The sequence below is a fragment of the Arthrobacter sp. Leaf141 genome, from assembly GCF_001424565.1.
Lineage (GTDB): Bacteria > Actinomycetota > Actinomycetes > Actinomycetales > Micrococcaceae > Arthrobacter.
Genome location: NZ_LMOL01000013.1, coordinates 57,319 through 114,989 on the forward strand (window position 1 = coordinate 57,319; position 57,671 = coordinate 114,989).

The following is a 57,671-nucleotide window of genomic DNA, read 5'->3' on the forward strand; positions in this document are numbered from 1 at the left end:
CCCGCCACCGCCTCAGGCATCCTGACTCCAGCCGACCAATGGGACGGTCGGCAGGAATACACAGTCCTTTTCGGGCAGGGAGTTTCGCAGTCCACACTGCAGACCGTCCGGGCCTTCCAGACCATCGCCAACAACGGCGTCATGCTTCAGCCACGGCTCATCGATTCCTATGTTTCCCCTGATGGGACCGAGGAAAAGGTTCCGGCCGAACCCTCCCGCCAGGTGGTATCCAACAACACGGCACAGCAGGTCCAGGACATCCTGGAAAGCGCGGTTACCGAAGGCCAGATCAAGGACGCCGGCATTGACGGCTACCGCGTCGGCGCCAAGACCGGCACCTCAGAATCGCCGTGCGACGACGGCAAGTCCGGCTACTGCGGCTACACCGCCTCGATGGTGGGGATGGCGCCGATGGACGATCCCCGGTTTATTGTTGAGGTGGTCCTGCAGCGGCCCAAGGGCAGCATCTACGGCATCACCAACGGCCCGGTTTTCCGGTCCGTCATGAGCCAGGCGCTGCGCACCTACAACGTCCAGCCGTCCACGGGTGAGCCGGCAAGGCTGCCCCAGTTCGCCAAGTAATTCCCCGGCACCAACAGCCGGCCCGGCCGGCCGGCCTGAACGCGGCGGGCACCCCTAGCACCATCGGAGATCCCTTGTCAGAGTTCACCCCGTCCGGCGGCCCGGCCCCGGACCCGCAGGCCGGCCGGTCGCCGTTCCGCCCCTCCACCGTTGTCCCGGTCAGCCTGGCAACCATCGGCGACGCGCTGGGCGTGGCCGTACCCGGCGTCTCCGCTGACGTGGCTGTCACCGGAGTCTCGTTGAACTCCCGCGCCGTGGAAGCCGGCGACCTGTACGTCGCCCTCCCCGGGGCCACCCGGCACGGTGCGGACTTTGTGTCCCAGGCCATCGACGCCGGCGCTGCCGCCGTCCTCACCGACGACGCCGGCGCCAGGCTCCTGGCCCTCGCCGCCGACACTCCGGTCCCCGTCCTGGTGGTCCACCATCCCCGGAACGTGGTGGGACCCCTGTCCGCAATGGTTTACGGCAGCCAGCCCACCGACGGGACCGCGCCCGAGCTGTTCGCCGTCACCGGCACCAACGGCAAAACCACCACCACCTACTTCATCACCTCGCTGCTGCGCGCCCTGGGCCGCACCACGGGGCTGATCGGCACCATCGAGATCGTTGCCGGCGGGGAGCCCATCCCCAGCCTGCTCACCACCCCGGAATCCACCGACGTGCACGCCCTGCTGGCACTCATGCGCGAGCGGGGCCTTGAAGCCGCGGCCATGGAGGTGTCCTCCCACGCCATCTCCTTCCAGCGCGTGGATGGGGTCCGCTTCGACGTGGCCGGATTCACCAACCTCACCCAGGACCACCTGGACCTGCACCACACCATGGACGACTACTTCGCCACCAAAGCCGACCTCTTCACCCCGGCCAGGGCCGGCAGGGCCGTGGTGACGGTGGACGACGAGTGGGGCCGCCGGCTCGCCGCCACGGCAGCCATCCCCACAACCACCCTCGCGACCCGCCCCGGAGCCGCAGCGGACTGGACCATCACTGCCACCACAGCCCGCGGCCTGGGCACCGACTTCACCCTCACCGGCCCCGGCAACGCCACCCTCCAGGTCCACACCGGCCTGCCGGGCGGATTCAACGTGGCCAACGCCGCCCTCGCCGTGGTGATGGTCCTGGCCTCAGGAGTCGACGCCGCCACGGTCCAGGCTGCCCTTGATTCCCGGGACCCGTTCACCGTTGCCGTCCCGGGCCGGATGCAGCTCATCTCCGAACGTCCGGCGGCTGTGGTTGATTTTGCACATAACACCGACGCGTTGGCCCGTGCCTGCGAGGCCGTGCGCCCGGGGGAGGAAGGCGCAAAACTGATTGTGGTCTTCGGCGCCACCGGGCAACGCGACCAAGGGAAACGCCCCGCCATGGGCGCCATCGCAGCCCGGCTCGCCGACACCGTGATCATCACCGACGACGACCCGCACGACGAGGACGCCGCAGCCATCCGGGCTGATGTCCTGGCCGGCGCCGTGGCCGCCCGCGACGGCGGCTCGCTGCCCTGCGAAATCCTCGAGATCCACCCCCGCGACGAAGCCATCCGGCGCGCCGTGGAACTCGCCGGACCGCAGGACACCATCCTTGTCGCGGGCCGCGGCCACGAGGTGTGGCAGGAGGTCCAGGGCGTCAACATCGCCCTCGACGACAGGGTGGAACTGCGCAACGCCTTGACAGCCAGGGGATTCAACGTTCTCCAAGACGACCGGATAGAGTCCTAGACCGACATGATTGCACTTACTGCGGCGGAAATCGCCGACATCACTAACGGGCGCCTGGCCGCCGATCCCGGAACCACGCCGCTGTCGGTGGTGACGGATTCACGCGACGCCACACCGGGTTCGCTCTACGTCGCCAAACCCGGCGAACACGCTGATGGGCACGACTTCATTGGCGCGGCCTTTGCTGCCGGAGCCACCCTCGCCCTTGTCGAACGCCCCGCCGTCGCCCCCGACGGCACGGTGTACCCCTCGGTCCAGGTGGCGGACGCCGTCCTGGCGATGGGTGCGCTGGCCGCCGAGGCTGTCCGCCGGATCCGGGCTGCCCGCGCAGCCGCCGGCGAGGAACTGACGGTGGTTGGCATCACCGGCTCGGCCGGCAAAACCACCACGAAGGACCTGCTGGCAGGAATCTTCTCCGCTGCCGGAAATACTGTGGCGCCGCAGGGTTCCTTCAACGGCGAGGTCGGAGTGCCCCTGACGGTCTTCCGCGCCGACGCCGGCACCCGTTACCTGGTGATCGAAATGGGCGCCACCGGCGTTGGCCACATCCGCTACCTCGCCGAAATGGTCAAGCCTGATATCGGCGTTGTCCTGGGCGTGGGAACAGCCCACGCCGGCGAATTCGGCGGCGTGGAAAACATCGCCCGCGCCAAGGGCGAACTGGTCGAAGGCCTGTCCGCCGCAGGAACAGCCATCATCAACCTCGACGACGGCCGGGTCGCCGCCATGCAGGACCGCACCGGCGCCACGGTGCTGGGGTTCTCCGCCGAAGGCCGGCCGGATGCCGCAGTGCAGGCCCTCGACGCCGACACCAACGCCGCCGGCAACCCGGAATTCGAGCTGCAGCTCCCCGGCGAAGACGCCCCGCTGCACGTCAGCAGCCAGCTCATCGGCGCCCACCACGTAACGAACCTGCTCGCCGCCGCCGCGGCCGCGCATGCCGCCGGAATCCCCGCAGCAGCCATTGCCGCGTCCCTGGGCAGCCAGTCAGCCGCCAGCCGCTGGCGCATGGAGCGGACCGAACGCGCCGACGGCGTCACCATCATCAACGACGCCTACAACGCCAACCCGGAGTCCATGCGGGCCGCACTGCGCACCCTGGCCGACCTGGGCCGGGGCCGCCGGACCTGGGCTGTCCTGGGCGCCATGCTGGAGCTGGGACCGGACTCCATCCGCGAGCACACGGCCGTGGGCACGCAGGTGGTCCGGCTCAACATCTCCCGACTGGTGGTGGTGGGCCGGGAGGCCCGCGCCCTCTACGTTTCCGCCGTCCAGGAAGGATCCTGGGGGGACGAATGCATCTTCACTGAAAACGCCGAAGAAGCCTACGAACTGCTCAACCACGAACTCAAACCCGGCGACCTGGTCCTGTTCAAGTCCTCCAACAGCGTGGGGCTTCGCCATCTGGGCGATCGGATAGCATTACCCCCACAAACCCAGCAAAACGCCGATGAAAGGAGCACTCTGCCGTGATTGCACTTTTGATCGGTGCGGGCCTTGCCCTGCTGTTCGCCCTCGTAGGGACCCCACTTTTCATCCGGCTCCTGGTGCGCCGCGGCTACGGCCAGTTCATCCGTGATGACGGACCCACCTCGCACCACACCAAGCGCGGCACGCCCACCATGGGCGGCACCGTAGTGGTCGCGGCCGTGCTCCTGAGCTACGGGCTCACGCACCTCATCATGCTGATGATGAACCCCGACTCGCCCGGACCGTCAGCGTCCGCCCTGATCCTGCTCTTCCTGATGGTGGGCATGGGACTGGTGGGCTTCCTGGACGACTTCATCAAGATCTCGCGCCAACGCAGCCTGGGCCTGGACGCCAAAGCCAAACTCATCCTCCAGGCCGCGGTGGGCATCATCTTCGCCGTCCTGGCACTGAACTTCCCGGATGAGAACGGGCTGACCCCGGCGTCGACCAAAATCTCCCTGGTGCGCGACCTGCCCTGGCTGGACCTTGCGTTCGGCGGCACCGTCCTGGGCGCCATCCTCTTTGTGGTCTGGTCCAACCTGATTGTCACCGCCGCCACCAACGGCGTGAACCTCACTGACGGCCTCGACGGACTGGCAGCAGGCGCCTCCGTGATGGTCTTCGGGGCGTACACCCTCATGGGCATCTGGCAGAGCAACCAGGCCTGCGGCTCGCCCCGCGAGGCCGGCAGCGGCTGCTACTCCGTCCGTGACCCGCTGGACCTGGCGCTGCTGGCTGCCATCCTCAGCGCCGCCCTGGTGGGCTTCCTGTGGTGGAACACCTCACCGGCCAAAATCTTCATGGGGGACACCGGCTCCCTGGCCATCGGCGGTGCCGTTGCCGGCTTCGCCATCCTGTCCCGCACCGAACTGCTGCTGGGCATCATCGGTGGCCTCTTCGTCATCATCACCCTCTCTGTCATCATCCAGGTGGGCTACTTCAAAGCCACTGGCGGCAAACGTGTCTTCAAGATGGCACCGCTGCAGCACCACTTCGAGCTCAAGGGCTGGGCGGAAGTCACAGTGGTGGTCCGCTTCTGGATCCTCTGCGGCCTGTTCGTCGCCGTAGGCCTGGGCATCTTCTACGCTGAATGGGTCGTGCTGCTGTGATCGTTTCCCCCCGGCTCAACTCCCTGGTCTCCTGGGACTCCGACTGGTCCGGACTGCGTGTTGCCGTCACCGGAATCGGCGTCTCCGGCTTCGCCGCGGCCGACACCCTGATCGAGCTCGGGGCCCGCGTGGTGGTGGTTGATGCCGCCACCAGCGAAACCGCCCTGGCCCAGGCCGACACGCTCCGGATCGTGGGCGCGGTGGATGTCCTGCTGGGTGAGGACGCCGTCACCAGCATTCCAAGGATCGACGGCGAACTGCCGGAACTGATTGTCACCTCGCCGGGCTGGCGTCCCGACCAGGCCCTGCTCGCCGCCGCAGCGCGCGCCCACATTCCGGTATGGGGCGACGTTGAACTTGCCTGGCGGGTGCGGGTCCGCGAGGGCCGGAAGACCGCTGACTGGCTTGCCATCACCGGCACCAACGGCAAAACCACCACGGTGGGCCTGACTGAATCCATGCTGCGCGCCGCCGGCCTCAAGGCCCTCGCTGTAGGAAACGTGGGCACCCCCATCCTGGACGCGCTCCGGGACCCGGTGGAATATGACGTCCTTGCCGTTGAACTGTCCAGCTTCCAGCTGCACTGGGCCGAATCCCTGTCGCCCATCGCCAGCGTCTGCCTCAATGTCGCCGAGGACCACGTGGACTGGCACGGCTCCTACGGCTCCTACCTGGCCGACAAAGCCAAAGTCTACGAACGCACCGTCAAAGCCTGCATCTACAACGCGGAACAGATCGAAACCGAACGGATGGTGGAAAACGCCGACGTGGTTGAAGGCTGCCGCGCCGTGGGATTCACCACCGTCACCCCGGCCGTCAGCATGCTCGGTGTGGTGGAAGGGCTGCTGGTGGACCGTGCATTCATCGAAGGGCGCAGGGACAGCGCCGCGGAACTGGCTTCGATGAGCGACCTCGGCGAACTTGCACCCCGGCACATGGTGGCCAACGTCCTGGCCGCAGCCGGCCTGGTCCGGGCCTACGGCGTGGATCAGCAGGCGGTCCGCCAGGGCATCCGCGACTACGTCCCCGGTGACCACCGCATCCAGCCCGTGGCCCGGCAGAACGGAATCCTCTGGATCAACGATTCCAAGGCCACCAACCCGCACGCCGCTGCCGCCTCCCTTGCAGCCTTCACCAACGTGGTGTGGATCGCCGGTGGCCTCTCCAAAGGCGTCAGCTATGACCACCTGGTCCGTGAGAACGCGAAGCGGCTCAAGGCTGTGGTGCTCATTGGAACCGACACCTCGGCCCTCGTTGAGGCCCTCCGGCGACACGCGCCGGATGTCCCCATGATCCCCGCGCTGCCGGGTCACACTGAAGGGGTGCAGACTGCTGCGGCGGAGCGGACCCCTGGTCCGGCCGGCCCCGTGTCCGGGGAAGAGGTGATGTCCCTGGCCGTCGCGTCAGCAGCGCAGGTGGCCGTCTCCGGCGACACTGTGCTGATGGCCCCGGCAGCTGCTTCCATGGATCAGTTCTCTTCCTATGCTCACCGTGGCGGCGCCTTCATTGAAGCTGTCCGCGGGCTGGTGGAGGGGCAGGCCCGGACCGGCGAGGAGTAACAATGGTCAGCACGCCCACCCGGCCGCAGGTCAAAAAAAGCCAGGCCCGGAACCCCCAGGCCCGGCAGTCTCCGGCCGGAACCCGGCAGGGCGCAGCGCCCAAAGCGGCAAAAACCGGTGCCACGGCCCGTCCGGCGGTATCCCTTCCCGGCCGGCTGCGGTCCGCCTACCGCAGGTTCTGGTCCGCCCTTGAAGGTACCGGTACGTCCCGGAACGGGTCCACGTATTACCTGATCCTCGGATCCACCCTGGCCCTGACAGCCATCGGGATCATGATGGTCCTGTCCGCGTCCAGCGTCGAATCCATTGCCGCCGGGAAATCGCCGTACGGCGACGCCCTGAAGCAGGGGGTGTTCGCGGCCATCGGCATGTTCACCATGTTTGTACTTTCCCGGATCAACGTGGTGTGGCTGAAACGCCTGGCGTGGCCAGGGGTAGGCGCCGCGGTGGTCCTGCTGGCCCTGGTCCAGGTAGTGGGCAGCGAAATCAACGGCAACAAAAACTGGATCGACCTGGGCGGCATCACGTTCCAGCCCTCAGAGGCCTCGAAACTGGCACTGGCGCTGTGGATGGCCACCGTGCTGGCCATGAAGGGCAGGCTGCTCAGCCGCTGGCAGCACGTGGCCATCCCGGCCGTCCCCATGGCCGCGATCGTGATCGGGCTGGTCCTGATCGGCAACGACCTTGGCACCGCCATGATCATCATGATGATTGCGGCAGCGGCGCTGTTCTTTGCCGGCGTACCCCTGTACCTCTTTGGGATCGCCGGTCTGGCCGCAGCTGCCGGAACCGCGCTGATGGCCGTGACGAGCTCCAACCGGATGTGCCGCATCACGTCCTGGTGGACCGGCGAGACCTGCGCCAACGGCACCGACGCCAACTACCAGGCCACGAACGGCCTGTACGGCCTGGCCTCCGGTGGCTGGTTCGGTGTGGGGCTGGGCCAGAGCCGGCAAAAGTACAGCTGGATCCCCGAAGCCCACAACGACTTCATCTTCGCCATCATCGGCGAGGAACTCGGCCTGGTGGGCACCGTCGTCGTCCTCATCCTCTTCGCCATCCTCGGCGCCGCCATCTACCGGGTGGTCGTGGCGCAGGAGGACATGTTCCACCGCGTCCTGGCCGGCACCATCATGGTGTGGCTGCTGGGCCAGGCCACCGTCAACATGTCGGTGGTGACCGGGCTGATGCCCGTCATCGGCGTGCCGCTGCCGTTCATCTCCTACGGCGGCTCGGCGCTGCTGATGTCACTCTGCGCCATCGGCGTGGTGCTCTCCCTGGCGAGGGAACAGATGGCGCCCGCCATCCGGCCCCGCCGGATGCTGAAGCTGAAGGCCAAAACGGCGAAAGACACCGCCGCCAAAAAGAAGACTGCAAGGAAGCGTGCCTAACCACCGATGACTCCGACAAACCCATCCATCGTCCTGGCGGGTGGCGGTACTGCCGGCCACATCAGCCCGCTCCTGGCCATCGCCGCTGCCCTCCGGGCCGCCTCGCCCGGCGCGGCCATCCTCGCCGTCGGTACCCCCGCCGGGATGGAAACCCGGCTGGTACCCGCCGCCGGCGTGGAACTTGCCACCATTGACCGGGTGCCGTTTCCGCGGCGGCCCTCCCTGGACCTGCTGCGCCTTCCAGCCCGGCTGGCCGGCGCAGTGCGGCAGGCAGGGGAGATCCTGGACAAGTCCGGGGCGGATGTCCTGGTGGGGGTGGGCGGTTATGTCTGCACGCCGCTGTACCTGGCAGCCCGACGCCGGGGCGTACCGATTGTGATCCATGAAGCCAACGCCCGGCCCGGCCTGGCCAACCGGCTGGGTGCGCAGCTGACCAAACGGGTCGCGGTGGCGTTCGAGGGCACCCCGCTGCGCCACGCCGTGCACGTGGGGATGCCCATGCGCACCGAAATTTCCGGCCTGGACCGCGCCGCCGCCCGGCACGATGCGCGGACGGCGCTGGGACTGGACCCGCACCTGCCCACGCTCATCGTCACCGGGGGATCCTCCGGCGCGCAAAGCATCAACCGGACCATCGCGGCAGCAGTCGGCACACTGGCTGCGGCCGGCATCCAGACCCTGCACATCACCGGCCGCGGCAAGACCGTGGCAGGCAGCTCCGGGCAGCCCCTCGCTGCAGCCGGGTACCGGCAGGTGGAATACGTGGCCGGCATGGAACTGGTGTACGCCGCCGCTGACCTCCTGCTGGCCCGCTCGGGAGCCGCAACCGTCTGTGAGGCAGCCGCCGTTGGCGTCCCGGCCGTCCTGGTGCCGCTGCCCATCGGCAACGGCGAGCAGGCCCTCAACGCTGCCGGGCTCGTCAAGGCCGGCGGCGCGGTCCTGGTCCCTGACCGGGACTTCACGCCCGGCTGGGTGGAGCGGGAACTGATCCCGCTGGCCACCGATCCCGCACGGCTGGCCGCCATGGCCGCCAGTTCCCACCAGCTTGGCATCCGCAACGCCGACCAGCGCATGGCCGGCCTCGTCCTGGAAGCGGTCTCCGCATGAGCATCGACGTCCCCACCGGCCCTGCCACCCTGGGCCGGACCCACTTCATCGGCATCGGCGGCGTGGGCATGTCCGCCGTGGCACGGATCATGGTGGCCCGCGGGATACCCGTCAGCGGCTCCGATGCCAAGGACCTGCCCGTGATGGCGGACCTTGCCGCCGCCGGCGCCCGGATCGAAGTGGGCTACGCGGCCGGCAACCTGGGTGACGCCCAGACGGTTGTGGCCGGCTCCGCCATCCGGGCCGATAACCCCGAACTCGCCGCCGCCCGGGAGGCCGGCCTGCCCGTCCTGCACCGCTCCCAGGCCCTGGCCGCCATCATGGGCGCGGACACCGTGGTGACAGTGGCCGGGACACACGGGAAGTCCACCACGACCTCCATGGTCGCGGTGCTGCTGAAAGGCGCGGGCCTGGACCCCACGTTCGCAATCGGCGCCAACGTCCCGGCACTCGGCGTCAACGCCGCGCACGGCTCGTCCGGGATCTTTGTGGCCGAGGCTGACGAGTCCGACGGGTCCTTCCTGAACTACCGGCCGCAGATCGCCGTGGTCACCAACGTCGAGCCCGATCACCTGGACCACTACGGCACGCCCGAGGCCGTTTACGCCTCCTTCGACAGCTTCACCGCACTGCTGCCGGCGGACGGCGTCCTGATCGCCTGCGCGGACGACGCCGGTGCGCTGGCGCTGGCGGACCGGACCCGGCAGCGGGGCAACACCCGGGTTTTCCTCTACGGCACCGGCGCGGAGGCGGACCTGCAGCTGCACGACGGCGGTCCCGGCCAGGTGTCCGTGTCTGCCCCGGCCGGCCGGTTCGACCTGGCCCTGCAGGTACCCGGCAGGCACAACGCCCTGAACGCGGCGGCAGCCTTCGCGGTGGCCCTGGAGCTGGGCGTGGACCCCGCAGCCGCGGCCTCGGCCCTGGGCCACTTCGCCGGCGCTTCCCGGCGCTTCGAGCTCAAGGGCGAAGCCGGGGGAGTGCGTGTGTTTGACGACTATGCCCACCATCCCACCGAAGTCCGGGCGGCGCTGACGGCGGCCAGGAGCGTGGCGGGCGCCCACAAGGTGCACGTCCTGTTCCAGCCGCACCTGTTTTCCCGCACCCGCGAGTTCGCTGCCGAGTTCGCCGGGGCGCTCAACCTCGCCGACACGGCGCTTGTCCTGGACATCTACCCGGCCCGCGAGGACCCCATCCCGGGTGTCACCAGCCAGCTGATCGCGGACCACCTGGGCCCGGGCGGCCGGCTGGTTGAAGCAGCCGATGCCGCCGCTGCCCTGGCGGCCGCCGCGGCTCCCGGTGACATTGTGCTCACCGCCGGTGCGGGCGACGTCACGGCGTACGGTGCCCGGATTGTCGAGGCCCTGCGTGCCTAGCTCCCGCCGGCCCACCTACACCTCTGCGAACCGGGCCGGCGGCCCAGGCAACCCGGGGCGCCCTGCCGGACGCCCCGACCCCGGCAGCCAGGAGGATACCGGCCAGCAGGAGGCAGTTCGGCCTGCAGCGGCCAAGCCCGCTGCAGACATCATCTCGGCCTCCCGGAGCCTCCCCGCTCCGGGCGCTTCCGTGCCTGGCCCGCCCGTGCCCGCCGCACCCGGTTCCGGAAAGCCGGCCCGGGCGGCACGCCTGGCGCTGCCTGGCTGGCGGCGTGCGCGGCACCAGTCCAACGGTGCAGGAACCGCTGCCAACGTGGTGGCGTTCCCGGAGCCCAAAAGCAAGCGGCGCCGCCGTAACCTGCTGGTGGCAGTGTCCACCATCGCTGTGCTGGTGGCCGTGGTGCTGGCCGCAGCCATCTACTCCCCGATCCTGGCGCTCCGCGAGGTCAGCGTGTCCGGGACCAAGCTGCTGGCGCCGGACCAGGTGCAGGCCGCCCTGTCACCGCTGCAGGGCAAACCGCTGCCCCAGATCAGCAAGGATGACGTTTCCCGGCTGCTGGAACCACTGGTGCAGGTGGAATCCGTCGCCATCCTGGCCCGGCCGCCGTCGGGCCTTGCCGTAACAGTCCGTGAGCGGGTTCCCGTGGCGCTGGTGAAGCAGGGCGAGCAGTACCAGCTGGTGGACGTCGACGGCGTCCGGCTGGCCACCACAGCCGACCCCGCGTCCGTCGCCCTGCCCGTGATCGACGGGGGAGCGGGCACCATCGGCCAGGACCTCTTCCTGGCCACCGCCAACGTGCTGGCGGCGCTGCCCGCCGACGTCCTGGCCAAGCTCTCCAACGCGTCCGCCCAGTCGGTGGACGCGGTGGAACTGAAGCTGGTGGACGGCCAGACCATTGTGTGGGGCAACGCGTCGGAGAAGGAGCTCAAAGCCAAGGTCCTGGCTGCCCTGCTGAAGGCCCCCGTGGATCCCAAAAACCCGGTCAAGGTCTATGACGTCAGTGTCCCGCGCCACCCCGTGACGCGATGAGGCGCTTTCTTTCGGGTATTAATCCGACACGCGGACCCGGTTATTGAATGTGGGAACCAGAGGAAATACCGTTCCAGACATGAGTTACTTGACATAACTATAACCTTCAACACGAAGGTTAAGGTTTCAGGATTCAAGTCCTCCATCAGCTTTCGCAGCAAACTTCGCAGTACACACGAACAAAAAAGACACGAACAAGGGACACGTAACGTGGCAGCTCCGCAGAACTACTTGGCCGTCATCAAAGTCGTCGGCATCGGCGGCGGTGGCGTAAACGCAGTCAACCGCATGATCGATGTGGGCCTCCGTGGTGTCGAATTCATCGCCATCAACACGGACGCCCAGGCGCTGTTGATGAGTGACGCCGACGTCAAGCTCGACGTCGGCCGCGAACTCACCCGCGGCCTTGGCGCCGGCGCCAACCCCGAGGTGGGCAAGCAGGCCGCCGAGGACCACGCCGACGAGATTGAAGAAGTCCTCCGCGGCGCGGACATGGTCTTTGTGACCGCCGGCGAAGGTGGCGGCACCGGAACCGGCGGCGCGCCCGTAGTGGCCCGCATCGCGCGGTCCCTGGGCGCCCTGACCATCGGCGTTGTGACCCGTCCGTTCACCTTCGAAGGCCGCCGCCGTGCGGGCTCCGCCGAGGCCGGCATCGACGCCCTCCGCGACGAAGTCGACACCCTCATCGTGATCCCCAACGACCGCCTGCTGTCCATCAGCGACCGCAACGTCTCGGTGCTTGACGCCTTCCGCTCCGCTGACCAGGTGCTGCTGTCCGGCGTCCAGGGCATCACCGACCTCATCACCACCCCCGGCCTGATCAACCTCGACTTCGCCGACGTCAAGTCGGTGATGCAGGGTGCAGGCTCGGCGCTGATGGGCATCGGCTCCGCCCGTGGCGAGGACCGCGCCGTGAAGGCCGCGGAACTGGCCATCGCATCGCCGCTGCTGGAAGCATCCATCGACGGCGCCCACGGCGTGCTGCTCTCCATCCAGGGCGGCTCCGACCTCGGCCTGTTCGAAATCAACGAGGCAGCCCGCCTGGTGCAGGAAGTGGCACACCCCGAAGCCAACATCATCTTCGGCGCCGTCATCGACGACGCCCTCGGTGACGAAGCCCGCGTTACGGTCATCGCGGCCGGCTTCGACGACGTCAAGGCCACCTCGCCGTCCATGGACCAGTCGCAGGCCCAGGTCGCCCCGCAGCGCCCGGCAGCCCCCGCTGCCGCACCCGCCCAGGCGCCCACCGCCGGCAACCACCACACCAACGTCCAGCCCGTGCACGCGGGCGTCGGCGCTGCCGGCCTGGGCAACTGGGGCCAGCAGCGTCCCAGCGCCGTCCCGGCCGACTCCGGTTTCGACGTGGACCTGCCGTCCGTGGTGGAGCCGGACATGACCGGCAGCCGCTCGGATGACCTGGATGTCCCCGACTTCCTGAAGTAGGGTCCGGCTTGTTCCTCTGGCGTGCAGACATCCTGCCCGGTGTTTCCGCCGCATTCACGGATGTCCGCGCCGGGAACCTGGCTTTGCATGTGGGGGACCACCCCGACGAAGTCCGCGGCCGCCGCGCCCACCTGGAGCAATCCATGGGCGTGGCGCCGCAGGACCTGTTGTTCATGAACCAGGTCCACGGTTCCACCGTGGCCGTGATGGCCGCCGGCGGCCCGGCCCCCGACGCCGATGCCATGGTCTCGCTCGGGGTGCCGCTGGCCGTGATGGTGGCGGACTGCATTCCCGTGCTCCTGGCCGGAACCTCGCCGGCCGGTCCGGTCCTTGCCGCCGTCCACGCCGGCCGGCCTGGAATCGCCAACGGTGTCCTGCCAAAAGCCGTGGACAGCATGCGGTCCCTGGGCGCCACCGGCATCCGTGCCTGGCTGGGCCCTTCAATCTGCGGACACTGCTACGAGGTGCCGGCCGGGCTCCGCGATGAGGTGGCCGCCGCAGTCCCCGCCACCGCGGGCACCACCTCCTGGGGAACCCCGGCCCTTGACCTTCCGGCCGGAGCGCGCAGCCAGCTTGAAGCTGCCGGCGTTCCGGTGGATTACACCGGCCCCTGCACCCTGGAGACGGAATCCCTCTACTCATACCGGCGCAACCAAAAGACCGGACGGTTCGCCGGGGTGGTGTGGAGCCATGACTGAATCCGCACCCCACGGGGCCGACCCCCGTTCCCTTGAACTGGCGGACCGGCTGGCAGCCGTCCAGGCCCGGATAACGCGTGCTGCCGCCGACGCAGGCCGGCAGGACCGGCCGCCCCGCCTGATTGTGGTGACCAAATTCCACCCGGCCGCGGACGTCCGCCGGCTGGCAGCCCTTGGGGTCCGGGACGTTGGCGAAAACAGGGACCAGGAGGCGGCCGCCAAAGCCGCCGAACTGGCGGACTGTGGCCTCACCTGGCACTTTGTGGGACAGGTCCAGAGCAAAAAAGCCAAATCCGTGGCCCGTTACGCAGCCGCCGTGCACTCCGTGGACCGGGTCCAGCTGGTGGATGCCCTGGCAAAGGCCATGGCCACTGCTCAGAATACGGCCGCGCAGGATGGTGCGCCCCGCCCGGACCTGGACTGTTTCATCCAGGTCAGCCTGGAGGAGGACGCCGGCGCGCACCGCGGCGGAGCGGACCCGGCCGACGTTCCGGAACTGGCCCACCGGATAGCGGCAGCGGAAGGCCTCCGGTTGGCAGGCGTGATGGCGGTTGCCCCGCTGGGTGGCCAGCCGGAATCGGCCTTCGAAAAACTTGCCGGCGTGTCCGCCCGGCTGGTGGCGCAGCACCCCGGCGCCACGGGCATTTCAGCGGGCATGAGCCAGGACCTCGAGGCGGCCATCCGCTTCGGGGCGACACACCTGCGGATCGGCTCCGATATTCTCGGAACACGTCCCGCGGTGGGGTAGCGTCGATCCTGTTGGAAGTGATCGGCGGGGACTCCAGTGCTGTCAAACCATTGGGCGGCCCGCATCCGGGACATACGAAATAGGAGTCGACCATGGCCGGCGCTCTGCGCAAGACAATGATCTATCTTGGGCTCGCCGATGGCGATGAGCATTACGAGTCCGAGCACCAGACCACACGTAAGGATGAGGACGAACCCATGGAAGCAGACCGCGAGGAACGCCGTGCGCCCGCACCGGTCCGCGAAGTCAGCCGGGAAGCGTCCTACAGCCCCGAAGAGGAATACCGCGCCCCTGTGACACCCATCAAGCGTGCGGCGTCCAGCCGCGAGGAAATTACCGGGCTCCGGCAGATCACCACCATCCACCCGCGCTCCTACAACGATGCCAAACTCATCGGTGAGAGCTTCCGGGACGGCATTCCGGTGATCATGAACGTCACCGACATGGGCGAGGCAGACGCCAAGCGCCTGGTCGATTTCTCCGCCGGCTTGGTCTTCGGACTCCGCGGCAGCATCGAACGGGTCACCAACAAGGTCTTCCTGCTCTCGCCGTCGTACGTTGAAGTCATCGGCGATGACAAAAAAGCCAGCGACACCCAGGCCAGTTTCTTCAACCAGAGCTGACCGGCAAGGCCGCACCGGATGCCAGGCAGGGACACCTGCCTGGCATCTGTGCTGAAATAGACCAGAAGAACCGGCACAACGCCGCGGTAATCACAACTGACATGGAGATATGAGTTAAGTCATGGGAATTGTTTTCGGACTTGTCTATCTCGCCCTCCTGCTCTTTTTTGTCGCCCTGATCATCCGCCTGGTCTTTGACTGGGTGCAGATGTTTGCCCGGGAATGGCGGCCCCGCGGGGCCGCCCTGGTGGCGGCGCACACTGTCTACTCGATCACCGACCCGCCCCTGAAGGTGCTCCGCCGGCTGATCCCGCCCCTGCGGCTCGGCGGCATTTCGCTGGACCTGGGGTTCCTGATTCTGTTCATCGCCGTGAGCATTGCGATGGGAATCACCCGCAGCCTCGCCTGAATACCCGCGAAACCCTGTCAAATACGCTGGGCCCGCCCCGGGAACGGCTAGGGTGAAGTGAAGAAAACCCGTATTTGACACTTCAGTGTTGAATTACAGGTAGCAGACCAAATTTAGGTACCGTAGTTTTGACGGCCGGAAGGCCTACTGACTAACCAGACCAGTGAGGTGACCAGATGGCTTTGACGCCAGAAGACGTTGTCAACAAACGCTTTCAGCCCACCAAGTTCCGCGAGGGCTACGACCAGGACGAAGTTGATGACTTCCTGGACGAAATCGTCGTCGAACTCCGACGCCTGAACCAGGAAAACGACGAGCTCCGCAAGAAGCTCGCCGATTCCGGCACCAGCGTCCCGGCCGCCACCGCCGCAGCACCTGTGGTGGAGAAGGTCCCCGCACCGGTCAAGGCCGACAAGGACGACGCCAACGAGAAGGCCGAGGCAGCCAAGGCCGCCGAAGCTGCCAAGAAGAAGGAAGCCGCTCCGGCCGCTCCCGCCCCGGCAGTACAGGCCGCACCGGCACCGGCAGCAGCAGCCCCGGCCAACACCCCGTCAGCGGAATCCGCTGCCGGCCTGTTGGCCATGGCCCAGCAGATGCACGACCGCCACGTCTCCGACGGCCAGGCCCAGAAGGACAAGATCATCGCCGAAGCGCAGATCGAAGCCTCCAGCCTCGTCAACGACGCCCAGGAAAAGTCACGCAAGATCCTCGGCGCCCTGGAACAGCAGCGGTCCGTCCTGGAGCGCAAGGTCGAGCAGCTGCGCGGCTTCGAACGCGACTACCGTTCACGCCTCAAGGCTTACATCGAGGGCCAGCTCCGCGACCTCGACGCACGCGGCTCCGTCGCTGCACCGGAAGTCAGCGAAGCCAACTGATCCACCCAGCACGTATTCTGAAAGCCGGTGGCTGAGGATTCCTCGGCCACCGGCTTTTGGCATTAATACCGGTATCACGAATGAAAGCACCATGACTGACGAACCTGCCGCTGCCGCTGCACGCCCTGTCCCGCCTTCGCAGCGCCCCCGCCGCGCCGTGCTGCTGTCCCTGTTTGCCGGGTTCGCAGTCTTCGCCTACGTCTTTGACCAACTGACGAAGATCTGGGTGGTATCCACCATGGTGGAGGGCGAACGGATCCCCGTCCTGCCGCCGGTCCTGCACTGGTACTTCATCAGGAACTCCGGCGCCGCTTTCTCGATCGGCGAGAACGTAACCTGGATCTTTTCCATCATCATGGCGGCCGTGGTGGTCGCCATCCTGTTCCAGATCCGCAAAATCGGCTCCCGCTGGTGGGCGCTTGCCCTGGGGCTGCTGCTCGGCGGCGCACTGGGAAACCTGACAGACCGGCTGTTCCGGGAACCTTCCTTCGGAATGGGCCATGTGGTGGACTTCATCCAGCTACCCAACTTCGCCATCTTCAACATCGCCGACTCCGCAGTGGTCTCCGCGGTGGCGATCATCTGCATCCTGACGCTCCGCGGCATTGGCATGGACGGTGCCCGACTGCACGCTGCGGCCAAAACCAGCCCCGACACGGCGAAGGAGTCCGGTGATGCCTGAGCGCATCATTGTTGCCGGAGAATTCGGCGGAACACGGGCCGACGCCGGCCTGGCCGCCCTGCTGGGCATCTCCCGTTCGATGGCGGCCACCCTCCTGGCCGAAGGCAACGTTGTTGCCGGCGGCAAGGTGCTGGGCAAGTCGGCAAAACTCGTGGCCGGAGACGAACTCCTGGTCACCATTCCGGACCGGCGCGACCCGCTGGAAGTCGTGGAGGAAGTTGTGGAAGACCTGTTGATCCTGCTCGACGACGAAGATTTCGTCGTCGTCGACAAGCCCGTGGGGGTTGCCGCGCACCCGTCACCGGGCTGGGTGGGCCCCACGGTGGTGGGCGGCCTCGCCGGGGCTGGTTACCGCATTTCCACGTCCGGGGCACCGGAACGCGCCGGCATCGTCCACCGGCTCGACGTCGGCACGTCGGGCGTGATGGTGGTGGCCAAGTCCGAGCGCGCCTACACGGCCCTGAAGCGGGCTTTCAAGGAGCGCACCGTGGAGAAGGTCTACCACGCGGTGGTCCAGGGACTGCCTGACCCGCTCGAAGGCACCATCGACGCGCCCATCGGCCGGCATCCCGGCCACGACTGGCGCTTCGCCGTCATCGAGGACGGCCGCCCCTCCGTCACGCACTATGAAGTCCTGGAGGCCTTCGGAAAAGCATCGCTGGTGGAGGTGCACCTCGAAACGGGACGCACCCACCAGATCCGAGTGCATTTCTCCGCCCTCCGCCACCCCTGCGTCGGCGACCTGACCTACGGAGCGGACCCGCGGCTCGCGGCCACCCTGGGGCTCACGCGGCAGTGGCTGCACGCCCGTCAGCTGGGCTTCGAGCATCCCGTCACCGGTGAACCTGTGCTGGTGTCCAGCGAGTACCCGCAGGACCTTTCCCACGCACTGGAAGTGCTCGGCTCGGGCCAGGCCTAGCCATCCCCACGCGCGCCAGTGCGTAGAATGGTGCGGTGACTTCCAGCAATGATTCGTTCGTCCACCTGCACACCCACACCGAATACTCCATGCTGGATGGGGCGGCCCGGCTGGGTGAACTGTTCGATGAAACCGACCGGCTGGGCATGCCGGCGCTGGCCACCACGGACCACGGGTACCTCTTCGGGGCCTTTGATTTCTGGCGGAAAGCCACGGATAAGGGCATCAAACCCATCATCGGGGTGGAAGCCTACGTCACCCCCGGCACGGCCCGCGGCGACAAGAGCCGCGTCCGCTGGGGCGAGGAAAACCAGCGCAAGGACGACGTCTCCGGCGGTGGCTCCTACACCCACATGACGCTGCTGAGCTACAACAACGTCGGCATGCGCAACCTGTTCCGAGCCTCCTCCATCGCCTCCCTCGACTCGGTATTCGGCAAGTGGCCCCGGCTGGACCGCGAACTGCTGAACACCTACTCCGAAGGCCTCATCGCCACCACAGGCTGCCCCTCCGGAGAAGTCCAGACCCGCCTTCGGCTCGGCCAGTACCGCGAGGCCCTGGAGGCGGCCGCCGAATTCCGGGATATCTTCGGTGCGGAAAACTACTTCTGCGAACTGATGGACCACGGCCTGGATATCGAGCGGCGGGTCACCGGCGACCTGCTGCGCCTGGCCAAGGACCTTAACCTGCCCCTGGTGGCTACCAACGACCTGCACTACACCCACGAGCACGACGCGAAGGCGCACGAGGCGCTGCTCGCCATCCAGTCCGGCTCCACGCTCCTGGAACCCACGTACGACAACGGCGGCTCCCGCTTCGCGTTCTCCGGCAGCGGCTATTACCTCAAGTCGCCGCGGGAAATGCGGGAACTGTTCCGCGACCACCCGGAAGCCTGCGACAACACCCTCCTGATCGCCGAACGCTGCGAAGTTTCGTTCAACACCGGCGCCAACTACATGCCCCGGTTCCCCTGCCCGGAGGGTGAGGACGAAACCTCCTGGCTGGTCAAGGAAGTGGATACCGGACTGCGCTACCGCTACCCGCAGGGCATCCCGGACAAGGTCCGCAAGCAGGCAGACTACGAACTCGAAGTCATCACGTCCATGGGCTTCCCGGGCTACTTCCTGGTGGTGGCCGACTTCATCAACTGGGCCAAAAACAACGGTATCCGCGTGGGTCCCGGCCGTGGTTCCGGCGCTGGTTCCATGGTTGCCTACGCCATGCGCATCACCGACCTCGATCCGCTGCACCACGGCCTGATCTTCGAACGGTTCCTGAACCCCGACCGCGTCTCCATGCCCGACTTCGACGTCGACTTCGATGACCGGCGCCGCTCCGAAGTCATCGACTACGTCACCCGCAAATACGGCGATGAGCGCGTGGCCATGATCGTCACCTACGGCACCATCAAAACCAAGCAGGCGCTCAAGGACTCCTCCCGCGTGCTGGGCTACCCGTTCAGCATGGGCGAAACGCTGACCAAGGCGCTGCCGCCCGCCGTGATGGCCAAGGACATCCCCCTGGCCGATATCCAGAACAAGGACTCAAAGCGCTACAGCGAGGCCGGCGACTTCCGGCAGCTGATCGCCACTGACCCCGAAGCCGCCAAGGTCTTCGAAACGGCCCTGGGCATCGAAGGCCTGAAACGCCAGTGGGGCGTGCACGCCGCCGGCGTGATCATGTCCTCGGACCCCATCATCGACGTGATCCCCGTCATGCGCCGCTTCCAGGACGGCCAGGTCATCACGCAGTTCGACTATCCGACGTCCGAGGGCCTGGGCCTGATCAAGATGGACTTCCTCGGCCTGAGGAACCTGACGATCATTTCCGATGCCCTGGAAAACATCAAGATGAACCGGAACATCGACCTGGACCTGGAGACCCTGGAACTGGACGACGTCGAATCCTACGAACTCCTGGCCCGCGGCGACACCCTCGGGGTGTTCCAGCTCGACGGCGGCCCCATGCGCTCCCTCCTGAAGCTCATGAAGCCTGACAACTTCGAAGACATCTCGGCAGTGCTTGCCCTGTACCGTCCCGGCCCCATGGGCGCCAACGCCCACACCGACTATGCCCTGCGCAAGAACGGCATCCAGGAAGTCATCCCCATCCACCCCGAGCTCAAGGAACCGCTCGCGGAAATCCTGGGCGGTACGTACGGCCTGATTGTGTACCAGGAGCAGGTCATGGCCGTGGCCCAGAAGCTGGCCGGCTACTCCCTGGGCCAGGCCGACATCCTTCGCCGCGCCATGGGCAAAAAGAAGAAATCCGAGCTGGACAAGCAGTTCGCCGGGTTCTCCCAGGGCATGCAGGACAACGGCTACTCCATGGCTGCCGTGAAAACCCTCTGGGACATCCTGCTGCCCTTCTCCGACTACGCCTTCAACAAGGCGCACTCGGCGGCCTACGGCGTCATTTCCTACTGGACTGCGTACCTCAAGGCGCACTACGCGCCGGAGTACATGGCTGCGCTGCTGACCTCCGTGGGGGACGACAAGGACAAGTCCGCCATCTACCTCAACGAATGCCGCCGTATGGGCATCACCGTGCTGCCGCCGGATGTGAACGAGTCCGCCCTGAACTTCACTCCGGTGGGCACCGACATCCGCTTCGGCATGGGCGCCATCCGGAACGTGGGCGTCAACGCGGTCGAAGCCATGGTGGCCGCCCGCGAAAGCGAGGGAGCATACATCTCCTTCAAGGACTACCTGATGAAGGTCCCCGCGGTGGTCTGCAACAAGCGCACCATCGAGTCACTGATCAAGTCCGGGGCCTTCGACTCCCTGGGGCACCACCGGCGTGCGCTGGCCATGATCCACGAGGAAGCCATCGACTCGGTGATCACCCTCAAGCGCAATGAGGCGATCGGCCAGTTCGACCTCTTTGCCGGCTTCGAGGATTCCGACTCGGAAGCGTCGCTCAGCATCGAAATCCCGGACCTGCCCGAATGGGAAAAGAAGGACAAACTGTCTTTCGAGCGGGACATGCTGGGCCTCTACGTCTCCGACCACCCCCTGCAGGGGCTCGAAGGGCTCCTGAGCCAGCACGCCGAAATGAGCATCACTACCGTCCTCGGCGAGGACGGACCCCAGGACGGCGCCATCATCACCATCGCCGGCATGATCACCTCCCTGAGCCGCCGGATCGCCAAAGCCAGCGGCAACGCGTACGCCCGGGCCGAAGTGGAGGACCTGGGCGGTTCACTGGAAGTAATGTTCTTCGGCCAGGTCTACGGGCCCATCGCCTCCGTACTGGCGGAGGACCTGATTGTGGTGGTCAAGGGCCGCCTGCAGAAGCGCGACGACGGCGCCATCGCCCTGAACTGCATGGAGCTGTCCGTGCCGGACCTCAGCGAGGGGCTCAACGGGCCGCTGGTGATCACCATGGCCACGCACAAGGCCACCGAAGCCGTGGTCACCGAGCTCGGCGACGTGCTCCGGACCCACCGGGGCAACTCGGAAGTCCGGCTGCACCTGCAGGGCGATACCCGCACCGAGATCATGGGCCTGCCGGTCCACCTCCGGGTGAACCCCAGCCCGTCACTGTTCGGTGACCTGAAGGTCCTCCTGGGGCCAGCCTGCCTGGACGCCTGACCCGCCGCTACGCCCCGGCCGCCCCTCAGATCTCGTAGTCGAGGGGTGCCGGCTGGCTGTAGGCGCCGTCGTGGTACAGCAGGGGCAGGCCATCGCCGCCCACCTGGCCGTCCACCACCTGGACCACCACCACGGCGTTGTTCTCGAACGAGAGCCGCATCTGGACTTCCCCGATCAGCCAGCCGGCGACGTCCTTGAGGACCGGCACTCCGTGCGGGCCCACCTCCCAGTGGTCCCCTTCGAAACGGTTCCTGGTCCTGGCGAACCGGTCAGCCAGGTCCTGGTTCTCCAGGCCCAGCATATGGACGCCCACGTGGGTGGTGTTGGCCACGGCGGGCCAGGAGCTGGAGCTGCGGGCCATGTTGAACGTAAACCGCGGCGGCTGCGCAGACAGTGACGCCACTGACGTGGCAGTGAAGCCGTAGGGCCGGTCCTGGTAGTTGACTGTGATGATGGCGACGCCGGCTGCATGCCGGCGGAACATCTGCTTGAACGTCGCCTCGAACGACGCACTGGTCTCATCCACCGGAACTCCTGACAAATAAAAGGTTGCTTGGCTTCAAGGGTATGGCCCTGTGGCCGGGGCGCCGAACGCCTGTGAAGCCGGAAGACCGGCGCTGGACCACCCCGTAATTTGTTAAGGTTTGTTGCATGAGCACTATTCCCCGCCGGCAGCGCGCACGGCCATCCTGGGCCACCCTCGTGGTGACGGCTGCCGCAGGCATCCCTGCCGGCGTCCTCTGGTGGCTGCTGGCCCCGGCCGGGCTGAACCTGATCACCCGGGACCCCGCCCTCGGCACAGGCACCAACCCGCTGGCGTGGCTGCCCCGGGACCTGACGCTCGCCGGCCTGTTCCTCCTCGCCGGCTGCCTTGTGGCGGCCTTCCTGGCCGGCAGCAAGCGGCCGGACCCGCAGACTGCCCTGGTGCTGGGCCTGGCAGGGTCGTTCTGCGGTGCAGTCCTTGCCTGGCAGACGGGCCTCCTCGCCGCCTCGCTGTGGGGACCTGCCGCCGACCCGGCATTGAATGCCAGTGTGGCGTTTTCGCTGCGCGCCTGGCCCGTGATCCTGATCTGGCCGGCCGCCACCGCCATCGCAGTATTTGTCCTCGAAATCATCCAGTTTCCAGGCCGCAGGCCAGCCTCCGGGATGATGTCCGGGCAGGACGCCCCCGGCCCCGTAAAATAGCCGGGTGAGCCTTTCTTCCCAGCCTTCTGCCCCCGCCACTTCCGCCGTCGCCTTCCGCACCGTTGACCTCCGCGGCCAGGACCTGACGCTGGCCGGACTGCGCGCCGCCGTGCCGCGGGCCAAGGGCCGGACAGTTGCCGACGCCGAGGAAAAAGTGCACGGCATCATCGCCGCCGTCAGGGCGGACGGGTTCGCCGCCCTGGCTAGCCTCGCGGCAAAGTTCGACGGCGTGGAGCAGCAGCACCCGCTGGTCCCGCAGGACGCGCTGGACGCCGCCCTGGCCGGGCTGGATCCCGAGGTGCGCAGCGCGCTGGAGGAATCGATCAGCCGTGCCCGGATTTTTGCCGACGGGCAGCGTCCACGGAACATCGACGTTGAACTGGGCGACGGCGCCGTGGTCAGCCAGAACTGGGTCCCGGTGGGACGCGTGGGCCTGTACGTCCCCGGTGGCCTGGCCGTCTACCCGTCCTCCGTGATCATGAACGTGGTCCCCGCCCAAGCCGCGGGCGTGGCCTCGATCGCCCTGGCGTCGCCGCCGCAGAAGGAATTCGGCGGGCTGCCGCACCCCACCATCCTTGCCGCCGCCGCGCTGCTGGGGATTACCGAGGTTTACGCCATCGGCGGCGCGCAGGCCATCGCCGCTTTCGCCTACGGCATCCCGGCGGCCCCGGCCGGACCCGCCCTGGAGCCCGTGGATGTGGTGACTGGCCCCGGCAACATCTTTGTGGCGACGGCCAAGCGCCTGGTCAAGGGAGTGGTGGGGATCGATTCGGAGGCCGGCACCACGGAGATCGCTATCCTCGCCGACTCCAGCGCCCAGCCGCACCTCGTGGCCGCAGACCTCATCAGCCAAGCCGAGCACGATCCGCAGGCAGCGTCAGTTCTGGTGACGGACTCCGGGGAACTCGCCGCAGCGGTGCGTGTTGAACTGGACCGGCAGGCTGCCGCCACCCGGCACGCCGCCAGGGTGGCTGAAGCCCTGTCCGGGCCGCAGTCAGGGGTGGTGCTGGTGGACGGCCTGGAACAGGGCATCGCCGCCTGCGACGCCTACGCCGCCGAGCACCTGGAGATCATGACCCGGGACGCCGCAGCCGTGGCAGCCCGGATCAGGAACGCCGGAGCCATATTTGTGGGGGACTACAGCCCGGTCAGCCTGGGCGACTACTGCGCAGGCTCCAACCACGTCCTGCCCACCAGCGGCACCGCAGCCTTCTCTTCCGGCTTGAACGTCACCACTTTCCTGCGGGCCATCCAGGTGATCAACTACAGCCGTGCGGCGCTCTCCGAGGTCAGCGGCCACATCGTCAGCCTTTCCCGGGCAGAGGACCTGCCGGCACACGGCGACGCGGTGACCGCCCGCTTCCCCGCAGCGCGCTAGGCACCACATGTAGTAATTACAGGATTGTGATTACCCCAGATGTGGCCGTAAACTGAACAGTGCTGTACTGCCGCCTCCGCCGGGGGCCGGTTGGGACGTCCCGGTCACCGGGACCGTGCGAAAGGGGACACCTTGTACTGTCCGTTCTGCCGCAATCCCGATTCCCGCGTTGTTGACAGCCGCATGGCTGATGACGGCTCGGCCATCCGCCGCCGTCGCCAGTGCCCTGGCTGCGGCCGCCGGTTCACCACAGTGGAAACCACCAGCCTGTCCGTGATCAAGCGCTCCGGCGTCGGTGAGCCGTTCAGCCGCAGCAAGGTCATTAACGGCGTCCGCAAGGCGTGCCAGGGCAGGCCTGTCAGCGAGGATGACCTCGCGCTGCTGGCCCAGGAGGTGGAGGAGCAGATCCGCGCCTCCGGAGCCGCGGAAATCGACGCCCATGAGGTGGGGCTGGTGATTCTTGGCCCGCTGCAGAAGCTGGACAAGGTGGCCTACCTCCGGTTCGCCAGCGTCTACCAGGCCTTCGAGTCCCTGGCGGACTTCGAAACAGCCATCTCCCTGCTCCGCCATGAAGCGGACCAGGACGCTGCGGCCGGTCCGGCCACGGCACCCGTGGGCCCGGAGAAAAGCGCCCTTTAGCTTGCCGGTGGCGGCGCGGAGGGGAAGCCGCAGCCGCCGCCGGCACCCCCGGACCGGTCCATCTGCTGCCTGGGCCCCCCGGCCCGGCCGGTTACCTGCCGCCGGAAACGGGCAGGATGGCGCCGGTGATGTAGGCGGCCTCGTCCGAAAGCAGCCACAGGACGGCGGCTGCCACCTCTTCGGGTTCGGCGCCCCTGCCCATCGGGATGGTGGGGTTCAGCCGTGCCACCCGGTCCGGCATTCCTGCCGCGGCATGCAGCCCGGTGTTGGTGCTGCCGGGGGCCACGGCGTTGACCCGGATCCCATGCTGTGCCACCTCGGCGGCCAGTCCTGTGGTCAGGACATCCACGGCGCCCTTGGACGCAGCGTAGTGGGCCCAGGTCCCGGGTGAACCGGCCTTGGTGGCGGTGGAGGAGATGTTGATGATGGCCCCGCCGCGGCCACCCGCCTGCGTGCCCATCCGCCGCACCGCCTCCTGGCACATAAAGATGGTGCCGCCGACGTTGACGTCCATCACCCGGCTGACGTTTTCCGCCGGCATGTCCACCAGGTTACCGATCAGGTTCCCGGTAATCCCGGCGTTGTTGACCACGGCGGTGACCTCGCCCAGGCGCGCCGCGGCATCAAAAAGGGAGCCGACGGCGGCGGGCACGCTGATGTCCGCGCGTGCAGCCAGTGCCGTGCCGCCGTCGTCGTGAATGTCCTGGACCACCCGCTCCGCACCGGCGGAGTCCTCCGAGTAGTTCACCACCACGGCGTAACCCGCACGGGCGGCGCGCCGGGCAATGGCGGCCCCGATGCCGCGGCTGGCACCGGTAACCAGCAGGACCCCGCGGTCGGTGCCGCCGGCGGCCGGTTCCGTTGCAGCCACCGGCTACTTGGCCAGTTTGTGCTTCAGGGCGATTTCGATGGCGGCGCCCACAATGCCTGCCTCGTTGCGCAGCTCGGCCGGAACGATTTTGGTGCGCAGCTTGAGGTTGGGCAGGTACTCGTCCGCCCGCTTGGAGATCCCGCCGCCCACAATAAAGAGTTCGGGGGAGAAGAGGAACTCGACGTGGGAGAAGTAGCGCTGCAGGAGGACACTGTATTCGTCCCAGGACAGGCCGTCGCGTTCGCGGGCCACCGCGGAGGCCTTGCTCTCCGCGTCGAAGCCGTCCACTTCCAGGTGGCCCAGTTCGGCGTTGGGTACCAGCTTGCCGTCAAAGATGAACGCCGAACCGATGCCGGTGCCCAGCGTGATCACCAGGACCGTGCCGGCGACGCCCTCGCCTGCGCCGTAGCGCGCTTCGGCAAGGCCTGCGGCGTCGGCATCGTTGATGACCTCCACGGGGCGGCCCAGGCGTTCGGTCAGGAGGGCGTCGATGTCCGTGTCCAGCCAGGATTTGTCCACGTTCGCGGCCGAATGCACCACGCCGTGCTGGATGATGCCGGGGAACGTCACACCGACCGGCGAACCGGCGGCGGGGGCTTCGGGCCGGGCGGAGAGTTCGGCGACCACCTGTGCCACTGCTTCAGCAACCGCTTCGGGGGTGGCCGGCTGCGGGGTGGGCACGCGGAACCGCTCACCGAGCAGCTTGCCCTTCTTAAGGTCGACAATGCCGCCCTTAATGCCCGTCCCTCCGATGTCGATGCCGATCAGTGGGGCGTTCTTGTGCGACTTTTCGTCCTTCTTGGCCAAGGGGTATCCGTTCGTGCGGTGGCGGGCAGGGGAGAACCGGCGAACTGCCGGCCCGGACATCCGGTGCAGGCACCGGGCGTCGAAGGTTGAAGGAACAGGTTACGGCAGCGTGAGGATTTCCGCGCCGGATTCCGTAACAAGCAGGGTGTGTTCGAACTGCGCGGTGCGCTTGCGGTCCTTGGTGACCACTGTCCAGTCGTCGGCCCACATGTCCCATTCCACGGTGCCCAGGGTGAGCATCGGTTCAATGGTGAACACCATGCCGGTCTCGATGACCGTGTTGTAGGCGGGCGCAGCGTCATAGTGCGGGATGATCAGCCCCGTGTGGAAGGCCTCTCCCACGCCATGGCCGGTGAAATCGCGGACCACGCCGTAGTTGAAGCGCTTGGCGTAGGACTGGATGGCCCGGCCGATCACGTTGATCTCCCGGCCCGGGGCCACGGCCTTGATGGCGCGGTTCAGGGATTCCTGCGTCCGCTCCACCAGCAGCCGCGAATCCTCGTCCACCTCACCCACCGGGAAGGTGAAGTTGGTGTCGCCGTGCACACCGTTGATGTATGCGGTGATGTCGATGTTGATGATGTCGCCGTCACGGACCACCGTACTGTCCGGGATGCCGTGGCAGATGACCTCGTTCAGGGAGGAGCACAGCGACTTGGGGAAACCCCGGTAGCCGAGGGTGGAGGGGTAGGCATGGTGGTCGAGGAGGAACTCGTGGCCCACCTGGTCCAGCTGGTCAGTGGTCACGCCGGGCTTGATGTGCTTGCCCACCTCCACGATGGCCTGGGCCGCGATCCTGCCCGCCACCCGGATCTTTTCCACCGTCTCGGCGGATTTCACCTCGGAGCCGGTGAATTTGGCCGGCGCGGGCCTGCCCACGTACTCCGGGCGGGGGATGGTTGCCGGAACGGGGCGCTGCGGGCCCACGGTTCCCGGGGTGAGGGTGCCGATGGGTGCAGTGGAGGCAAGGGAAGGCATAGATTGATCATATAAGGGACCACAGAACGCCTGGCAACAGGAAGCCGTGGCAGGACCGCGTCAGCAGGAACGTTACGCAGGTCAGGCCCGGCAGCCTGCCGGACGGGGACAGGAGCAGCCATGAGTGAGTACTGGTATAACGTCAACACCCACGAGGTCGAGGAGGACCGGCAGTCCGACTGGAGCCAGTTGATCGGCCCCTACAAGACCCGTGAGGAAGCCGAGCACGCGATGGAGAAGGTGCGGGCCCGGAACGAGCAGTGGGACAAGCAGGACGAGGACTGAGCTAGAAGGAGTGCTCGGGTCCGGGGAACTGCCCGGACCTGACATCCTCGCCGTAAGCCGTGGCGGCGTCCAGGAGCGTGGTGCGGAGGTCCGCGTACTGCTTGACGAACTTGGCCATTTTTCCGCCGCGCAGCCCGGCCATGTCCTGCCAGACGAGCACCTGGCCGGTGGTTTCCTTGCCGGCGCCGATCCCCACCGTGGGAACTGCGACGGCGGCATCGATGGCTGCCGCTGTGGCGGCCGGAACCATTTCCATCAGCACGCTGAACGCGCCGGCGTCAGCAAGCGCCACGGCGTCGTCAATCAAGCGCTGGGCGTCCTCTCCCCGGCCCTGGACCCGGTAGCCGCCCAGCGAGTGTTCGCTTTGCGGCGTGAAACCGATGTGCGCCATGACCGGGATGCCGGCCTGGACCATTGCCTTCACGGTATCCGCGTAGTACTTGCCGCCCTCGATCTTGACGGCGTGGGCCAGGCCTTCCTTGAGGAACCGGACCCCCGTCGCCACCGCCTGTTCCGCTGAGACCTCGTAGCTGCCGAAGGGCAGGTCGGCCACCACCAGGGCGCGCTTCGCGGAGCGGGCCACGGCCCGGCAGAGGGGCAGCAGCTCGTCCACCGTTACGGGCAGGCTGGTTTCGTTGCCGTAGACGTTGTTGGAGGCGGAGTCGCCCACCAGGAGCACCTCGATCCCGGCGGCATCAAAAATTTCGGCCGTGTACTGCTCATACGCGGTGAGCATGGCAAACCTCGTGCCGTCCTGCTTGGCCTGCAGCAGGTGGTGGATCCGCACCTTCGCGGGCCGCCGTTCCGATCCCGCAGCACCGTGGCCCGGCCCGTTGCCGTAAGGGGCGGGCTGTTCTGCGGGCGTGGCTGAGGCTGCACTGTTGCTGGAGTCCATGGCACGAGCGTAGTGGGCGGTGCGCGGTCCCTGCTACCGGCCGGGTCCTGGCGCACGGGTGATAAGGGTCATAATCCACCGGCCATTTGCAGGTGCCCGCCGCGTGCGGCGGCTGGCGCGGACCCTGGATCGGTTGTAAACGCTGTGTTACACGCGGTGCGGGCTTCAGCATCGCCGTCGAATGCTTAGTACAGTGTTGGTGAACTGCTGCCGGCTTCCCTTTCTTGTGGACCCGGAGCATGGACGTTGACCGGAGAAGAGGCCTTCATGGACCGCCAGCAAGAGTTTGTCCTGCGCACAATCGAAGAGCGCGACGTACGCTTCGTGCGCCTGTGGTTCACCGACGTTGTGGGATCGCTCAAGTCAGTGGCCCTGGCGCCGGCCGAAGTGGAGGGGGCGTTCGAGGAAGGCCTCGGGTTTGACGGCTCCGCCATCGAAGGCCTGGCCCGCGTCTTCGAATCCGACATGCTTGCCCAGCCGGACCCCTCAACCTTCCAGATCCTGCCGTGGCGGGGCGAAACGGAGCAGACATCGCGGATGTTCTGCGACATCCTTACACCCGACGGCGAACCTTCCGCCGCCGATCCGCGCAACGTCCTCAAGCGCACGCTGGCCAAAGCCGCCGACATGGGTTTCACCTGTTACACCCACCCGGAAATCGAGTTCTACCTGCTCAAGTCGCAGGCCCCGGGCCCGGACGGCGCGCCGATCCCCGTGGACGAGGGCGGCTACTTTGACCACGTCCCCGGCGGCGTCGCCCAGGACTTCCGCCGCACCGCCGTGACCATGCTCGAATCGGTGGGCATCTCCGTGGAGTTCAGCCACCACGAGGCCGGCCCCGGCCAGAACGAAATTGACCTGCGCTACGCTGACGCCCTGCAGACCGCGGACAACATCATGACGTTCCGCACCGTCATCAAGGAAGTGGCGCTGCAGCAGGGCACGTACGCCACGTTTATGCCCAAGCCGTTCACGGACCACCCCGGCTCCGGCATGCACACCCACTTCTCGCTGTTCGAAGGCGACGCCAACGCCTTCTACGAGGCCGGCGCCGAGTTCCAGCTGTCCAAGACCGCACGGCAGTTCATCGCCGGCATCCTCAAGCACGCACCTGAGTTCACGGCCGTCACCAACCAGTTCGTGAACTCGTACAAGCGCCTCTGGGGCGGCGGCGAGGCGCCCAGCTACCTGAGCTGGGGCCACAACAACCGCTCGGCCCTGGTCCGGGTTCCGCTGTACAAGCCGGGCAAGGGCCAGTCCGCCCGGATCGAGTACCGCGGCATCGATTCCGCCGCCAACCCCTACTTGGCGTACGCCGTCCTGCTCGGTGCCGGGCTCAAGGGCATCGAAGAGGGCTACGACCTGCCGGCAGCCGCTGAGGACGATGTCTGGTCGCTGAGTTCCGCGGAGCGCCGCGCCATGGGCCACGATCCGCTGCCCGCCAGCCTCCACGATGCGATCCGCTCCATGGAGGACTCTGAACTGATGCCCCAGATCCTGGGCGAACAGGTCTTTGAGCACTTCCTGCGCAATAAGCGGGCCGAATGGCAGGACTACCGGCTGCAGGTCACCCCTTACGAGCTGCAGCGCAATCTCGGCATCCTCTAGGCTGTCGGCGTGAGCCTGGCGCGTCGCCTGATCTCGGCCGGCTTCAGTGACCTGGAGAAGGCAGGGCGGTTTCTGGCTGCCCGGGAACTGGAGGGCCTGGACCAGGACCGGCTCTTCGCCGGGCTGCAGATGGCTGCCAGTCCGGATACGGCGCTGCAGTCCCTGGTGCGCCTGGTGGAGAAGCACCCCGCGCTGCGGGAACTCGCCGAAGCCGACCCTGAAACCAGCGAACCGCTGTACCGGGTGCTGGGCGCCTCCGAGGCGCTGGGTGAGTTCCTGATCCGGCACCCGGAACACCTCGAGGCCTTCAACGTCCGGGCAAGCCCCGAGCCAGTCCAGGCGGACCCGGCCGTGCTCCGCGCGGTGCTTCTGCAGTCCGTGGGCGCCGACCCGCGGGCTGCCAGGCCGGTGGCCACCCGGACCGGAGTGGAAGCCTACGTGGCGCTGCGCACCGCCTACCGCAGGGGAGTGGTGGACCTTGCGGTCAAGGACCTCTGCGCCGCCGACCCGCTGGATTTCCTGCCCGCAGTGGGGGCCGAACTGGCTGACCTGGCAGGTGCCGCCATCGAGGCGGCCCTCGCCGTGGCGCGGGCCGAGGCAGCGGAGCAGCACAGTGCCTCGGACGTTGCCGGGATTGGCCTCGCCGTCATTGGCATGGGCAAATGCGGCGCCCGGGAACTGAACTACATTTCCGACGTCGACGTGATCTACGTGGTGGACGCGGGGCAGTTGGATGACGCCCACGCCAATACCATCGGCACGGCACTCGCCACGGGCATTTCGCGCGCCATCATGGGTCTCGCCCGGGAGCCGGGCCTCTGGGAGGTGGACGCCAACCTGCGCCCGGAGGGCAAATCCGGTCCACTGGTGCGGACCCTTGCCTCGCACGAATCGTATTACGCGCGCTGGGCCGAAAGCTGGGAGTTCCAGGCGCTGCTGAAGGCCCGTACCATTGCCGGCGACGCCGCCCTGGGCCGCCGTTACGAGGAAGCGGTGGCGCCGCTGATCTGGACGTCGGCCAGCCGGGACGGATTTGTGGAGTCCGTGCAGGCCATGCGGCGCCGGGTCACCGACCACATCCCGCCGGCCGAAGAGCAGCGCCAGATCAAGCTGGGCCGTGGCGGCCTGCGCGACGTCGAATTCACCGTCCAGCTCCTGCAGCTGGTCCACGGCAAGGCTGACGAGTCGCTGCGCCGCCGTGACACCACCTCGGCCATTGCTGCGCTGTCCGCCGGCGGGTACATCGGCCGGTCCGACGCTGCCGCGTTCGACAATGCCTACCGCTACCTGCGGCTGCTCGAACACCGGATCCAGCTGTTCCAGCTGCGGCGCACCCACCTGATGCCCGTAGCGGACCCGGCCCTCCGGTCCCTGGCCAAGGCAGTCCTTGGCCCCTTTGCCACCGAACGGCCCCACCCGGACGCTTTGCTGGCCGCCTGGCAGAAGACCAAACGCTCGGTCCGCGAACTGCACGAACGGATCTTCTACCGGCCGCTGCTGAACACCGCCGCAAAGCTCAGCTCCGAAGACGCCCGGCTCACTCCCGAAGCCGCGCAGGGCCGGCTTGCGGCGCTGGGCTACCTTGACCCGCCCGGTGCCATGCGGCACATCGAGGCGCTGACGGCAGGGGTGAGCAGGCGGGCAGCGTTGCAGCGCCAGTTGCTCCCCGTGCTCCTGGACTGGCTGGCGGAGGGTGTGGACCCGGATGCCGGGCTGCTGGCCTTCCGGCGCGTCAGCGAGGCGCTGGGCACCACCCACTGGTATCTGGGTATGCTCCGGGACTCCACCGCCGCCGCTGAACGGCTGTGCCACATGCTGTCCAACTCGCGGCTCATCGCCGACCTGCTCGAAGTCTCGCCGGAGTCCGTGGCGTGGCTGGGGCAGGACAAGGACCTGGCGCCCGTCCCGTTCCAGGCCCAATGGCAGGAGATCACGGCCAAGATGTCGCGGCACTCGGATCCGGAAAGCGCCATGCGCCTGATCCGGCTCATCCGGCGCCGCGAGATCCTGCGGATTGCGATCGCCGATTCCGTGGGACTGCTGGACCAGGACCAGGTGGGGGCTGCGCTGGCGGACACGGACCGGGCTGCCGTGCTGGGCGCGCTCCGCGTCGCTGAAAGTGTGGTCCAGATGTCGGGCCCGCTCAAGACCGCCATGCTGGTGGTTGCCATGGGCCGGCAGGGCGGCCGGGAGATCGGGTATGGCTCCGACGCGGATGTTATGTACGTCCACCGGGCGCTGCCGGGGTTCACCGACGCCGAGGCGCAGGAGCAGGGCCTGCGGATGGTGGCCAAGGTCTCCAGCCTGCTGACCCAGCCGTTGAAGCCTGCCATCATGGCCGAACGGGTCCTCCAGATGGACGCCGACCTCCGGCCCGAAGGAAAAAACGGTGCCATGGTCCGTTCGCTGGATTCCTACGCGGAGTATTACCGGCGCTGGTCGCTGGTCTGGGAGGCACAGGCTTTGCTGCGGGCCAGGCCCATGGCAGGGGACGACGCCCTGGCGGCGGACTTCCTGCAGCTCATTGAACCCATCCGGTATCCGGAGGAAATCTCCGAGCAGGACGTGCGCGAGGTCCGGCGGGTCAAGGCGCGGGTTGAGGCCGAGCGGCTGCCGCGCGGTGCGGATCCGGCCCGCCACCTGAAGCTGGGCCGCGGCGGCTTGAGCGACGTCGAGTGGCTGGTGCAGCTGCTCCAGCTGCAGCATGCCGGGCAGCACCAGGAGCTGCGGACCACGTCCACGGTGGGCGCGCTGGATGCAGCCGCTGACCTGGGGCTGCTGGCCCGGGAGGATGCGGACCTGCTGGCCTCCGCGTGGCGGCTGGCCAGCCGGATCAGGTCCGCCAACGTGATCTGGACCGGCAAGGCCTCGGACCTGCTGCCCTCGTCCCGCCGCGACCTGGAGGCAGTGGCCCGCTGGTGCGGCTACGAACCCGGAAACGCTGCCGCCCTGGAAGAGGACTACCTGCGGCTGAGCCGGCGCGCCAGGGCGGTCTTCGAACGGGTCTTCTATGGGCACTGACGCCCCGCGGGGCCTGCGGGACGGGCAATGGCTGACAGCCGCCGGGCGCCGGTGCTAACTTTGGGCGCATGGCTACCCAAATCTTCCTGAACCTGCCCGTCAAGGACCTGCCCCGGTCCGTGAAGTTCTTCACCGCCCTGGGGTTCACCTTCAACCCGGACTTCACCGACGAGAACGCCACCTGCATGATCGTCAACGACAACGCCTATGTGATGCTGCTGGTGGAGAACTACTTCAAAACCTTCACCGCGAAGGAGGTGGCCAGCACCAGCGGTGCCGCCGAAGCTATCGTGGCCTATTCGGTGGACAGCCGGGAAGCCGTGGACGAGGCCGTCCGGACGGCCCTGGCGAACGGCGGCTCACTGTCGGAGGATGCCATCGACCACGGCTTTATGTACAACCACAGCTTCCAGGACCCGGACGGCCACCTGTGGGAGGTGCTCTGGATGGACCCGGCCGGGCCTGCCACCGACGCGGAAGACAGCGGCAGCGGACCCGCAGGGTCCTGAACCGCGTGCAGGGCGGCGCCTGGCTCATCCCGCTCCGGGACCTCGACGACGACGCCCGGGCCATCCAGCTGGGCGCCGTCGCCGCGCTGCGGCTCAGTCCGGGCCAGGAACGCTTCGTGGGGGACCCGCTCCGGATGGCCCTGGCCGGGCTGGCCGAGGAGGAACGGTTGCCGTACGTGATCGAATCCGATGGCCGGGCTGTGGGTGTGCTCACCCTACAGGCAGGGGCTGCCAGCCTTGCCGGCTGGCCGGCGGACCGTACTGCCTGGCTGCTGCGGGGCTTCCTGATCGACAGCCGGTACCAGGGCCGTGGCCACGGCACCGCGGCCGCCGCCGCCGCGGTGGTGGCCGCGCACAAACTGACGCTGCGGCTGCAAGGTCCGGAGACCGGCGTCGTCCTTTCCGTCAACGAGGAAAACCCGGCGGGCCTGACGGCCTACCGGGCGGCCGGGTTCGAGGACCGCGGCCAATACGCCGGCGGCAGCGCGGGCCCGCAGCGGATCATGTTCAGCGGTTTTGCGTCGGCTGCATGACGCCGTGCCGGGCCGGGCATTGCGCTTGGTTCCCGATTGGCCGATCATGTGGATTGGCGGTGTCCTTCAACCTTGTTGGGGGGAAGGCTGAGCAGGTCTTCGTCTCGGGGGGCATTCGTCAGGGGGCCCTGTTCCCGGTCTCAGCACGTCTGGAACGGGGCTCCCACCCTCCGCTTGGCCCAGCGCTCACGCGGATAGCCGCGGGCACAAAAAAGCGGCCACCGGTTTTCCGGTGGCCGCTTTGGTGTTGACGGACTAGACGCCGTAGTACAGCTCGAACTCGTACGGGTTCGGGCGCAGTGAGAGCGGCTTGATTTCGTTCTCGTACTTGTAGTCGATCCAGGTGTCGATCAGGTCCTGGGTGAAGACACCACCGGCCTGCAGGAACTCGTTGTCCTCGCGCAGGGCCTCCAGGGCTTCCTCGAGCGTGCCCGGAGCCTTGGGGATGTCCTTGGCTTCCTCGGCGGGGAGCTCGTAGAGGTCCTTGTCGATCGGAGCCGGGGGTTCGATGCGGTTGCGGATGCCGTCGATGCCGGCCATCAGCTGGGCTGCGAACGCCAGGTACGGGTTGGAGGAGGGGTCCGGAGCGCGGAACTCGATGCGCTTGGCCTTCGGGTTCGAACCCGTGATCGGGATGCGGATACCGGCGGAGCGGTTGCCCTGCGAGTAAACCATGTTGACCGGGGCTTCGAAGCCCTTGACCAGGCGGCGGTAGGAGTTAACCGTCGGGTTGGTGAAGGCCAGGACAGCCGAGGAGTGCTTCAACAGGCCGCCGATGTACCAGCGGGCGGTGTCGGACAGGCCGGCGTAGCCCTTCTCGTCGTAGAACAGCGGCTCGCCGCCGGTCCACAGCGACTGGTGGCAGTGCATGCCCGAGCCGTTGTCACCGAAGACGGGCTTCGGCATAAAGGTCACGGACTTGCCCCAGGCATCTGCCGTGTTCTTGATGACGTACTTGAACTTCTGCAGGTCATCGGCAGCGTGGGTCAGCGTGGTGAACTTGTAGTTGATCTCAGCCTGGCCGGCGGAGCCGACTTCGTGGTGGCTGCGCTCGACCTCAAGGCCGGCCTCGTCCAGGGCAACACACATGGCGTCGCGAAGGTCGGCCTGCTTGTCGGTGGGGGAGACCGGGAAGTAACCGCCCTTGATGGGGGTCTTGTAGCCGAGGTTTCCGCCTTCTTCCTTGCGGCCGGTGTTCCAGTGTGCTTCTTCAGAGTCGATCTTGTAGAAGCTGCCCTGCGGTGAGGACTCGTACTGGACGTTGTCGAAGACGAAGAACTCGGCTTCCGGAGCGAAGAACGCGGTGTCGGCGATGCCGGTGGAAGCCAAGTAGGCCTCGGCCTTCTCGGCCACGCCGCGGGGATCGCGGTGGTACGGGTCACCCGTGCGGGGGTTCACGATCGAGAAGTTCAGCGCCAGGGTCTTCTCCATGCGGAAGGTGTCCAGGAACGCGGTGGTCACGTCCGGGATCAGCTGCATGTCCGACTCGGCGATGCCCTGGAAGCCACGGATGGAGGAGCCGTCGAAGAGCTGCCCGTTGATGAAGAAGTCCGCGTCAACACTCTTCGCGGGGACGTTGAAGTGCTGCTGGACGCCCGGGAGATCGGTGAAGCGGATATCGACGAACTTAATATCTTCGTCCTTGATGAACTTGAGGACTTCGTCCGCAGTCTTGAACATCTATGCTCCTAACGCATATGTGAATATCTGGCTGAAAGCCAGCTGATCCAGCGCAATCCGAAGGCGGGGCGACCGCAATGATCGTCCCTGCCGGAAGGAATTGCTTGAAACTGCCACCAGCCTATGGACGCGGCATTTCCCGTCCGTGTCCGCATTGTTTCGGGCAGGTTACAGAATGCCCTTATAGGGACAACGCTATCCCGTGTCCACACTGTGGTCTAACCCCATCCACACTGTGGGCGGGTGAATGTCGGGAAAATTGCCGGCGGCACCGCCGGTAAACTGGGGTGGTGGTAGATCGCAAAGACATTGGTTCCTGGCTCAGCGGACCTGACACGTCTGGAATTTCCCGGTACCCCGGCGCCCGCCTTGGCCTTCCAGAAAGCGGACCGGGCTCCATCGCCAGGGCGGGGCGCAGGTTCGCCGCGATTATCGTAGACTGGGGCCTCGCGCTGCTCATCAGCAACTACGCCTTCGGTGGCGACGCATGGGCAACCCTGGCGATCTTCGCCGTCGAGCAGACCCTCCTGGTGGGCACGCTCGGCTACAGCATCGGACACCGACTCCTGGGCATCTCGGTCATCCGGCCCGGCGGTGGCACCCCCGGGCCGCTGGCCGCCCTGGTGCGCGCGCTGCTGCTGTGCCTGGTGATTCCCGCCGTGATCTTCGATCCGGACCAGCGCGGCCTGCACGACCGCGCCATGAACACCTTGCTGATCCGGCGCTGACCGGGTCCTGTCAGGCGCGGCTGGATTCCCTGGCCGGCTTTTCCTGCTGCGCCGGTGCAGCGGTCAGGTAGCCGCGGTTGCCGGCCCAGCGTTCAAAAGCCAGGGTGGCGAAGGGGAACACCGCGGACAGCCCGGCGAACAGCGCCACCACAAAAGGCCAGCGCTGCAGCCGCCACAGGGCCAGCGCCGCGATGCCGTAACCCACAAACAACGCACCATGGATGGGCCCGGCAACCTGCACGCCGATTTCCGTGGTCCCGGCGATCCACTTGAAGTACATCCCGATCAGGAGCGCAGCCCAGCTGCAGGCCTCGGCGATGGCGAGGATCTTGAAGATACGGATCACGATGGTCTTGGCGGGCATGTCGGGGTCCTGTCGTGGGAGCTGCGGCGGTAAAAAAGAACGCCCCGGCAGCCGGCAGGAGCCGGGACCGGGGCGGTCTGGGGTCTAGCGTCCGCGGTTGGGACGCGCTTTGTAGGGGTCGATGCCCTTGGGGATGGGGAGCCGGGTGCCCATCGAGGCGATCCGCTTGGAGACGGTGTTGACTTCGAGCTTGGTGAGCTCCTTCTTCATCTTGCCCATCTTCTTGGCCACCTGGCTGATGGGTACCTGGCCTTCGCCGCGGCCGCTTTCGATCACGTGCACGGGAACGTTGGGCAGGATCCGGGACAGCCGTTTGCGTTCCGCGTCCACCAGCGGCTTCACCCGTTGGGTGGGGCCTTCACTGATCAGCACAACGCCGGGCCGGCCGACGGCCCGGAACACGGCATCCTGGGTGCGGGGGTTAACCGCCACCGGCTGCTCTTCGGTGATCCAGCCGCGGCGGAGGGTGCCGAGGGCTGCGCCGGACGCGCCGGGCTGGTTCTCGATCTGCGCAAACGCGGCCCGCTCAGCGCGCCGGGACAAAATCAGGGTGGCGCCGAGCAGGCCCAGCATGATGCCGATGATCAGGCCGGTAACCCAGTTTTCCAGCCAGTAACCCACCAGGAAGCCGACTGCCGTCACGCCCAGGAAGACCAGCAACATCAGCCACGGGACCATGGGGTCGTGCCGGCGGGTCATGTTGAAGACTTCGCGGATCTGCTTTAGCCGGCTGGGCTTTTTGGCCTTCGCTTCTTTCGGCTTTCGCGAAAAGAGGCCGCGTTTTGGTGCGTCCGCCGGGTTGGGGGTGCTGGATTCAGTGGATTTCGCCATAGTGCCTTAATTCTACGTGACCGGACGCCAAAGGCAGGACGCCGGAGTGATCCGGGGCCCTGCCTTTGGGGACGTCAGTCGAAGTGGTCAGGAACGCGCCGCCAACAGCGAGCTGGCTTCCTGCCGGGTGCTGCCGGAACTCTCGATGTGCGCCAGTTCGGCGGGGATCTCCCAGCCCTTCTTGCGCATGGCGGTGGCCCACAGGCGCCCCGCACGGTAGGAAGACCGGACCAGGGGACCGGACATCACGCCCAGGAAGCCGATCTCGTCAGCTTCCTCCTGCAGGTCAACGAATTCCTGCGGCTTGACCCAGCGGTCCACCGGAAGGTGCCGTTCCGACGGGCGCAGGTACTGGGTGATGGTGATCAGGTCGCAGCCAGCCGCATGCAGGTCGCGCAGGGCCTCCGAGATTTCCTCGCGGGTCTCGCCCATGCCCAGGATCAGGTTGGACTTGGTGACCATTCCCAGGTCGCGGCCCTGGGTAATGACATCCAGCGAACGCTCATAGCGGAACGCGGGGCGGATGCGCTTGAAGATCCGGGGAACCGTCTCAACGTTGTGGGCAAAAACCTCGGGCTTGGAGTCGCAGATGGCCGCGATGTGCTCGGGCCGGCCGGAGAAGTCGGGAATCAGAAGTTCGACGCCGGTACCCGGGTTAAGTTCGTGGATCTTGCGGACCGTCTCGGCATAGAGCCAGACGCCCTCGTCCGCGAGGTCATCGCGGGCCACGCCCGTCACCGTGGCGTACCGCAGCTGCATGGCCTGGACGGAGCGCGCCACCTTGGTGGGCTCAAACATGTCCACAGGGGACGGCTTGCCCGTGTCGATCTGGCAGAAGTCGCAGCGGCGGGTGCATTCGGAACCGCCAATGAGGAAGGTGGCTTCCTTGTCTTCCCAGCACTCGAAGATGTTGGGGCAGCCGGCCTCCTCGCACACAGTGTGCAGGCCTTCCTTCTTGACCAGGTTCTTGAGCTGGACGAACTCCGGGCCCATCTGGACCTTGGCCTTGATCCAGTCCGGTTTGCGCTCCACCGGCACCGCCGCGTTGCGCTGTTCGATCCGGAGCATCTTCCGGCCTTCGGGTGCCAGTGTCAAAGTAATGCTCCTTCTGGGGTGGCGACTAGGGCGTCTTCATTCTTGCGCAGTTCCTCGGTAATCCGGGAAACCAGGTCTGCGGGGGCAATATTACTGCCCGTTTCCGCGGCGATGGTGGTTACGCCTGCATCGGTGATGCCGCAGGCGATGATCTGTGCGTACGGTGCAAGATCGTTGTTGCAGTTGATGGCGAAGCCGTGCATAGTGACGCCTTCGTGCACCCGGATGCCGATGGCCGCGATCTTCCGGTCCGGTCCCTTGGCGTCCGCTTCGATCCAGACGCCGGCGCGACCGCGGATCCGGACTGCTGTGATGCCGTAGTCGGCAAGGACAGCGATGATGACTGCTTCGAGGCGTTCCACGTAGTCGCGGATCCCAGCGCGGTTCTTCAGCCGGATGACCGGGTAGCCCACCAGCTGGCCTGGGCCGTGCCAGGTCAGCTTGCCGCCGCGGTCCACCGGAATCACCGGCGTTCCATCAAACGGCCGTTCATGGTCCTCGGTGCGCTTGCCCGCCGTGTAGACGGGGGAGTGCTCGAGGAACAGGACGGTACTCGGCGCCGTTCCGCCGACAACACTGTCATGGAGTTCAGTCTGGACTTCCCAACCACGGTTGTAGTCGATGAAATCCGGAGCCAGACCCAGTTGGGAAAACTCAAGAGTCATGGCATCCAGCTTAGACCCCGCCGCCGGCGCTGCCCGGTTTAGTGTCCAAGCTCACCGCGGCCAGAATCCGGGCGTTCAGGCGTGCCTGTGGATAACTTCTGCAGCGACGGCCGGATTCCGCTACACCTGAGGGATGGATGATCTGCAGGAGCCGATGGTGGCCGGTTACTCCACGGGGCGGCTGCTGGGCAGCGGCGGGAGTGCGTCAGTGTGGCTTGCCACGGAACAGCGCACGGGCCGCGAGGTGGCCTTGAAATGCTTCCGGGAGCCGGGTGGCACGGCTTCCGGCCGCGCCATGAACGCTGATGCCATCCGGCGGGAAATCCGTATCCTGTCCGTCCTTGACCATCAGCACCTGGTGCGGGCCCACAGCGCTGTTATCCCGTCGGCCGGAGCAGGCGCCGGAACGGCTGCGCTGATCATGGACTACGCACCGGGAGGCTCGCTGGCCGGGCTTGTGGCGGCACGCGGCCGGATCGGCGTGGGGGAAACGGTTACGGTCCTGACGCCTATCGCCCAGGCGCTGGCCTACCTGCACGGAAAGGGGTTCACCCACTCGGACGTGTCGCCCGGCAATGTCCTGTTCACTGTGCACGGCAAGCCGCTCCTTTCCGATGTTGGCCTGGCCCGGATGCTGGGTGACCCTGCCGCTGCGGGTCCGGCCGGCACGCCGGGCTTCCAGGACCCGGCCCCGGTGGACGCCGTCAGGGCGGGCCTCCAGCCGGAGCGTGACGTCTACTCGGTGGCTGCCTTGGGCTGGTTCTGCCTGACGGGCCGCGCCCCGGCGCGCACCCTCGACCGCATGCCGCTCTCCCTGCTGGTGCCGGAGGTTCCGGCGGACCTCGCCGCCATCCTGGAAGCCGGCCTCAGTGAGGACCGCCGGCTCCGGCCCACAGCTGCTGCCCTGGCAACGGCCGTCTACCGCAGCGCGGCGGCGGCGCCGCTCGACCTGTCTTCGTCCGTCCACCCCTCGGTGATTCCGCACCTGCTGACGCGACGGCCGGCCCCGGAACCATCCCGGAAGGCCGCCGCCGCTGCCAGGCTGGGGAACGTCCGACGGCGGCTGGCTACCTTGGGGCGGGACGGAACCGGCGCCCGGATCCCGTTCCCCGCCGTCACCCGACAGCCAGGGGACGGGCAACCGGTTCGGGATTTCCCCGCGCCCGTGGCGCCTGACCTCCCCGCGGTGCCAAAGCACCCAGCTGTCCGCGGCAGGCACACCGACAGGGCCAGGGGCGGGCGGCGGCTGGTCATGGCGGGGCAGCGTCAGGGCCGGGGTCCACGGCTGTGGCACCAACCCCGGGCAGCAACAGGGACAGGGACTCGGCGCCGAGCTGGGGCAACCCTCCGCACCGCCGTCATTGCAGCCGCAACCTGCGCCGCGGTCGTAGCAGGGCTGGGGCTGGCAGCGCTGGGGCTGGGAGCGACGGGACCGCTGGGGATCGCCGGAGCGCGGTGGCCAGGCAGCACCGGACCGGCGTGGATCCTTGCGCCAACCGCTTCGCCCGGAGGGGCGGCCAGTCCCGCGGATCAGGGTTCCGGCGCCGCAGCGGATTCCAGCGCCGCACCCGAGCCCAACGCCGCAGCGGATTCCAACGCCTCCAACGCGGCAGCCGGCCCACCGGGCGCCTCAGACGGCCCTAACCCGGCAGCGAACGACGAGGCTTTCGGAGCTGCCAGGGGCCTGGCAACGGAAGCCGACCCTGCCCGGGCAATCATGGGCCTGGCTGCGCTCCGGGACCAGGCCTTCAGGACGCAACAACCAGAGTTGTTGGCGGGCGTGAATGCACCCGGCTCAGCGGCTGCGGCGACGGACACTCTCATCATGGACGGCCTGCTGGCGGCCGGCCGGCGGTTGTCAGGGTTCACCAGCACCCTGACAAACGTGGCGGCCGAACCCGGTCCGGCCGCACCGGCAGCCCCGGAGGGACCGGCCGGCGCGCCCCCGCCGCCAGGCGGCCGGGCCGTCGTGGGCGCCACGGTGGCTACGTCGGCCTACAGCGAAGTGGACGCACAGGGTTCCGTGCTGGCCGCAGTTCCTGCCGGGGAAGAGCAGCGGCTCCGCGTGGTCCTGGTGGAGTTCGCTGGCTCGTGGCGTGTCAGCGAGATCCTGGCCGGCGGGTGACCGGCAGTAGCGGCCGGCTTAGAAGCACCCGGGCCCGGATCCAGCACCCGGCCCGGATCCAGCTGCCGTTCCGGATTCAGCTGCGGCCGGATCAGTCTTTGCCGGCCACCCACCCGGCAGCCGCCGCCAAGGTGGGGTGCTGCCAGTGGAAACCGGCGGCGGAAAGCACTCCCGGCTCCATCCGCACGCTGGAGAGCAGGAGCTCCTCCGCGAGGTCCCGCATGAGCAGCCTCAGGACCGGCGCCGGGACGCGGAACACGGCCGGCCGGTGCAGTGCACGGGCCAGGGCCGCCACGATGGTGTCAACGTCTGCCTGCTCCGGCGCGCACAGGTTGACCGGCCCGGAGATTTCCGACTCCAAGAGGAAGAGGAAAGCTGCCGACACATCCGGCAGGGTGACCCAGGGCCAGTACTGCCTGCCGTCGCCCAACGGCCCGCCTACCCCGAGCCGCATCAGCGGCAACAGCTTTCCCAGCGCCCCACCGGACCGGCTGAAGACCACTCCGGTGCGGGGGTTTACCACCCGGACCCCGTGCGGGGCCCTGGCCGCAGCTTCCTCCCATTCAAGGCACAGCCGCGAAAGGATCGCCGATCCTGCCGGCGAGTTCTCGCGCAGCACCGTGTTCCCGGTGTCGCCGTAATAGTTCGAACCGGACTGGCTGAGGAACGTGGCCGGTGGGACGTCCAGCTTGTGCATGGCCTTGGCCAAGGTCCTGGTGGAGTCCACCCGGGAACTGTATAGCTCCGCCACCCGGGTCCGGGTCCAGGGCCGGTCACCGATTCCGGCGCCGGAAAGGTTAACGACGGCGTCCGCGCCGGCCAGGACGCCGGGGTCCAGCTCACCGCGGGCGGGGTCCCACCGGGCTTCCGTGGCGGCTGAAGGCTCCCGCCGCACCAGGGAGATCACCTCGTGCCCGGCAGTGCGGAAAGTGGCGGACATGTGGGTGCCGATCAGTCCCGAAGCTCCGGCGATGACGATGCGCATGCTCCATCTCACCATGGCCGCGGTTCTCCCGGCACGTGCCACGGTGGCGTGGATGGTTTGACTATGATCGAACGATGACCTCTTCGAGCTACCTCCGATTCCCGCACCTGCACGGCGATCTGGTCACCTTTGTGGCTGAGGACGACGTATGGATTGCACCGCTGGGAGGCGGCCGGGCCTGGCGTGTTTCCGCGTTGCAGCTGCCCGCCCGCAACCCCCGCTTTACGCCGGACGGCAAGCGGCTGGTCTGGTCGGTGGTGCAGGGAACGGCGCCGGAGGTGGTCACAGCGGAAGTTGATGGCGGCGGGTACCGGCAGCTCACCTACTTCGGCCACGCCACCACCCGGGTCAAGGGTTTCACTGCCGGCGGCTCCGTGGTGGTCACCAGCGCCTTCCGGCAGGCCGAAAGCCGCCACACTTACGCTTACAGCGTTCCGTTGGAAGGCGGCGCGGCCGAAGAGCTCCCGTTCGGGCCTGTGGAGTCAGTGGCTTTCGGTCCGGAGCTGGGCGATGAGCGGCCCGTTGTTGTGGCCTCCGTATTGTCCCGTGAACCGGCCTGGTGGAAGCGCTACCGGGGCGGTACCGCCGGCAAGCTGTGGATCGACTCGGACGGCAACGGCGAGTTCGACCGGCTGCTCCCCGACCTGGACGGCAACATCGCCGACCCCATGTGGGTGGATGGCCGGATCGCGTTCCTGTCGGACCACGAAGGCTACGGCAACCTCTACTCGGTGCTCCCCGGCGGCAAGGACCTGCGCCGGCACACGGACCACGAGGACTTTTACGTCCGCCATGCGGCTTCGGACGGTACCCGGGTCATTTTCGAGTCTGCCGGCGAACTGTGGGTACTGCATGACCTGCAGTCCGACGCCGTCCGGCTGGACATCAGCCTCGGCTCTGCTTCCCAGTCACGCCGGCCGGCGCTCCTGAAGACCACCAGGCACCTGGGCGCCGTGATCCCCGACGAAGCCGGCAACGCCAGCGCCATCGAGGCGCACGGCACCATCCACTGGCTCCGGCACAAGGACGGCCCCTCGCGCATCATCGAGGCCACGCCCGGGGTCCGGGCACGCCTTCCCCGGCCTGTGGCCGGCGGCCGGATCGCCTACGTCGCGGACCACGACGGCGTCGAGGCGCTTTACATTAAGGACATCGCCGCTCCGGTCCAGCACAGCGGCGTGGTGACCACACCTGCTGTGCCGGCGAAATCCGTGCCCGCCACGGCAGCGGCACCCGCCGTCGCAGCAGCCCCGGCGTTGCCGCAACCCGTCCCCGCCACCGGCTCCGCCGTGTTGGCCCGGGACAACGCCACCGCTCCGGCCGGCGACGACCAGCAGGCTGACGTCGCCCCCGAAACCGGCGCTGCCGAAGCGGCCGCGGACGCCGCCGCGGCCCGGCCGGCTGACGCCGACGGAAACGCCGTGCGCATCAACCTTCCGTCGCCGTCGCGCACCAGTTCCCTGGAAGCGAGCCCGGACGGCCGCTGGCTTGCGGTGGGCACATCCTTCGGCGACCTGCACCTCGCGGACACCGCCACCGGTGCCCTGACCCTGGTGGCCAGCATCGGTGAGGGTTCCATCTACGACCTGGCCTGGTCCGCGGACTCGCAGTGGCTGGCGTGGGCTGAGCCCGTCACGTCGTTTGGCACCCGGACCAAGCTGCGCCTGGCCAACGTGACGGAGCCCAGGACCGGGCCCGTGGAGGTGACGGACGGGCGTTTCTGCGACCGGTCGCCGGCCTTCACCCCGGACGGCAAGTTCCTGGCCTTCCTGTCCAACCGCAGCTTCGACCCTGTCTACGACGGGCATTCCTTCGACCTTTCCTTCCCCAGCCCCATCAAGCCGTACCTGGTGGCACTGGGTGCCCGGACGCCGTCGCCGTTTGGTCCCGCCGTTGATAACGACGCCGGGACGGCAGCCGGGGAAACCGCCGGCACTGACGGGACGGAACAGTCCGCCGTGGTGGTGGATGCGGAAGGCTTGTCCCACCGCGTCATCGGCGTCCCCGTCCCGCAGGGCAACTACACCGCCCTGAAAGCCACGGACGGGGCCCTGCTGTGGCTCGACTGGGCCCTTGCCGGGGTTACGGGTGACGGCAAGGCCAACAAGGACGACAAGGATGCCCGCCCCAGCCTGGTCCGGTTCGACCTGGAACGCCGCAAGCAGACCACACTGGTGGATGCGGTGGACAGTTACCGGCTTTCCGGTGACCGCGCCAAGGTGGTGCTGATCGCCGACAAGCAGGTGAGCGAGGTCCCGGCCGATGCGAAGGCGGATGAGGAGTCCGGCAAGCTGGTCAAGGTGGACCTGGGCCGGATCCGCGTGATGATGGACCCGCTGAGCGTCTGGGGCCAGGCCTTTGATGAAGCCTGGCGCCTGCAGCGCGATTTCTTCTGGACCGAGGACATGGCCGGCCAGGACTGGGAATCCATCCACAAGCGCTACCGTCCCCTGGTGGACCGCCTGGGCTCGCACGATGACCTGGTGGACCTGCTCTGGGAGCTGCACGGCGAACTCGGAACCTCGCACGCCTACGTCAAGCCCGCCGCGGTGACCGAACCCGGCAGCCACGGCCAGGGCAGGCTCGGCGCCGACCTCAGCCACACCCCGGCGGGGTGGGAAATCACCCGCATCCTGGCAGGCGAATCATCTGATCCGCTGGCCACCTCGCCCCTCACCAGGCCCGGGGTCGGCGCCAAGGCAGGGGACATCCTCCTCGCCGTGGACGGCGTCCCGCTCTCCGACGTCGTCACCCCCGCCATGCAACTGGTGGGAGCTGCAGGCCGGGCCGTCGAGTTGACCCTCCTGAACGGTGCCGCCCATGGCGAAGCCGCAGGATCCCAGCGCCGTGTCGCTGTGGTCCCCGTCAAGGACGAGGAACGGCTGCGCTACCAGGAATGGGTGGCTGCGAACCGGCGCACCGTCCGGGAGGCATCCGGCGGCACGTTCGGCTACCTGCATATCCCGGACATGATGGCCAATGGCTGGGCGCAGCTGCACCGGGACATGGACACCGAGACGGCGCTCGATGGCCTGATCGTGGATGTCCGCCGCAACCGCGGCGGGCACACCTCGCAGCTGGTGGCAGAGCTGATTGGCCGAAAGGTCACCGGCTGGAGCATGCCACGCGGCGAAAAGCCCAGGACCTATCCGGACCACGCGCCGCGCGGCCCGGTCATCCTCCTGGCGGACGAGTTCGCCGGCTCCGACGGCGACATCATCACCCAGGTCTCCAAGCTGCGGGGGATCGGACCCGTCATCGGCACCCGCACCTGGGGTGGCGTGGTGGGCATCGACAACCGCTTCAGCCTGGCCGACGGCACCGGGGTCACCCAGCCGCGCTACGCCAACTGGTTCGGCGGCGGTGTTGGCTGGGGCGTGGAAAACTATGGTGTTGATCCGGACATCGAGGTGGCCTTCCCGCCCCACGCCTACGCCGCCGGCCGTGATCCCCAGCTTGAATACGGCATTGGTGCGCTCAAGGAAATGGTCCAGGAACTGCCCACCGACCGGCCCCCGGCCCGCGAGGGATACCGCCGGTTGCGCCCGGCCCCGTTGCCGGCCCGCCGGCAGGGAAAGTAGGCGCAGCAGCGCGGACAGGCGCTGCCTGACCGGGCACCAGGCTCCCCGGGGGCCGGACCGGCAATGCCAGCTCCGGCGCCCGGGGAGCTTTTTTGTGCCGGGCATGTTCCGGATCCGCCCGGCAGCAAAGCCAATCTCCAACCCCGGCGCAAGTCCGGTCCGTCCGGGTCCGGCCGGATATGGCACAGGAATGGCCCCGTCCCAGCTGGGACGGGGCCACTCCTGCGGGCCGGTCACCGGCCCTGTTCAAACCATCCGGCGCATCTGCGCCGCTGTCGGCTCAGGCGTCGAGCGTGGCGTCCAGGGTGATGTCGATGCTGGCGAGGGCGCCGGAAACGGGGCAGCCCACCTTCGCAGCAGCGGCGATCTTCTGGAACTCCTCCTCGGAGATGCCGGGAACCTTGGCTGACATGGTCAGGTGGCTACCGGTGATGCCGGTGCCGGGGACAAAGGTGACGTCAGCCTTGGTGCGGACTTCCTCCGGGTTGTGGCCGGCGGTGGCCAGTTCGTTGCTGAATGCCATGGAGAAGCAGGCTGCGTGGGCCGCGGCGATGAGCTCTTCCGGGCTGGTCTTGCCGTTGGCCGCTTCGGTGCGGGCCTTCCAGGTGACATCAAACGTGCCCAGGCCGGAGGTAGCCAGGCTGGTGGTTCCGGAACCCTCCGTCAGGTTCCCGTTCCATACGGCGTTTGCTGAACGCGTTGCTGCCATGTTCACTCCTCAGGTTGATTGTTACCGGGGCAGGCTACTGCCTGGGCCCCGCCTTGTTCCATCCTAGGGACTTCGCTTACGGCGCGCGACGGATGTCCGCTGTCAGTGGATTGTGACTTTGACGGAGCTGCCCGGCAGCGCAGCGGGTCAGTTCCAGATGGTGGCGATCGCGATATTGATCAGCGCAAGGCCGCCCACGCCGTGCGCCAGGCCGGTGGAGACGGGCTGGCCGCTCCTGGCCTTGCGGACGCCAACGATGGCGAGGACTGCAACCACAACGGCGATGACCAGCTTGATCCCGAGCTTCGCGTAATTGGGGTCGGCGTCCGGCATAAAAGGCAGCAGGCCCATCATGGCGATGCCGGTCAGGAGCTGCAGGAAAGCGCCGTCGCGCTGGCGGGGGTGGACCGTGGGTTCCTTGATCGTGGCAATCCAGTAGCCCACGATCATGGCCGCCCCGACGATGTGCAGGAACACCAGGATGCTGAAGAGAATAGTCATAATCCCAGCTTAGCCAGTTTGTTCTACGCCCTGTAGCAGAAGGCGGTTAAAGCACGACGGCGGCGCAGGGCTTCCGGAGGTTTCCCTCCCTGGCCTTGCACCGCCGTCGTCAAGCGGTTGAGCGGGTTAGAGCCCGAGGTCCGCTTCGAAGGCGCCTTCTTCGAGGCGTGCCTTCAGGGTCTGCAGGAAGCGGCCGGCGTCCGCGCCGTCCACCAGGCGGTGGTCGTACGTGAGCGACAGGTACATCATGGACCGGATGGCGATCGAGTCGTCGCCGTTTTCGTCAGCAACCACCACGGCGCGCTTGACGATCGCACCGGTGCCCAGGATGCCCACCTGGGGCTGGTTGATGATCGGTGTGTCGAACAGGGCACCCACGGAACCGATGTTCGTGATCGAGAACGTACCGCCGGACAGTTCGTCCGGGCCGATCTTGCCACCGCGGGTGCGGCCTGCAACGTCGGCGATCTTGGCGGCCAGCCCGGCGAGGTTCAGGTTGCCGGCGTCGGAGATGACCGGGACCAGCAGGCCCTTGTCGGTGTCGACGGCGATCGCCAGGTGCTCGGCGTTGTGGTACGTGATTTCCTGCTTGTCCTCGTCGTACGCAGCGTTGAGCTTGGGGTGCTGCTTGAGGGCTTCAGCCACTGCCTTGGCGATGAACGGCAGGAAGGTCAGCTTGACGCCGTTCTGGGCCTGGAAGGAGTTCTTGGCCTTGGTGCGGAGCTTGGCCACCTTGGTCATATCAACTTCGTGGACCTGCGTCAGCTGGGTGGAGATCTCCAGGGATTCGCGCATCCGGCGGGCGATGACCTGGCGGATGCGGGGAGCCTTCTGGCTGGTCCCGCGCAGGGACGATTCCGCGACCGGCGCCGGTGCGGATGCTGCCGGTGCTGCGGCCGGAGCGGCAGGGGCTGCCTTGGCTTCGGCGGCGGCGATGACGTCCTGCTTGCGGATGCGGCCACCCACGCCGGTTCCGGCGAGCGAGGTGATATCCACGCCGTGCTGGTTGGCCAGCTTGCGGACCAGGGGAGTGACGTAGCCCGACTCGGAGGCTGCTGCTGCCGGGGCCTCAGCCTTGGGGGCTTCGGGTGCCGGAGCTGACTTGGGGGCCTGCTTGGGCGCTTCCGGTGCCGGGGCAGCCTTCAGTGCCTCTGCCTTCGGTGCCTCTGCCTTGGGGGCTTCAGCCTTCGGTGCCTCCGGTGCGGGAGCGGCCTTGGGTGCTTCAGCCGGTGCTGCTGCTGCGCCGGAGCCGATGACGGCCAGGACAGAGCCAACCTCTGCCGTTTCGTCCTCGTTGACGCGGATTTCCTGGAGGGTGCCGGCAACGGGGGACGGGATTTCCGTGTCCACCTTGTCGGTGGACACTTCGAGCAGCGGCTCGTCGACCTCGACGGAATCGCCCACGGCCTTGAGCCAGCGGGTGACGGTGCCTTCGGTGACGCTTTCGCCGAGCGCCGGGAGGGTAACCTCGTGGCCTTCGCCGCCGCCGGCTGCCGGAGCTTCCTGCGCCGGTGCCTCTTCGGCCGGGGCTGCCGCGGGGGCTTCCTCAGCTGCTGCGGGGGCCTCTTCGGCCGGTGCTTCTGCAGCGGGTGCTTCCTCTGCGGGCGCGCCGCCGCCGGAGCCGTCGCCGATCCGCACCAGCGGTGCGCCTACTTCGGCGGTCTCGTCTTCAGCGACCAGGATTTCTTCAATCACGCCAGCTACGGGAGAGGGGATTTCAGTGTCTACTTTGTCGGTGGAGACTTCGAGCAGCGGCTCGTCCACCTCTACCCGGTCACCTACCTGCTTAAGCCAGCGGGTGACGGTTCCTTCGGTGACGCTCTCACCGAGGGCGGGCAAGTTAACGGATTCAGACATGTCGTCCCCGTTCTCCTTATTGATCTTTGATGCGGATGAATGCTGCCTTGTTTGAAGCCTAGTGCACCCGGAAGTCGGGTCCAGGTGCACCAGGCCCCAGGAACTACGGGGAAAATTAGCCGTGCAGGGCCTTGCCGGCGAGGGCCAGGTGGGCTTCGCCGAGGGACTCGTTCTGGGTGGGGTGGGCGTGCAGCAGCTGGGCCACATCCTCCGGGTACGCTTCCCAGTTCACGATCAGCTGGGCCTCGCCCACCTGCTCGCCCATGCGGGCACCGATCATGTGGACACCCACCACGGGGCCGTCCTTCTGGCGGACCAGCTTGACCAGGCCGCTGGTGCCCAGAATCGAGCTCTTGCCGTTGCCGGCCAGGTTGTATTCCTGGGTCTGGACCTGGTCCTCGCCGAACTTCTCCTTGGCGGCCTTCTCGGTGTAGCCCACGGTGGCGATCTCGGGCTCGGAGTAGGTGACCTTGGGGATGTTGATGTCTTCGACCACTACGGGCTTCAGGCCGGCGATTTCCTCGGCCACGAAGATGCCCTGCTGGTAGCCGCGGTGGGCCAGCTGCACGCCGGGGACAATGTCGCCCACGGCGTAGATGTTGCCCACGCCGGTGTGCAGGCGCTCGTTGGTGATGACGAAGCCGCGGTCGATGGTGACGCCGGCTTCCTCGTAGCCAAGGTTGGCGGTGACGGGGCCACGGCCCACGGCCACGAGGAGCAGGTCGGCTTCAAATGTCTTGCCGTCCACCAGGGTGACCTTGACGCCGTCGTTGTTCTGCTCGACGCCCTGGAAAAACACGCCGGTGGAGAACTTGATGCCGCGCTTTTTGAAGGCACGCTCGAAGTTCTTGATGATCGTGGCGTCTTCGTTGGGGACCAGCGACGGCAGGCCTTCCACAATGGTGACGTCCACGCCGAAGGACTTCCAGACCGAGGCGAATTCGACGCCGATGACGCCACCGCCCAGGATAATGACGCTCTTGGGGATGGAATCCATCTTCAGGGCCTCATCGGAGGTGATGACCTTGCCGCCGATTTCCAGGCCCGGAAGGGTGCGGGAGTAGGAGCCGGTGGCCAGGATGATGTTTTTGCCCTTGTAGGCGGTGCCGTCCACAACAACGGTGTCGGTGCCCTGGAGCTTGCCTTCGCCTTCGATGACGGTGATGCCCTTGGACTTGATGAGTCCCTGCAGGCCCTTGTACTTGCCGGCGATGATGCCGTCCTTGTACGCATTGACGGCAGTGATGTCGATGCTGTCGAGGGTGACGTTCACGCCGTACTTGGCGGAGTCACGGGCGTGGTCGGCCAGTTCGGCGGAGTGGAGCAGGGCCTTGGTGGGGATACAGCCGTTGTGCAGGCAGGTACCACCCAGCTTTGCCTTCTCCACGAGGCCCACGGTGAGGCCAAGCTGTACGGCCCGGAGCGCTGCAGCGTATCCGCCGCTGCCGCCACCGAGTACCAGGATGTCGAATTCTTGCGCAGTTGCCTGATCGGCCACTTAAACGCTCCCTCGCGTGAACGATGACGCGATCCGCGCATCATCTGGTCTTGGAACTAGCACTGCCGTGATTATGCCAGCAGCGCCATTCCCTTGCATTTGTGACTACCGTGGTTCACCTTAGCGAACCACTTATCCATGCTCCACCTTGGCACAGTGTTTGTGGTGTGCTTGTGGCGAGTGTCACGCGGCCCTGTGGCGGACGGATCAGCCCGCCCGCCGCAGGGCCGTGCGACGGCTGGAACTCAGGCCGCTGCGGCCAGGATGTCCTCGACGTATGCCACCAGGGTCCGGACGGTGCAGCCGGTGCCCTGCTTGTGGGTGTAGCCGTATGGGCTGCCGTTGTTGAACGACGGGCCTGCGATGTCCACGTGGGCCCACGGGATCTGCTCGCCGTCCTTGCCCTCGCCCACAAACTCCTGCAGGAACACCGCAGCGGTCATCATGCCGCCGTGGCGTTCGCCGATGTTGGCCAGGTCGGCCACCTGCGAGTCCAGGCTGGGACGCAGTTCCTCCGGCAGCGGCATGGGCCAGACCAGCTCGCCGGCGCGGTCCGCTGCCGCTTTCAGGGCACCGGTGACGCTCTCGGAGCCCATGATGCCGGCTGTCCGGTTGCCCAGGGCGATCAGCTGCGCGCCGGTCAGGGTTGCCACGTCGATGATCGCGTCCGGGTATTCGCGGCTGGCGGCCACGATGCCGTCCGCCATGACCAGGCGGCCTTCGGCGTCCGTATTGAGGACCTCCACGGTCTTGCCGCCGAACATGGTCAGGACATCGGCCGGGCGGGATGCGGCGCCGGACGGCATGTTTTCGGCGATGCACAGCCAGGCGGTGGCCTTGACGGGCAGGCCCAGGCCCGCGAGGGCCAGGACGGTGTTAAGCACGACGGCGGCACCCGCCATGTCCGACTTCATGTCACCCATCCCGAGGGCCGGCTTGATGGAGATTCCACCGGTGTCAAAGGTGATGCCCTTGCCCACCAGTGCGATTTTCGAGGTCGCCTTGGCGGGGGAGTACTCCACCTTGACCAGCCGGGGCTGGCGGGCCGAGCCCTTGCCCACGCCCATGATGCCGCCGAAGCCTTCCTTCTCAAGCCGCTTCTCGTCCCAGACGGTCACCTTGACGGGCAGGCCCTTGGCCAGTTCCTTCGCGGACTCGGCGAATGATTCCGGGTAGAGGTGGCTGGGCGGCTGGTTGACCAGTGACCGGGTGGCGTTCACGGCCCGGCCCAGCAGGGTGGCGCGCTTGAGGGCGGCGGGAACGTCCTTGTCCCCGGCAAGGGCGGTGAGGATCACGGCGTTGCTGACAGGTGCCTTCAGGCCGTCCTGCGAGGACCGGAACTCCGTGAAGGAGTAGGCACCCAGCGCGGCACCTTCGGCGACGGCCGCGACGTCGGCCACGGATGCCGTCGGGAGGGCCAGGGTCACCGTGGTGAGACCGGCAAGCTGGCGGACGGCGGAACCGGCTGCCCGGCGGAGTGCCTCTTCGGTCAGCGGCCGGGTGGCGGATACCTTTCCGACGCCGGCCAGGACCAGCACGGGCGCGCCTGTTTCGGGAAGGCCCGGAAGCCGGACTGCCTGGTCGGCCGAGCCGGTGACGCCCAGGGCCTTCAGGGAATCGGTGAGGGTTTCGGCGGACTTGGCCGTCAGCGGGTTCGCCAGCAGGAACGGCCCGTCGGTGCCCTGCCCCACTCCTATGACCACTGCGTCACTGGGGCTCTTGACCAGGTCCCGGGAGAGGGTACTTAGGTTGATTTCAGCGTTCTTGACCACAGGGATCAGTCCTCAATTCTCGAAAGATGATTCGCAGCAGGATGCATGTTCGGCGTCCTGCCATGGTTGCCCGGATGCTGCCGTTCTGGACGCGGTCCGGGTGTCTGCGGGCCCGTCCGGCAGGCCAGTTCCGATCGTAGTCCTTCCTTTGCGCCGGGATGGAATCCATTGAGAGCTGCGCCACACCGGCAGCCGGAATGCACGGACCGCCCGCCGTGTTGTACTGGGAAACCAACCGTTCCCGTGAAAGGAACATGCCGTGCTTGAACGGATTTCCGGCTATCTGCTGGACCCAGATGCGCTCTATGCCAGCAACATCGAGCTGTTCCACAGCCCGGAGCTGCGTGGCTTGAACCTCGTGATGGGATTCACTGGCTTCGCTGACGCAGGCCATGTGGTTAAGCAGGTCAACACCGAGCTCCTGGACTCCCTGGACGTCAAGCCCGTTGCGGTCTTCGACGCCGACCAGCTGATCGACTACCGCTCCCGCAGGCCGCACCTGACCTTCGTTGAGGACCACCTGCAGGATTACCAGGAACCCAAGCTTGCCCTCTACCGGCTGGTGGACGGGCTGGGGAGCCCGTTCCTCCTGCTGGCAGGCTTCGAACCGGACCTGCAATGGGAGCGGTTTGCCCGCGCCGTGGTGGGCATCGTGGAGAAACTCGACGTCAACCTGGTCACCTGGCTGCACTCCATTCCCATGCCTGTGCCGCACACCCGGCCCGTGGGTGTGACGGTGCACGGCAACCGCCCCGACCTCATCGAGGGCATCTCGGTGTGGAAGCCCACGGTGGAGGTCCCGGCCGCCATCGGACACATCCTGGAACTGCGCCTCATGGAGGCCGGCCGGAACGTGGCGGGCTACGTCATCCACGTCCCGCACTACCTGGCCGACGCCGAATACCCGCCGGCCGCCGTCGCCGGTCTGGAATACCTTGGTGCCGCAACCTCGCTGATGATGCCTACGGACAGGCTCCGCGAATCCGGGCGGGACGTCAGCCGGCAGATCGCCGAGCAGATCGACGCGTCCGAGGATGTCCAGCAGGTGGTGGCGCGGCTGGAAAGCCGCTACGACGAGAAGGCCGAAGGGACCGTGCGCCGGTCCCTGCTGGCCAACGAAAATGACCAACTGCCCGACGGCGATGAGCTTGGCGCCGCCGTGGAGGCGTACCTGGCCAGGGAGAACCCCGGCCAGTAGGTGGTTCCCCGGCGGCACGGCTGCCGGCGGGGGTGTGGGCATAATGAGGGGGTGACTGCTCCCCGCGCCTGGCTTATCTGGACCATTGGAATTTTCGGGTACCTGGTGGCGGTGTCGCAGCGGACATCGTTCGGTGTGGTGGGGCTCGAAGCGACCGAGCGGTTCCACGCCAGCGCTTCAGCCATCTCCTTCTTCACCGTCCTGCAGCTCCTTGTTTACGCAGGGCTGCAGATCCCGGTGGGCCTCCTGGTGGACCGGTTCGGGTCCCGGGCCATGATTGTGGGCGGTGCCGTTCTGATGGGGCTGGGCCAGCTGCAGCTGGCTTTCGCCGACAGCATTCCCGCCGGGGTGGCCGGCCGGGTCCTCGTGGGCGCCGGCGACGCCATGACCTTCATCTCGGTGATCCGCCTGATCCCGCTGTGGTTTGCCCCGGCCAGGGTGCCCCTGGTGACCCAACTGACGGGCATGTCCGGGCAATTGGGCCAGCTTTTCAGTGTTCTCCCCTTTGCGTTTGTCCTGCACACGTCCGGCTGGACCCCGGCGTTCCTGATGCTGGCCGGGATGTCCGCCCTCGCCGTCCTCCTCGTGGCGCTGTTCCTGCAGGACGCCCCTCCCGGAACGGCCAGGCCCGCTCCCCAGCAGGGTTTCCGGGCCACCGGCGCCTCGCTGGCCCGCGCCTGGCGGCAGCCGGGGACGCGGCTGGGCATGTGGAGCCACTTCACCATCCAGTTCAGCGGCACGGTGTTCGCCATGACCTGGGGGTATCCGTTCCTGATCTCCGGCCAGGGCCTTGACGCCGGCACGGTGGCCGCGCTGATGGCACTCTATGTGGCCGCCGCAATGGCCGTGGGCCCGTTCATCGGCCGTTTTGTATCCCGGCATCCGCTCCGGCGTTCCACCATGGTGCTGCTCATCGCAGCTGCCACCGCCGCCGGCTGGGCTGCCGTCCTCTTCACCCCCGGCAGGGCGCCGCTGTGGCTGCTGGCAGGGCTGGTGGTGGTGCTGGCCATCGGCGGACCGGGTTCGATGATCGGTTTCGACTTCGCCAGGACCTTCAACCCGGCCCACCGGATCGGCACGGCCACCGGAATCGTCAACGTGGGCGGCTTCATCGCGGCGCTGGTGGCGATTTTCCTGATCGGGCTGGTCCTGGACCTCCTGTACGCGAGCGGTTTCTCCAACGGGGAACTGTATGGACTGGAGCCGTTCCGGCTTGCCTTGGGCGTCCAGTTCCTGTTGCTGGGGGTTGGTGTTGGTGCTGTGCTCGTGTCCCGGCGCAAGGTGCGGCGGCAGATGGCCGCGCAGGGGGTTGTGGTGCCGCCACTGCGCAGCGCCCTGGCCAGGCAGCGCCGGGAGGCGCTGGCCCGCCGCAGGGGTAACGCCGGGTCCGACGGCAACACGGACCAGGTGTAATTACCACTGACAACCGGGGCGCACACCGCCCGGGCCGCGGCCTGCGCGTCGGGCGCCGTCGCGTGACTTCTCCTCCACCGGCGCCTCCGCCGGCGGGGTTGTGCACATAGGGGACGGGTCCGCTTACCGCAGCGACGGTGCCGGCGGACAGTGGGTCCATGACTGCACCGCAACCGCTGAGTGTCCATGGACCCGAAGACATCCTCGCCTTCATCCCGCATTCGCTGGGCTATTGGCCCTCGTCCAGTGTGGTGGCCATGACCCTGCACGGGAAGCGGCTTGGGGCCACCCTGAGGCTGGACCTGCCCGGGCCGGCGGGGCTTCGGCGCCCGGAAGCCTTTGCCAGGGCCGTCCGCGGCTACCTGCAGGCGGACGGTGACGCGGACGGCACACTGGTCGCTGTTTTCGGTGGGACGGCAGGTGCCCCCGCCCCGCAGCTGCACCAGCTGTTGATGCTGGAACTCTACGATGCCCTGCAGCGGGCCGGGATGCCTGTCCGCGATGCGTGGTACGTGGGGGACAGGTATTGGCGCGGCGCCTTCTGTGTTGATTCATCGTGCTGTCCGGCACCGGGCAGGCCGGTCCAGCAGATCCTGGACAGCCGGCTTTACGCGGAAATGGTGTTCCAGGGCAGCACCGTGGGACCTCCACCGGATGGGTCTCCTATCGGTGACCAGTGGACAGCCGACTATTTGGCAGCCGTGCGCGCGGCCCGCACCGCGTGGCGCCGCAAGCTGGAGCGGCGACGCGGCAGCCGGGAGCAGTTCCACCTGGTCCTGACGTACTGGGCAGCGGTCCTGGGCCGGCCTGCCGGGAAACCGCTGCTGCCTGCGGCGGACCGGGACGGTTTCCTCTTGGCCACGCTGATGGTTCCCTGCCTGCGCGACGCCGTCCTGGTGCAGGCCGCGGCGGGGCGGACCACGGCAGTCGCGGGGGCAGCACAGTTCGGCCTTCTCCGCGACGGGCCGTTCCCCAGACCGCTGTCGCCGTTGCCGGCTGGCGACCTGCCCGGCCGTCAACCGGGCGGTGATGCTGGCAGTGGCAGTGGCAGTGGCAGTGGCAGTGGCACAGGCGTTGGTACCAGTGCCGGCCAGGTGTTCGGTTATGGTGATGTCCTCCTGGGGCTGGGACCTGAAGTGCCGGATTGGCCCCAGCTCGAGGCGCTCGACCGGATGCTGGCGCACCTTGCGCTGGCGGGCGGGAAGTCGGCTGCTGCGCCCCTGACTCTGCAGGGCTGGGTTGCGTGGTGCCGGGGGAGGGGCTCCGTCGCTGCTGCCTACTACTGCCGGGCGCTCCGCGCGCAACCGCAGTACCGCCTGGCCGGGCTGCTGCTGGAGCTGGACCAGCGGGGCACCATCTGCGGCTGGGCGGCAAGGAAGGAGGCTGCGTGGCAGAAGTTCAGCAATGATCCTGAGCGGGGAACCGGACAGCTTGGCTGAGGGGCGTGCGCGCCGGCGGGGCGACAAGGTGTGTGGTCCTGGGCGGTGTGTGGTCCTGAGCGGTGTGCGGTCCTGAATGGTGTGTGTGCCTGAATGGTGTGCGGTCCTGAACGGTGTGTGTGCCTGAACAGCGTGCGCGCCGGCGGGGGACCGGCTGGCGGAGGGCGGACGGGCGGGATGGGCGTAGCGGCCGTAGGGGCGCGGGCAACCAGTGGCGGAAGTCGCCGGCGGTAGCGAGTGGAGTGCGGGACGGCGGCCGGAAGTTTCGGCTGGCAGCGGCTGGAGTGCGGGCGTCCAGCAGGCAGTCACGGGTGGCATCGCGGGAGAGGAGTGTCGGCAGGTAGGTCCGATCCGGCGAAACCGTGAGACAATGGACGCCGAGACCCGGTTGGGTCCGTGTGTCAAGAGCTTGTGTTGGGTCCTTCGGGGAACAATTCAGCCACTCCGGCAGTTGAGTTAACAGACTCTGCCGGCCGTGGTGGCGCTTGATTTCCATCACGGACTTGACAGGGTCATAGTGGTGTTGCCCGTATGGCGATTCCACAGACCACCGCTAGAAAGGTTTTCTGTGACCCCGTCTTCCACGAAGAAGGACCCCGCCGCCCAGGACGAACTGTCCGCTGAGGAGAAGCAGGCGGCTACCAACGCCAAGCGGGCAGCCACTCGTGCGGCCAACAAGGCTGCCGCCGGCGAAGCCGGTCCTGACGGCAAGCGCGAGCCCAAGAAGCGCGGCCCGAAGCCCGGAGCCAAGGCCGCTGCCGGAAAAGCTGCAGACGACGACGCCGATGACGCCGACGACGCTGACCAGGATCCGGACGATTCCGCACTGGAAGGTGCCGACGCAGCCGAGGACGACACTGCCAAGGCCGCCGCACCCACGGGCAAGGGATTTGTCTACTCGGACGCCGACGACGACGACGCACCTGTCCAGCAGGTTATGTCCGCCGGCGCCACGGCCGACCCCGTCAAGGACTACCTGAAGCAGATCGGTAAGGTGGCGCTGCTCAACGCGGAGCAGGAAGTTGACCTTGCCCTCCGCATCGAGGCAGGCCTGTTTGCCGAAGAGAAGATCAACGCTGACGACGGCGCCATGGACCCGAAGTTCAAGCGTGAACTCGACTTCATCATCCACGACGGTAAGCGCGCCAAAAACCACCTCCTGGAGGCAAACCTCCGCCTGGTGGTCTCCCTGGCCAAGCGT

General features: G+C 67.4%; 49 protein-coding genes (2 of these 49 only partly in view). 33 read left to right on the forward strand and 16 right to left on the reverse strand.

Annotated features, from left to right (window positions below):
* The 18 genes from ASF72_RS10740 to dnaE form a co-directional block, all read left to right on the forward strand.
* On the forward strand, positions 1–582 hold the 3' end of the coding sequence (locus ASF72_RS10740; protein ID WP_056598761.1) for a peptidoglycan D,D-transpeptidase FtsI family protein. It extends 1,221 nt beyond the left edge of the window; the window shows 582 of its 1,803 coding nt (coding positions 1,222–1,803); the start codon falls outside the window, past its left edge; it ends in the stop codon at positions 580–582.
* A 74-nt stretch (positions 583–656) separates the two neighbouring features.
* Positions 657–2,291, forward strand: a complete 1,635-nt coding sequence (locus ASF72_RS10745; RefSeq protein WP_056598764.1) for a UDP-N-acetylmuramoyl-L-alanyl-D-glutamate--2,6-diaminopimelate ligase — start codon at positions 657–659, stop codon at positions 2,289–2,291.
* 6 nt (positions 2,292–2,297) lie between these two features.
* Complete coding sequence (locus ASF72_RS10750; protein ID WP_050684145.1) at positions 2,298–3,764, forward strand: UDP-N-acetylmuramoyl-tripeptide--D-alanyl-D-alanine ligase; 1,467 nt, start codon at positions 2,298–2,300, stop codon at positions 3,762–3,764.
* Positions 3,761–4,870 (forward strand): phospho-N-acetylmuramoyl-pentapeptide-transferase, encoded by a 1,110-nt coding sequence (gene mraY / locus ASF72_RS10755; RefSeq protein WP_050684146.1) that lies wholly within the window; start codon positions 3,761–3,763, stop codon positions 4,868–4,870. Before ASF72_RS10750 ends, mraY begins: the two co-directional genes overlap by 4 nt.
* On the forward strand, positions 4,852–6,429 hold the full coding sequence (gene murD, locus ASF72_RS10760) for a UDP-N-acetylmuramoyl-L-alanine--D-glutamate ligase (protein ID WP_056598767.1): 1,578 nt from the start codon (positions 4,852–4,854) through the stop codon (positions 6,427–6,429). The genes mraY and murD overlap by 19 nt, the downstream gene beginning before the upstream one ends.
* 2 nt (positions 6,430–6,431) lie before the next feature.
* Positions 6,432–7,820 carry a putative lipid II flippase FtsW gene (ftsW, locus tag ASF72_RS10765; protein WP_056598771.1) on the forward strand — a complete coding sequence of 463 codons (1,389 nt, stop codon included), beginning with the start codon at positions 6,432–6,434 and terminating at the stop codon, positions 7,818–7,820.
* 6 nt (positions 7,821–7,826) lie between these two features.
* A complete protein-coding gene (murG, locus tag ASF72_RS10770; RefSeq protein ID WP_050684149.1) occupies positions 7,827–8,927 on the forward strand; it encodes an undecaprenyldiphospho-muramoylpentapeptide beta-N-acetylglucosaminyltransferase in 1,101 nt (366 codons plus the stop codon).
* Complete coding sequence (gene murC / locus ASF72_RS10775; protein WP_056598773.1) at positions 8,924–10,300, forward strand: UDP-N-acetylmuramate--L-alanine ligase; 1,377 nt, start codon at positions 8,924–8,926, stop codon at positions 10,298–10,300. The genes murG and murC overlap by 4 nt, the downstream gene beginning before the upstream one ends.
* The gene (locus ASF72_RS10780) at positions 10,293–11,330 is read left to right on the forward strand and encodes a cell division protein FtsQ/DivIB (RefSeq protein WP_056598776.1); all 1,038 of its coding nucleotides are present in this window, start codon (positions 10,293–10,295) and stop codon (positions 11,328–11,330) included. The genes murC and ASF72_RS10780 overlap by 8 nt, the downstream gene beginning before the upstream one ends.
* 210 nt (positions 11,331–11,540) lie before the next feature.
* Positions 11,541–12,773 (forward strand): cell division protein FtsZ, encoded by a 1,233-nt coding sequence (gene ftsZ / locus ASF72_RS10785; protein ID WP_050684152.1) that lies wholly within the window; start codon positions 11,541–11,543, stop codon positions 12,771–12,773.
* Between the two features lie 8 nt (positions 12,774–12,781).
* A complete protein-coding gene (locus tag ASF72_RS10790; protein WP_056598780.1) occupies positions 12,782–13,471 on the forward strand; it encodes a polyphenol oxidase family protein in 690 nt (229 codons plus the stop codon).
* On the forward strand, positions 13,464–14,219 hold the full coding sequence (locus ASF72_RS10795) for a YggS family pyridoxal phosphate-dependent enzyme (protein ID WP_056598783.1): 756 nt from the start codon (positions 13,464–13,466) through the stop codon (positions 14,217–14,219). Before ASF72_RS10790 ends, ASF72_RS10795 begins: the two co-directional genes overlap by 8 nt.
* Positions 14,220–14,311: 92 nt before the next feature.
* Positions 14,312–14,842 (forward strand): cell division protein SepF, encoded by a 531-nt coding sequence (locus ASF72_RS10800; RefSeq protein WP_050684155.1) that lies wholly within the window; start codon positions 14,312–14,314, stop codon positions 14,840–14,842.
* Positions 14,843–14,963: 121 nt separating this feature from the next.
* On the forward strand, positions 14,964–15,251 hold the full coding sequence (locus ASF72_RS10805; protein WP_056598786.1) for a YggT family protein: 288 nt from the start codon (positions 14,964–14,966) through the stop codon (positions 15,249–15,251).
* A 176-nt stretch (positions 15,252–15,427) separates the two neighbouring features.
* Positions 15,428–16,126, forward strand: coding sequence for a DivIVA domain-containing protein (locus ASF72_RS10810; RefSeq protein ID WP_056598790.1), 699 nt, complete (start codon positions 15,428–15,430; stop codon positions 16,124–16,126).
* Between the two features lie 91 nt (positions 16,127–16,217).
* Entirely contained in the window at positions 16,218–16,808 is a 591-nt protein-coding gene (gene lspA / locus ASF72_RS10815; RefSeq protein ID WP_050684158.1) for a signal peptidase II, read from the forward strand.
* A complete protein-coding gene (locus ASF72_RS10820; protein ID WP_056598794.1) occupies positions 16,801–17,727 on the forward strand; it encodes an RluA family pseudouridine synthase in 927 nt (308 codons plus the stop codon). The genes lspA and ASF72_RS10820 overlap by 8 nt, the downstream gene beginning before the upstream one ends.
* A 35-nt stretch (positions 17,728–17,762) precedes the next feature.
* Positions 17,763–21,320: a DNA polymerase III subunit alpha gene (dnaE, locus tag ASF72_RS10825; RefSeq protein WP_050684160.1), complete on the forward strand. Its 3,558-nt coding sequence runs from the start codon at positions 17,763–17,765 to the stop codon at positions 21,318–21,320.
* 25 nt (positions 21,321–21,345) lie between these two features.
* On the opposite strand, the gene ASF72_RS10830 is transcribed toward dnaE, so the two are convergent.
* Complete coding sequence (locus ASF72_RS10830) at positions 21,346–21,804, reverse strand: flavin reductase family protein (RefSeq protein ID WP_197273508.1); 459 nt, start codon at positions 21,802–21,804, stop codon at positions 21,346–21,348.
* Between the two features lie 167 nt (positions 21,805–21,971).
* Here ASF72_RS10830 and ASF72_RS10835 point away from each other — a divergent pair, with 167 nt between their 5' ends.
* The 3 genes from ASF72_RS10835 (at position 21,972) to nrdR (ending at position 24,522) form a co-directional block, all read left to right on the forward strand.
* Positions 21,972–22,505 carry a hypothetical protein gene (locus ASF72_RS10835; protein ID WP_050684162.1) on the forward strand — a complete coding sequence of 178 codons (534 nt, stop codon included), beginning with the start codon at positions 21,972–21,974 and terminating at the stop codon, positions 22,503–22,505.
* A gap of 4 nt (positions 22,506–22,509) precedes the next feature.
* A complete protein-coding gene (gene hisD / locus ASF72_RS10840) occupies positions 22,510–23,883 on the forward strand; it encodes a histidinol dehydrogenase (RefSeq protein WP_056598797.1) in 1,374 nt (457 codons plus the stop codon).
* Positions 23,884–24,015: 132 nt separating this feature from the next.
* Positions 24,016–24,522: a transcriptional regulator NrdR gene (nrdR, locus tag ASF72_RS10845; RefSeq protein WP_050684164.1), complete on the forward strand. Its 507-nt coding sequence runs from the start codon at positions 24,016–24,018 to the stop codon at positions 24,520–24,522.
* Between the two features lie 91 nt (positions 24,523–24,613).
* Here nrdR and ASF72_RS10850 read toward each other — a convergent pair whose 3' ends face one another.
* The 3 genes from ASF72_RS10850 to map all read right to left on the reverse strand — a co-directional run bounded on the left by ASF72_RS10850 (position 24,614) and on the right by map (position 27,178).
* Entirely contained in the window at positions 24,614–25,393 is a 780-nt protein-coding gene (locus ASF72_RS10850; protein WP_157370967.1) for an SDR family oxidoreductase, read from the reverse strand.
* 3 nt (positions 25,394–25,396) lie between these two features.
* Positions 25,397–26,200 carry a polyphosphate--glucose phosphotransferase gene (gene ppgK, locus ASF72_RS10855; RefSeq protein ID WP_056598800.1) on the reverse strand — a complete coding sequence of 268 codons (804 nt, stop codon included), beginning with the start codon at positions 26,198–26,200 and terminating at the stop codon, positions 25,397–25,399.
* Positions 26,201–26,299: 99 nt separating this feature from the next.
* Positions 26,300–27,178: a type I methionyl aminopeptidase gene (gene map / locus ASF72_RS10860; protein WP_050684167.1), complete on the reverse strand. Its 879-nt coding sequence runs from the start codon at positions 27,176–27,178 to the stop codon at positions 26,300–26,302.
* Positions 27,179–27,298: 120 nt separating this feature from the next.
* Between map and ASF72_RS20355 the strand changes: the two genes are divergently transcribed.
* Entirely contained in the window at positions 27,299–27,463 is a 165-nt protein-coding gene (locus ASF72_RS20355) for an SPOR domain-containing protein (protein ID WP_157370968.1), read from the forward strand.
* A 1-nt stretch (position 27,464) separates the two neighbouring features.
* Here ASF72_RS20355 and panB read toward each other — a convergent pair whose 3' ends face one another.
* Positions 27,465–28,358 (reverse strand): 3-methyl-2-oxobutanoate hydroxymethyltransferase, encoded by an 894-nt coding sequence (gene panB, locus ASF72_RS10865; protein ID WP_050684168.1) that lies wholly within the window; start codon positions 28,356–28,358, stop codon positions 27,465–27,467.
* A gap of 267 nt (positions 28,359–28,625) precedes the next feature.
* On the opposite strand from panB, the gene glnA (ASF72_RS10870) reads away from it, so the two are divergent.
* The 4 genes from glnA (ASF72_RS10870) to ASF72_RS10885 all read left to right on the forward strand — a co-directional run bounded on the left by glnA (ASF72_RS10870) (position 28,626) and on the right by ASF72_RS10885 (position 34,029).
* On the forward strand, positions 28,626–29,966 hold the full coding sequence (gene glnA, locus ASF72_RS10870) for a type I glutamate--ammonia ligase (protein ID WP_050684169.1): 1,341 nt from the start codon (positions 28,626–28,628) through the stop codon (positions 29,964–29,966).
* 9 nt (positions 29,967–29,975) lie between these two features.
* Positions 29,976–32,987, forward strand: coding sequence for a bifunctional [glutamine synthetase] adenylyltransferase/[glutamine synthetase]-adenylyl-L-tyrosine phosphorylase (locus ASF72_RS10875; protein ID WP_056598803.1), 3,012 nt, complete (start codon positions 29,976–29,978; stop codon positions 32,985–32,987).
* A gap of 68 nt (positions 32,988–33,055) precedes the next feature.
* Positions 33,056–33,496 (forward strand): VOC family protein, encoded by a 441-nt coding sequence (locus tag ASF72_RS10880; protein WP_050684171.1) that lies wholly within the window; start codon positions 33,056–33,058, stop codon positions 33,494–33,496.
* Positions 33,497–33,501: 5 nt separating this feature from the next.
* Positions 33,502–34,029: a GNAT family N-acetyltransferase gene (locus ASF72_RS10885; RefSeq protein ID WP_056598805.1), complete on the forward strand. Its 528-nt coding sequence runs from the start codon at positions 33,502–33,504 to the stop codon at positions 34,027–34,029.
* A 255-nt stretch (positions 34,030–34,284) separates the two neighbouring features.
* Here the strand turns inward: ASF72_RS10885 and glnA (ASF72_RS10890) are convergent, their stop codons facing one another.
* A complete protein-coding gene (gene glnA / locus ASF72_RS10890) occupies positions 34,285–35,709 on the reverse strand; it encodes a type I glutamate--ammonia ligase (RefSeq protein WP_050684173.1) in 1,425 nt (474 codons plus the stop codon).
* 290 nt (positions 35,710–35,999) lie between these two features.
* Here glnA (ASF72_RS10890) and ASF72_RS10895 point away from each other — a divergent pair, with 290 nt between their 5' ends.
* Entirely contained in the window at positions 36,000–36,437 is a 438-nt protein-coding gene (locus ASF72_RS10895) for an RDD family protein (RefSeq protein ID WP_050684178.1), read from the forward strand.
* A 10-nt stretch (positions 36,438–36,447) separates the two neighbouring features.
* Here ASF72_RS10895 and ASF72_RS10900 read toward each other — a convergent pair whose 3' ends face one another.
* The 4 genes from ASF72_RS10900 to lipB all read right to left on the reverse strand — a co-directional run bounded on the left by ASF72_RS10900 (position 36,448) and on the right by lipB (position 39,392).
* Complete coding sequence (locus tag ASF72_RS10900; RefSeq protein ID WP_050684174.1) at positions 36,448–36,801, reverse strand: DUF3817 domain-containing protein; 354 nt, start codon at positions 36,799–36,801, stop codon at positions 36,448–36,450.
* 84 nt (positions 36,802–36,885) lie between these two features.
* Positions 36,886–37,632: a DUF4191 domain-containing protein gene (locus ASF72_RS10905; protein WP_050684175.1), complete on the reverse strand. Its 747-nt coding sequence runs from the start codon at positions 37,630–37,632 to the stop codon at positions 36,886–36,888.
* An 87-nt stretch (positions 37,633–37,719) separates the two neighbouring features.
* Complete coding sequence (lipA, locus tag ASF72_RS10910) at positions 37,720–38,727, reverse strand: lipoyl synthase (RefSeq protein ID WP_056598808.1); 1,008 nt, start codon at positions 38,725–38,727, stop codon at positions 37,720–37,722.
* Positions 38,724–39,392 (reverse strand): lipoyl(octanoyl) transferase LipB, encoded by a 669-nt coding sequence (gene lipB, locus ASF72_RS10915; protein WP_056598811.1) that lies wholly within the window; start codon positions 39,390–39,392, stop codon positions 38,724–38,726. Before lipB ends, lipA begins: the two co-directional genes overlap by 4 nt.
* 133 nt (positions 39,393–39,525) lie before the next feature.
* On the opposite strand from lipB, the gene ASF72_RS10920 reads away from it, so the two are divergent.
* Positions 39,526–41,517, forward strand: coding sequence for a serine/threonine-protein kinase (locus ASF72_RS10920; RefSeq protein WP_056598815.1), 1,992 nt, complete (start codon positions 39,526–39,528; stop codon positions 41,515–41,517).
* 91 nt (positions 41,518–41,608) lie between these two features.
* On the opposite strand, the gene ASF72_RS10925 is transcribed toward ASF72_RS10920, so the two are convergent.
* Positions 41,609–42,502, reverse strand: coding sequence for a TIGR01777 family oxidoreductase (locus ASF72_RS10925; protein ID WP_056598818.1), 894 nt, complete (start codon positions 42,500–42,502; stop codon positions 41,609–41,611).
* A gap of 74 nt (positions 42,503–42,576) precedes the next feature.
* Here ASF72_RS10925 and ASF72_RS10930 point away from each other — a divergent pair, with 74 nt between their 5' ends.
* Positions 42,577–46,083, forward strand: coding sequence for a S41 family peptidase (locus ASF72_RS10930; RefSeq protein ID WP_056598821.1), 3,507 nt, complete (start codon positions 42,577–42,579; stop codon positions 46,081–46,083).
* Between the two features lie 280 nt (positions 46,084–46,363).
* Here the strand turns inward: ASF72_RS10930 and ASF72_RS10935 are convergent, their stop codons facing one another.
* From ASF72_RS10935 to ASF72_RS10955, 5 genes are all read right to left on the reverse strand, one after another.
* Entirely contained in the window at positions 46,364–46,792 is a 429-nt protein-coding gene (locus ASF72_RS10935) for an OsmC family protein (RefSeq protein WP_050685718.1), read from the reverse strand.
* A 147-nt stretch (positions 46,793–46,939) separates the two neighbouring features.
* A complete protein-coding gene (locus ASF72_RS10940) occupies positions 46,940–47,293 on the reverse strand; it encodes a hypothetical protein (protein ID WP_050685719.1) in 354 nt (117 codons plus the stop codon).
* Positions 47,294–47,419: 126 nt separating this feature from the next.
* Positions 47,420–49,150, reverse strand: a complete 1,731-nt coding sequence (sucB, locus tag ASF72_RS10945) for a 2-oxoglutarate dehydrogenase, E2 component, dihydrolipoamide succinyltransferase (RefSeq protein WP_056598824.1) — start codon at positions 49,148–49,150, stop codon at positions 47,420–47,422.
* Positions 49,151–49,265: 115 nt separating this feature from the next.
* Positions 49,266–50,648 carry a dihydrolipoyl dehydrogenase gene (lpdA, locus tag ASF72_RS10950; protein WP_050685721.1) on the reverse strand — a complete coding sequence of 461 codons (1,383 nt, stop codon included), beginning with the start codon at positions 50,646–50,648 and terminating at the stop codon, positions 49,266–49,268.
* Between the two features lie 245 nt (positions 50,649–50,893).
* Positions 50,894–52,420: a leucyl aminopeptidase gene (locus ASF72_RS10955; RefSeq protein ID WP_050685722.1), complete on the reverse strand. Its 1,527-nt coding sequence runs from the start codon at positions 52,418–52,420 to the stop codon at positions 50,894–50,896.
* A gap of 259 nt (positions 52,421–52,679) precedes the next feature.
* Here ASF72_RS10955 and ASF72_RS10960 point away from each other — a divergent pair, with 259 nt between their 5' ends.
* The 4 genes from ASF72_RS10960 to ASF72_RS10975 form a co-directional block, all read left to right on the forward strand.
* The gene (locus tag ASF72_RS10960; protein WP_050685723.1) at positions 52,680–53,618 is read left to right on the forward strand and encodes a proteasome assembly chaperone family protein; all 939 of its coding nucleotides are present in this window, start codon (positions 52,680–52,682) and stop codon (positions 53,616–53,618) included.
* A 51-nt stretch (positions 53,619–53,669) separates the two neighbouring features.
* Complete coding sequence (locus ASF72_RS10965) at positions 53,670–55,031, forward strand: MFS transporter (RefSeq protein WP_050685724.1); 1,362 nt, start codon at positions 53,670–53,672, stop codon at positions 55,029–55,031.
* A 158-nt stretch (positions 55,032–55,189) separates the two neighbouring features.
* Positions 55,190–56,470, forward strand: a complete 1,281-nt coding sequence (locus ASF72_RS10970; protein WP_056598827.1) for a DUF4192 domain-containing protein — start codon at positions 55,190–55,192, stop codon at positions 56,468–56,470.
* Between the two features lie 568 nt (positions 56,471–57,038).
* Positions 57,039–57,671: the beginning of an RNA polymerase sigma factor gene (locus tag ASF72_RS10975; protein WP_050685726.1), read on the forward strand. It continues 660 nt past the right edge of the window; 633 of the gene's 1,293 nt are visible here — the first part of the coding sequence; its start codon is at positions 57,039–57,041; its stop codon lies off the right edge, out of view.

Coding starts and splice junctions, on each gene's coding strand:
- ASF72_RS10810 (WP_056598790.1), top strand. CDS start 15,428: ATGGCTTTGACGCCAGAAGACGTTGTCAACAAACGCTTTCAGCCCACC.
- ASF72_RS10970 (WP_056598827.1), top strand. CDS start 55,190: ATGACTGCACCGCAACCGCTGAGTGTCCATGGACCCGAAGACATCCTC.
- ASF72_RS10925 (WP_056598818.1), bottom strand. CDS start 42,502: ATGCGCATCGTCATCGCCGGAGCTTCGGGACTGATCGGCACCCACATG.
- ASF72_RS10830 (WP_197273508.1), bottom strand. CDS start 21,804: ATGTTCCGCCGGCATGCAGCCGGCGTCGCCATCATCACAGTCAACTAC.
- ASF72_RS10795 (WP_056598783.1), top strand. CDS start 13,464: ATGACTGAATCCGCACCCCACGGGGCCGACCCCCGTTCCCTTGAACTG.
- murD (WP_056598767.1), top strand. CDS start 4,852: ATGGGTCGTGCTGCTGTGATCGTTTCCCCCCGGCTCAACTCCCTGGTC.
- ASF72_RS10935 (WP_050685718.1), bottom strand. CDS start 46,792: ATGGCAGCAACGCGTTCAGCAAACGCCGTATGGAACGGGAACCTGACG.
- murG (WP_050684149.1), top strand. CDS start 7,827: ATGACTCCGACAAACCCATCCATCGTCCTGGCGGGTGGCGGTACTGCC.
- panB (WP_050684168.1), bottom strand. CDS start 28,358: ATGGACTCCAGCAACAGTGCAGCCTCAGCCACGCCCGCAGAACAGCCC.
- ASF72_RS10905 (WP_050684175.1), bottom strand. CDS start 37,632: ATGGCGAAATCCACTGAATCCAGCACCCCCAACCCGGCGGACGCACCA.
- ASF72_RS10805 (WP_056598786.1), top strand. CDS start 14,964: ATGGGAATTGTTTTCGGACTTGTCTATCTCGCCCTCCTGCTCTTTTTT.
- ASF72_RS10880 (WP_050684171.1), top strand. CDS start 33,056: ATGGCTACCCAAATCTTCCTGAACCTGCCCGTCAAGGACCTGCCCCGG.
- sucB (WP_056598824.1), bottom strand. CDS start 49,150: ATGTCTGAATCCGTTAACTTGCCCGCCCTCGGTGAGAGCGTCACCGAA.
- ASF72_RS10800 (WP_050684155.1), top strand. CDS start 14,312: ATGGCCGGCGCTCTGCGCAAGACAATGATCTATCTTGGGCTCGCCGAT.
- ASF72_RS10835 (WP_050684162.1), top strand. CDS start 21,972: ATGAGCACTATTCCCCGCCGGCAGCGCGCACGGCCATCCTGGGCCACC.
- ASF72_RS10940 (WP_050685719.1), bottom strand. CDS start 47,293: ATGACTATTCTCTTCAGCATCCTGGTGTTCCTGCACATCGTCGGGGCG.
- map (WP_050684167.1), bottom strand. CDS start 27,178: ATGCCTTCCCTTGCCTCCACTGCACCCATCGGCACCCTCACCCCGGGA.
- ASF72_RS10930 (WP_056598821.1), top strand. CDS start 42,577: ATGACCTCTTCGAGCTACCTCCGATTCCCGCACCTGCACGGCGATCTG.
- ASF72_RS20355 (WP_157370968.1), top strand. CDS start 27,299: ATGAGTGAGTACTGGTATAACGTCAACACCCACGAGGTCGAGGAGGAC.
- glnA (WP_050684173.1), bottom strand. CDS start 35,709: ATGTTCAAGACTGCGGACGAAGTCCTCAAGTTCATCAAGGACGAAGAT.
- murC (WP_056598773.1), top strand. CDS start 8,924: ATGAGCATCGACGTCCCCACCGGCCCTGCCACCCTGGGCCGGACCCAC.
- ftsW (WP_056598771.1), top strand. CDS start 6,432: ATGGTCAGCACGCCCACCCGGCCGCAGGTCAAAAAAAGCCAGGCCCGG.
- lipB (WP_056598811.1), bottom strand. CDS start 39,392: ATGACTCTTGAGTTTTCCCAACTGGGTCTGGCTCCGGATTTCATCGAC.
- ASF72_RS10820 (WP_056598794.1), top strand. CDS start 16,801: ATGCCTGAGCGCATCATTGTTGCCGGAGAATTCGGCGGAACACGGGCC.
- ASF72_RS10900 (WP_050684174.1), bottom strand. CDS start 36,801: ATGCCCGCCAAGACCATCGTGATCCGTATCTTCAAGATCCTCGCCATC.
- glnA (WP_050684169.1), top strand. CDS start 28,626: ATGGACCGCCAGCAAGAGTTTGTCCTGCGCACAATCGAAGAGCGCGAC.
- ASF72_RS10750 (WP_050684145.1), top strand. CDS start 2,298: ATGATTGCACTTACTGCGGCGGAAATCGCCGACATCACTAACGGGCGC.
- ASF72_RS10920 (WP_056598815.1), top strand. CDS start 39,526: ATGGATGATCTGCAGGAGCCGATGGTGGCCGGTTACTCCACGGGGCGG.
- lspA (WP_050684158.1), top strand. CDS start 16,218: ATGACTGACGAACCTGCCGCTGCCGCTGCACGCCCTGTCCCGCCTTCG.